This is a genomic window from Thermodesulfovibrionia bacterium (assembly GCA_030646035.1).
Lineage (GTDB): Bacteria > Nitrospirota > Thermodesulfovibrionia > UBA6902 > UBA6902 > JACQZG01.
Genome location: JAUSMY010000056.1, coordinates 287,436 through 335,986, shown reverse-complemented (window position 1 = coordinate 335,986; position 48,551 = coordinate 287,436). Strand labels below are relative to the sequence as shown.

The following is a 48,551-nucleotide window of genomic DNA, read 5'->3' as shown; positions in this document are numbered from 1 at the left end:
AACTGAGAACCCTGACCCTTTAAACCCCATCTATTATATTGATTTCACAGTTCAGGTAAATAGCGGTGAAGTGGATTGCGGCACAGCTACATACAGATACACAGACCCTGATGCTGTAATATCATCAGGCGGAGAAGGCGGCGGCGGTGGTGGATGCTTTATAGCTACAGCCGCGTACGGCAGTTACCTGCATCCTGATGTGAATGTTCTTAAGAGGTTCAGGGATAGATATCTACTAACAAATAAATTAGGTTCACTGTTTGTAAGGACATACTACAGGCTCTCTCCACCGGCTGCTGACTATATTGCAAAGCATGATGGGCTGAGGACAGCCACCAGGATAGTTTTAACGCCTGTGGTATACGCTCTTAAATATCCTTCGGCAGCCGTCATATTCTTCGGCTCAGTTATTGTTTTCGTTGGATACAGGACAAGAAAAAAGCTGTAAATCAATATAGATTGAAATGATTTCGGACAAGCTGGAATGACAAACAAAAAAGGCTCCCGATTTTGATCCAGGGAGCCTTTTTTGTTTCAGTTCATTTAAGGTTATTTCTCCGTCAACTTGACCGCTTCATCTTTTTCGCATTCGGTTACCGTTGAGTCGCAGCCATGCTCAAGAGAGTGTATCTCATATACAGCAACAGGCTTCTCCTTGCCTTTTACTATTACTTTCTCTTTTCCTTCAACTGAGACGTGAGCGATTGCGCCTGACTTTATAAGATTCCTGATACTCTCAAGAGTGAATTCAGTTATCAGGATATGGGCGTCATATTTTCTTGTCAGGGATTCCACCCTTGAGCCGAGGTTCACATGGTCTCCGATGACTGTATAGTCCATCTTCATACCTTCAGCGCCTATATTGCCGACGATCACTTTCCCGGTATTTATTCCAATCCCGATGTCCAGCCCTGCCTTTCCTTCAGCAGCCCATTTTATCTGGAGCTCGCCGAGCCTCTTCATCATCTCAAGTGCGCATCTTATGGCAAGCTCCGCGTGGTTATCCTGCCTGACGGGCGCGCCCCAGAAGCAGAGTATCGCGTCGCCTATGAACTTATCAAGCACTCCTTTCCATTTAAGGACTATCTTTGTCATCTCTCCGAGGTATTCATTAAGTATCGCGACAACCTCTTCAGGCGAATGTTTTTCCGAAAATGTCGTGAATCCCCTGATGTCTGAAAAGAGTATTGTCACCTCTCTGTTCTCGCCTCCAAGCTTTGCCAGTTCAGGATTGTGTATCAGTTCATTGACCAGGCTTTCCGTTACATAACTTGAGAACATCGCCCTTATCTTCTTTGCGAACCTCTCCTCAATATAGTAGTTGTATAATGTCGCGTTTACAAAGGTAAGAATAATGTTAAGCGCGGGGTAAGTCACATTGACCCAAAGGCCGTACTTTGCGAACATATAATATGCTGCCCAGGAGATAAAAAGGAGTGAAGCGGCTGTGAGGACCGAGGCGCCGGCTGCCTTAAGCCTTGTGAATATGAGGGAGAATAAAAATCCTGTCGATAAAAGTATCGCAAGATTCACATATGACGGGATAGTCTTAAGATGTTTCCCATCTATTAAAGATGCTATTACGCTTGCGTGTTTCTCAATCCCGGGCATTGCGGCAGAGATCGGTGTTACTCTCAGATCGTAAATGCCGACCGCTGTGGCGCCGATAAGTATTATCTTGCCCCGGAGCTCTTCGGGTTTAATATTCCCCTCAAGAATATCTGAAATGGAAATATGGGTGAAGGTCATGTTGGGCCCGTAATAATTTATCAGGGTCCGGCCGTATTCATCCGTAGGTATATACCTCTTATTCCCCAGCTGTATGCCGCTGGTCGCATTTACAGTTATCTTATCGTTGGGAATTCCGAGATATGATGCAGCGGCCTGCAGCGTTGCCGAAGGATATAGTTTGCCCCTGTAACCGATAAGCAGAGATTCCCATCTCAGAGTGCCGTCTATGTCAGGGAACATATTGATATGGCCGAGTGTCATCACGGAGCTTATTAATTCAGGCACAGGGATGAGAACGCCGTTTGCAATGATTGGGGGATAATCCCTAAAGAGCTTCTCATTAGTTACGGATGCCAATGCCGTATTGTTCAGGTATTCGTTATCCGGCCGGCCTACCTTACCTTCAAAATCAAAGACGATCGGGAGAATTACATTGCCTGCGTCCCATATCGCGTCGCCGAGCAGCTTGTCATTATTCTCCTCTTCACTGAGGATAATATCAAAGACAATGATGCCTGCATGAACCTCTTCAAGCTTTCTGACAAGCTGGGCCAGCCTGTCTCTGTCCCAGGGCCACCGTCCAAGGCGCTCAATGCTTTTTTCGTCAATGGCAGCTATGACGATACTGTCAGGGGGGTCTATCTTCCCTCTTATCTTGAAACGGTAGTCGAGAAGCTTTGCCTCAAGCGTTATAAAAGGAGAGAGTTCAAGGAACATCAGGAGGGTAGTGATTAGGGTAATGAAGACCCCGATAAGCAGGCTCAGTCTTTTCTTGTCTGATTGTTTCATGGTAGTTATTATGCTGCATATTATATCACTTGGTATTTAATATAAAAACCGGGAATAACAGTTCTCCTGAACTTATTTAATCTTGAAAAAAGGCATCTCTATTTTGCTTGACAGATCGCAATATTTTGCTTGACATAATTTTTAATTAGTTGTATTGTTTTGAAAATTGGTGAATATGGAAAAGAGACATTTTATTAAATTATTCATTTTATTGATGTTTCTCCTGACCGCGGCACCTTGCATACATGCAACAGTTCTGCATGAGGTTCAGATAGCGCAAGGCATCCAGAAGATGAGTTTGGGGGAGACAAAAGAGGCTCTTGAGTTGTTCAGGCAGGCGCTTGAGGCTTCTCCCGGCAACACTGAAGCTACATATTATTCAGGCGTGGCATATTCGAGGCTCGGAGAGTTTGAAAAAGCTGAGGTTGTATTCAAGGGGATTCTGGAGAAGGATAAGAATTTCATTGATGCATATCTTGAGCTCGGCCGAATCTATTATATAACCGCGAAATGTGACGAGGCTGAGAGCAATCTTAAAAAGTATGTCTCGATGTCTGATGATGCAGAGCTCAGTAAATACGCGTCAGACATGATGCAGGCATGCAGGGCGGAAGAGGGCGAAGGCAAGGCCAAAAAGGACTATTACCTAAACCTCTCTCTCGGCAGTCAATATGACGATAACGTCATTGTTGAGCCCTCAAATCCTGTCAACCCGTCAGACAGAAAGACAGACTACAGGGCGCTCCTGTATCTTACTGCCGGAAAGCACCTGTTTAAGAAAGGCATTGTCAGGATAAAAGGGGATTATTCTTTTTATCTGAGCCAGCATCAGCACATGAGCGGGTTCAATGTTAATTCGCAAAGGATAGGCCCCACAGTTGAGTTAGGTTTTTCAGAAACCATACGGCCTTCTGCCGGATATACATTTGTATATACGTATGTCGGAGGAAACCTTTACAGTATCAATCATGAGTTTTCCGGCAGGGTAAAGGTGATTGAGGATAAGAAGTCTTCAACTGAAGTGACCTATGAATACAGCACTCTTAAATATTTTGACTCCGACCTCTTTCAGGCAGCTTCAGTAAGGAATGGTAATAAGCACAGCGCCGGAATCAGGCAGAACTATTCAGACACGTTTAATGCTGATCTTTATTTTTATTATGACTCTGAAAATTCAGATACCGCATACTGGAGCTATCAGGAGTTCAGGCTCGGCGGAGACATATCGTCAGAGATATTGTCATCTTTATACGGGAAACTGTCAGCTGAATACGGAGAAAGGGAATATGACAGCATGTCGCCCGGCGCCTCCGAGATACGCCTTGACGAGGTGCAGAAGTATTCGGGCAGCTTGACTTATGTCATAAATAAGACCTTCAGCCTTCTGCTGAACGAGTCATACACAGTAAATGATTCAAACCTGGATAACTATAATTACAGGAGGAATATCGTGGGCTTATTCCTGACGGCAGGTATATTATGAGAAAGATCGTTTTTACTATTTCTCTTTTTCTGATCTGTTCGGCTGTTTTTCCAGTAAGCTCCTATGCTGACAATGAGGCAGGGAAGATCCTGGCCGTAAAGAAAGATGTTTATATCATGAGATATGATTCGCAGAGCGATGCCAAACCCCAGATGACGATTCTTGCGGATGATGTGGTTGTGACCGGCGAGCATTCAAGGGCAAAGATCTTCTTTAATGATGACAGCATACTTAGTCTCGGCGAGATGAGCAGGCTTGAGGTGAAGGAGTATATTTATAATTCCGAAAAGGACAGGTCAAAATCGGTATATAGTCTTGTTGAAGGATCGTTAAGGGTCATTGTCGGCAGGTCAGATCTTGAGATACATACCCCTACGGCAGTGGTTGCGGCAAGAGGAACGATGTTCATTGTCTGGATCGATAACGGGACACATGCCCTGGTATTTGACGGCACTGTCACAATGAATGACCTTATAACAGGCCTTAATGGGTTTAATATAAATCCAGGTGAAGTTGGCAGTTTATCCGGAGATGAACCAGGGGTTGTTCGGCTTGCGACGCCTGAAGAGATAGCTCAGTTTGAAGACGTTACAGATGTCATAGGCGAGATCATGGATAATCAGAATGATATTCCTGATGATGTTGTTACTTTTGAGGATATTATTTATGAAGGCGATGGTGATTATAAGCCTGAGGATGGTCCTCCTATAGATCCTCCTTTTGATGCTGTACCAACCACGCCTGTGACAATTGATGTAGTATTCGAGGAGATACCTCAGTGATTATCTCTAAATTGAAATATATTTTTATCAGGCCTGACTACCGGACAGGCAGGATTGCCGCACCCGCTTTCTTAATCGTATTATCTCTTCTTTTTTCCTTAATTGTCTCCTGCTCGGGAGGCGGGGGCGGGTCTGCAAGTTCAGACAGCACTTCCGTTACCATTAATCTCGGCCAGCGCGAAAGGATTGCAGGCGCCTTATCTCTTCAGGTGATACCCGATTCGGTTGTGTCTGTTGTGATAAGGGTCACAGGCCCGTCCATGAGCCCGATAGTGCGTACCATAAATATTTATGATTTTACCGGGTTGCAGGAGCTTATTCAGGTTCCAAGCGGCGCGGACAGGCTTTTTGAAGTGATAGCGCATGACGAGTCCGACGGCAACGGCATCCTCCTCTTTAAGGGCCAGGCCGAGGCCGATCTTGCCGGTACTCCTGTTTCACTTACGGTTATCATGCAGTCAACGGATTACAATAATATGTTAGTCAATGGTTTAAATGCTTTTGAAGCTGGAGATATTTTATCCGCAAGGGATTTTTTAAAGGAAGCTGTACTCTTATACGGGAACTCAACCACTAACGATGCTGATGAAGCCAGGTTCTTTTACGCTTTGACAAGGGTCTTTGCGCTTGGCTTCGAAATCTCATCTGATGGAAACGTTTCCAATGGCATTAATACTGCGGGTGAGATAGCCGACCTCTTTGACTGTATTGTCTCAGGCGTGTCCCCGATAGATCCCCTTTTCGACGTCGTATGCCCTCAATTGATGCCTGCGAATTCACCGACCGTAGGCCAGCTTCAAGATTATTTATATGATGTAGTTCGTCCTGAACTTATTGGCGCGATAGATGGTTTCAATCAGATATCCGAGACATTTAATGTGCTGTGGTTAGAACCTCAGAAACCTGACAGCACACCTATAGAGAGCGACTACGGCGATGTCCTTGCTCTCAGGGCTGCTGCCAAGAGCATGCTCTCGCTCATCCTGACACAGCAAGCTTATGATCTTGATATAGATATTGATGCCACTTTCCCCAAAATCGAAGTTGGCGGTGATGGTGACGGGATATGTGAAACCGGCGAAACTTGTTCTATTTCTATTTCTACCACGAAACAGCAGTTTCTGGCTGATAATCCGGGATTTTTGTCATTGACAGACTCTGCACATCTTGTGACTGCAAAGAGCTATCTGACCAGCAGCGCACTGGATGATTCTGTGGCTGCTATCGAATGGATACAACTTGAGGGTGATGACCAGAGCGATGACTTTATCAATATCGATGTAGGGCCCAACCCGTGGCAGATTAGCCAGCTTGAGATAGATGAGGCAAAGGCAGATATAGCGGCAGCAAAGACATGCCTCAACGGCTCTTGCACCCTTGATGACAATCAGACTCCCGGCGTTCCTACTGATGATACTATAATGGATTTCAGCAGATTTTATGCCGGAGCAGTTAATTTCAGAAGCCTGCTGCCGTCATTCTCAGGAGATGAAGCACAGGGCTTTCTGCCTGACCCGAGTTTTGGAGGGGTGCTTATCCAGTCAGAAGGGTATTTGCCTTCAGTTATCAATGAAGACCTGAACTCTAACAGCTTAGCAGATATCTTTGAGGATGATCTTTATTATGTCTATGGCGGTAATGTGCTGCCTGCAGATCCTTATTCATGGGATTTCCGTAAAGATCCTGAGGCATATGATTATACACGTCTTGGTGTTGCCAACTCATCTGACGGAGTCAGGAATTTTACAGGACTATATGGGTACTATCTTATTCAGAACTTCAGGTATCGCGGTTTTATGAATGATAATTATGACGTGAAGGTGGATGCGATTCAGTTTTTCAGAAGTGAATTAGACCAAGGCTATTGCTGTCCGCAGACATGGAGCAGCACTCCTTTCCCGTCTCTTTTTATGGGAAGCCCTGACGGTGCGGTATTCGATATGAATTCTCATGATTTCATATTGATGCAGGCGCCTGCTACGAGCGCTGATAATATCACAGTTTACACATCACCTTAAGTCAGGAGCATAGTTCGTACTGCCTGGCAATTTTACTCATAAGATAAATATGCCCCTTTCCCGCATTGCAAAGATTTCCATATTGACCTCAGTGGCTGTTGCGTTTTTTCTTATCATCTCATGGTATTTTTTAATAAATGACCGGAAACAGGCTATTTTAGAAAAAGATGCTGCCGCAGTTCAGGCCGGATCTAATAACCCGCACAGAATGAAAGGGCTTTCCTACAGTTCTTTTGATGATAAGAACAACCTCCTTGCCAATCTGGAGGCTGATGAATTCAGGATCGGCCAGAGGCGATTCTGGATGTTCAATATCAGGCCCTTGAAAGAGGCAACAATAGATAACGCAAGGTTCAAGTTGTATCTTGATAAAAACAGTTCATCGAGATCAGATATCTTTTCGTTTACTGAAAAGTTTTTATCATTGGACAATGGCGGTAAGGCAACAGGTGGAAGCGGGCTGATCTCCAGGGGAGTGATCAATGGCCTGAGTTTTGATGTCTTCAGGGGAGATACGGAGTTGATCAGGGTAAAGGCTGAAAAAGCATACATTGATTTCCGTAAAAAAAGGATGAAACTTATCAGCGCCAGCATTGATGATGTGGAGAATAAAAAGATCATAAAGAGCGGCCTTGTTTTCTGGAACGACAAGGATAAGTCATTTGATGTTCCTGGTGAATATTCCGCAACTGCAGGCAGTAAGGTTTCTGCCGGAAAGAGGCTGACAATAAGGCTTGATCAACTATAAAAACAGCTGTTTTGTGCTAAAATAACTTTCAAATGAGCAACGGGATCACACTCCATATACTCGGTGACTTCGGCCCTTTCTCAAGGATCGGCAAGAGCATAGGCTATCAGGTCGAAGTCGGCAGCTCCAACTATCTTGTCGACTGCGGCGCCCCGCTATTTCAGCAGATCGGCGGACACGGGCTCCAGAAGATAAAAGGCCTCTTTATAACTCATGCCCATGAGGATCACAAGAGGTGGTTCACTGACCTGGCGCTCTTCAATATGTATGCCCGCGATATAGAAGGGAAGGTCTCTTTCTTCACGAGTGAGGACATTCATGAGGATGTTATGAATTCATCCAGGTCTGCGCTTGACAGGAGCCTTTCGGTAGATTCAAAGAGGATAGTGGACATTCCATACGAGGATTATGTTGACTTCAGGATAATCGGCCCAAGGGCAAGATACAGAATAGTTTCTGTTGAGGACAGGCCGGGCAGCTCAAGGCTTGCGGTTTTAGACAGTAAAGGTTCGGAAGCCGGACACGGAATTGCCAAGATAGTTGTCAATCCCGCAACAAAGAGGCCCCGCATGCTCTTTAAAGACCCTGCTTCTGGTGAATGGATAGAGCCTGAGAGTTACTATCCTTTTTCATCTAATATCTTTTATGAAGAGGATAAGAACATATACAGAGACCCGGAAGGTTTCTTCATAGAGGCGATAAAGGCTCCTGTATGGCATGGCGTGCCTGCTATAGGCATTAAGATCTCCACAGGTGCTGATACGCTTATCTTCAGCTCTGACACGGTCAATAACCGGGGAATATGGGAGGAGCTTTATAAGGAGAAGATAGTGCAGAACCTCAGGATGTCCAGAGAGGAGTTTGAGGCTGCATCAATAATCGAGGGTGACATAAATGACTATATTGAGCGTATGTGGAGCGAGGAAAGGTTCCATGAAGCATTGAGCTCTTTTAATTGCGGGGTAGTTGTTCATGATATAACCATCGGCGCAGGAGCTGTTCATACGGAATACCATAAGCTTGATAAGGCTTTCATTGATAAGGAGAAGACCATCCTGACCCACAGCCCTGACAGGATAACATCTGAATGGGTGCTCAGCAATGCCGATAAGTACTTCATGATAAAAGGTGAATCATTTCATGAGATAGTCGGCAATGATCTGAAAGAAATGAATGCTGATATCTATCATAAAGAGGCAGGCAAATATTATGTCGGCTACAAAAATAATACAGGCAGGTTCACTGTTTATGACAATAAAGGCATTCTTCGTATCTCAGCAAATGAGGAGGCAGAGTTAGGCACGCCTATTTATAAAGTTGATATGTATGAAGACATATCCGGTAAATACTATCCCATGCTTGACAATGTTAATAATAGGTATTGGGAAGGAACAGACGGCAGGGTTGAGATGATCAGCCTTACTGAAGACGGAAGCACAGGAAAACTTGTCCAGGATCATAGAGACAGACTGTCTGAAAAGGGATAGGGTATCATTGTCTGCGATATCCCATGAATCCAGGTTCCCCTCGATAAATAATAAAGGTTTTGTAAAGCCTACTGTCGCAGTCCCTCTTCTTATCACACTCTTTTTTGTTCTGCTCACATACGGAAATCCCTCATTTATAGATGAGGGGTTTGAGACCCTATTCGTTGACTTCAGGTTTAAGCTCGGCAATATCATATCCCCGCCTGCCCCGCCTTCTAACGTTATCATCGTGACGATAGATGAGAAGAGCCTTATGAAGTACGGGAGATGGCCGTGGCCGAGGCAGTTGCAGGCACAACTCATAGAGAAGGTCTTTGAAGACAATCCGCTGGCGGTAGCAGTCGATATATTTTATCCGGAATCTGAATCGTTAGAGGCTGACAGCATACTGGCTGAAACCATTGAAAGACATCGGGACAAGCTGGTTATGGCGCTTGGCTTTGAGGGTGAGAAGGGCAAGTCTTTTACCGGAGAGATGCCTGACATACTTTATGACCATGCGTTATTGAATCTCAAGAACATTCAGTATTTCAAAGCCCTTGAGATATACAGGGTGCTCTTGCCTCCTGAACCTATCGCTTCAGCCTCGAGGTTCGGGCACGTATACGCTCTTCCCGACATGGATGGCAAGCTTAGATGGGAGAACCTCTATGTAAAATTTGGTGAGGAATATTTCCCTTCACTTTCCCTTAATACCGCTTTTACCGCTTTGAATATACAGCCGCAGGATGTGAAGATAATAGGGGGGATCAGGGTCGAGGCTGGGAATATCTTTATCCCCACCGACCTTTATGGAAGGCTGCATATCAAGTATTACGGCAGGGAGGGCACCATCAAACATAAATCAGCGGTTGATGTGCTTTCAGGAATGATACCTGCTAATACATTCAGGAACAAGATAGTATTTATAGGCACTACCGCTATTGCGACATATGACACAAAGGTCACGCCGTTTTCAGCCAATTTCCCCGGGGTAGAGAAGAACGCCACCGTTGTAGCAAATATATTAAGAGGCGAATTCATAACCAGGTCGCCGGTATATGCCGATATGCTGATCGTGATAGTTGTAGGCCTTATCACGTTTCTTATAGGACAGAGGAAGATGAACTCGCTGTCGCTTCTCGCCAACTACCTGGTCATTACTTTGCTCTTTGTTTTATTCAATCAAGCACTCTTCACCTATTACGGACTTAGGTTTAATTTCATATATCCGCTTTTGACGCTCTTCAGCGAAGGCACATTTATCGTCAATTACAAGTATTTTGTTGAGGAGAGACAGGCGAGGGATATTAAAAAAATGTTCTCAAGTTATGTTACAGAGAGGGTCATGAATGAATTGATCAAGAGGCCTGAGATGGCGAAACTCGGGGGTGACAGGAGGGATGTGACCATCTTTTTCTCTGACATACGGTCATTCACTACATTCTCGGAGAAGCATCAGCCCGAAGAGGTTGTTTCCATCCTTAACGAATACCTTGGCGCCATGACAGATATTGTATTTAAGTGGGAAGGGACGTTAGATAAGTTTATAGGAGATGCAATAGTCGCATTCTGGGGGGCGCCGCTTCCTCAGGAAAACCATACAGAACTTGCTCTCGGATGCGCACTCGATATGGTGAGGAAACTTAATGAGCTTCAGGAAAAATGGAGATCAGAGGGGAAGGACTCACTTGAGGTAGGGATAGGGATCAACGCCGGCGAGGCGATAGTCGGCAATATCGGGGCAGAGGGCAAGAAGATGGATTATACAGTCATAGGTGATAACGTGAACCTTGCCTCAAGGGTTGAGTCCCTGACAAGAAGATACAATGCCAGTCTGTTATTGACAGAGTATGCTGTCGACAGGATCCGTGACAGCATAGCAAGCGGGAAGATAAGGGGAGTTTCAATTGAAGGGGTGGAGAGGGTAATTGTCAAGGGCAAGGATGAACCTGTCGGGATTTATAAGGTAACATCACTCCAGCCTGATATGATGTCAGTTATTACTGACCCGGAAGAAGGCAATGTTGTTAAGCTGACAGAGAAGTAATTGATATGCAGGGAATGATCTTTATATCGTAATGATCGTCTTGTCGTTGATCACTTCAATATTGAGTTTTTTAAATCTTTTCAGTTCTTTCGTTACCTGATTTATATAAACCGGGTTTATGTGCGTAATGTAGATACTCTCGGGGATCTTTGACATTTTCTTTAGTTCTTCAGCGAGTAAAGATGGGGTGAGGTGCCCTGATATAGAGGCGAGCTTTTTCATCGAGTCAGGAAAGGCAACTTCAATAATGAGAGCCTTTACGTCATGGCCGCTCATCATCTCCCATAATTTATGGGTCGGCCCAGTGTCACCTGTATATACAAGGGACTTACCCTTGGCATCTTCAATAAGATAGCCGTAGGCGGGTACAGGATGATTCACCTTTGCGGTACAGACTTTATAGTCATTTATCTTCATACAGGTTCCTGCTGCTAATTCCTGGAATTTAAGGACCGGGTGCTTCTTGTTTGGAATAACAGTAAAGTCCGGCCATATCCTGTTATTGAAAACATATTTTTTCATATCATTCAGCACATCTTTTCCGCTGATAACAGTTAAGGGAGGTTTATGGCTTCCATTTACCATGTTTTCAACCAGAAAGGGGATGCTGTTTATATGGTCAAGGTGGGAGTGTGTTATAAGAGCATGGCTTATTTTTTGCTGGGCAACAGTATTTAGAACGCAGCTGGATGTGCCTGCGTCAAGAAGCAGAAAATCATCAAGTAAAAAAGCCGGCAGATTGTGCCCCGGCATTCTTGCGCCTGAAGAACCCAATACTTTTATTTTCATATAATAGAAAAAATATCTAAAATAACAGGGTTGAAAAATTAACGAAATTATTATACCACAACGATTTTCAGATATGCATAATTATTTAATAGAAAAGCGAATTTAACATTATTTAAAATCGGTTTCGAACATGCTATAATTCTTTTAGTTTTAAACATGAAAGATATGATCATTAACACTTTAATAAAGAATAAGGTATTCTCTTCCCTCACTGACAAGGAACTCAAGGAGATCAGCGCTTATTTCAATACGCGGGATTTTAATAAAGATGAGACCATCTTCATGGAGGGTGACCCGTCTGACTGGTTCTATATTGTAGCTGAGGGAAGGGTGAAGGTGGTTAAACATTCCCTCAATGGGAAGGACGTTATTCTTGAGATCATATTGCCCGGAGATGTTTTCGGCGGTGTCGCGGTCCTGGACAAGAGGCCTTTTCCCGCATCTGCTGAGGCTATGGAGAATATAAAGGTTATACGGATAAGCCGTAAAGACCTATTTGCCGTCATGGAAGCCTATCCGTCCTTAAACCTAACAATTGTAAATTACTTCAGCGGCAGGCTCAGGAACGCGTATGATACTCTCAGAGATATTGCAACTGAACGGGTGGAGATCAGGATCGCATCGCTCCTGCTGAAATTATCAGAAAAGACAGGAACAGAGGAGAATGGTTTTAAAAAGATAGGCTTCCCTCTCACCAGGCAGGAGATGGCAGAGATGGTCGGCACTACTGTTGAAACGGCTATCAGGACGATGAGCAAGTTTCAGAAAGAGGGCATGATCAAGTCTGCCGGCGGCAGGGTTTGGGTAGATCCCGCTGCTGTCAGGACATTTCTGGATACTTAAGTTGTGATCGTTTATTTTCGGCCAGCATGCTTGATTTTGAGAATATTTCAGGTTTTATTTATAATATTTACTTTACAGAAGTTAGGGGTTGATAGGTACCATGGAAGAAAACATAATGGATATTGAACGCCACAAGAAAACAGCTTCGGTTTATATATGGCTGAGTATATGCGCTTTTACTTGCATACTTGTTTTTCTTCTGCCCCTGACCCTGCCTCTTTTGGAAAATGTCCTGCCTTATAACCTTTTTTATTCATTGATAGGATTTGACAAGTCTTTATCAACAATATTAATTAACAACATGCCTTTCAATATGAGCATGAATATTTTTCTGTCAGCGATAATCGCATTCTTCACGATCCTTTTACTATTTTTTAATCATCAAAGGAAATATTATAATGATCTCGCTGTCAGTTCAGGTGTCAGGATGGATTACGAAGCATTAAAAGTTAAGACTCATCTTTCCGACAGCTCAAAGGTGCTCACTCCGCTGAAAGAGAAGCTTGAAGCAGGCACAGGCAAAGGAGACAGGGATGAACTGATAAAGATCTTTGCCGAGACAAAGAAGAAACTTGATAATATGGGACAGGATCTCGCCTTTCTCTCAATAGATATAATGAATTCAACAGGCATGAAGCAGGGCGAGGAGAAGGCGGCGATAGAACATGATTTCAAAGAGTATAAGCTGATGGCCGATAAAATAATATCCAGGCACAAGGCGCTTAAATCAGCATGGACACCCGATGGTGTCATGATATGTTTCTCTGATGTAGAGGATGCATTAAATGCCGGCAAGGAGATTATCAGGTCTTTAGATAATTTCAACAGGAATGTAAAGGCGATAAAACAGGATTTCAGGGTGCGCTGCGGAGTTAACTCCGGTTTTGTCTACTGTGATGAATCAATGCCTATGGAAGCGATGAGCGACCGTGTGATCGATATAGCAGGCCACATGCAGAAGTACGCTCAGGCAAACAGCATATTTGTTTCGAAATCGATCGTCGGCTCACTGCAGGACCGTTCCGGGTTTGAACCTGCCGGCAGAGAGGTGGATGGACTTGATGCCGCTGTCTGGAAAGATACAGCTTGATCTGCAATCAAAGTTTATTCAGCGCCAGTGATCTTCTCTTATCATTTTTCGATAGTTTTTTTGGATTGCCTTTAAGTCCGGCAGGGGATCGGTAATCTTCTTCATCGTCATTGTCCTCATATCTTTCTGACTCATAATCTTCTGACGCAAGCGCATGATCAAGCTTCCTCTCAAACTCATCTGATGATATGGCTGCCATATCATTTCTTAAAGCAGCATCAGATATCTCCCTGTCAGAGCTGATGACGATACAGTCTTTCTTTTCGCCTGCGAGCATTTTTATGATAACCTCATCGGCTTTTTCAGCAACCCTTGAATAAATGACTGTTACATTTCCGGTCTTTGTACTTGACCCTGCTGAATCTTCTCTCTTCCAGGCATCAAATACAATAGTGATATCATGCCCCTTAAGCGCAGAGTATCTTGAGAGCCTTGCAATGATCTCCTTGCGTGCCTCTTCAAGGTCATTATGCCCGAGTCCGATCAGATTGTAGCCGTCAATCAGCAGGTATGCCATTAAAGTATTATATCAGAGGATGACTGTAACTTCTTGAAAGCAAGGGAATTTGAGGGTAGAAGATGGTGTAATGGCAGTGCTTCTGATAAGTGCTGCTATTCTTTATTATTAAAAAAGAGATCCAGCACATGTCGTGCATTTCTTGAATTGAGCATCAGAGCGCCGTGCCCTTCATTCGGGTCTTCAATGCGCTCAATGACTGTTGCGCCCTGCTCCTGCAGCCATATGGCTGTTCTTTTCATTCCTGGAATGCCGTCACGGTCTGGATTTTTATCGCGCGCGCCGGCTACAGTTATCCATCGAGTGTTTCGTAACGGATGGTCACCGAATGCACCCTCAACGATTGAGCGCGTTGGAGGGTAATCGAGGTTGACACCGCCGGAGCTGGCGACAATAAGTGAAAAGTAGTGCTTGCCTTGGCCTGCGTCAAGAGCTGCGATGGCATATGAATTGGCTGAGCCGCGGCTGAAACCATGCAGCATTACAGTACCGGGCTTCACACCAATCTTCTGAAGCGCTATATCAATTTCACTGTATACCTGCATCGGTTTATAGTAGGATTTATTATTGTCGTCTGCGCCTATCCACCACTGCACGCTTATCAATCCTATATCTCGGTCTTTAATATTCTGATACCAGATCGCGAGGTCATCCGTGGCAAAACCATTACTGCCATGCAATGAAACTATCCAGTGCTCAGGAACTTTCTTGTTAGCCACTTTCCACACCACGATAAAACTCCTGCCGTCTGATGTAGGCATTATCTCAGGGTTTAATTTTACAGAGTCTGCAAACCTTCGCCCGCCTTGAGCCCTTTTGTACACCTCTGCGGCATTGCCTGTCAGCTGACCAATATCTGCAGAGAAAGATTGAGAGGATAGAATAAGAACAAAAATAATTGCGGAGATAATCTTCATTGGTATTCGGCAGATTAAAGTTATCAGGTCATACTTGAAGTAGTCCCTGCTGTCACCGAAGTATTTTAGCTGTACCATTTAAATGTTTATAGTCAAAGCTGAGCCAGTTCACTTTATGGAGTGACTTGTTAACTCGTGTCTATGCTGCTCATTTAAGGCTGATACGCATACCGGCCTTTGTCGCGAGAGTGATAAGCATTTCTAAGCTGAACTTTTCCCATTTTCCTCTTATGAAGACTTTAGGGATTTAATAAGATTCGTAATTTGCTCAATTCCGTCAAAGGTACTTGGTAACTTCTCATCATTTGTGACTAAGCCAGAAAATACTATATTTTCAAATTTAACCAATGATTCTTTGTCCTTCTTTTTGATTTCGGTTGAATAGTCGACGTAATTTTGAATAAATCGGCATAGCGTTTTACGAAGTTCTAGTTGTAACAGTTGTGATTTTACAGAGCTGAAATTCAGTAGTAGAATCTTGAAATAATATATAAGAATGCCAATTAGAGATATAGTTGGTATAAGTAAAACAATTAATGCCGATTGTGAGTTTTCGATTATTTCAATGTTGTACATAATGTAAAGTATCTCTGATATAATCGGTACAACTATTAAAAAGCCAAATAATCTCAAGTAACGGAGTATGTTTGTTTTTTCTTTATTCTTCACTGAGGCTAATTCATCAAATCCCTGGTATAATCCGACAAAGTTGAAGGCATCTTTATATTTATCAAGATTTTCTTTTAGTTGATTAATAATGGTTGCTTTGTCTTCTAGTTCCTTATTCCACTCTTTTCTCATTCTGTCTGCATTCTCTGCTGTTTTGTTAAAATCTTTGATACTCCCTATGTTGTCATGAGATATCAAAGATTTAAGTATGGCAATAGGCATAGCTCTAAGCGCAAACTCTATATGTGATTTAGCATGCTCTGTAAAGTTAGTAAGATTAGTAGAAGCAAATTTTCTTGCTTGTTCATATTCTGCAACCAAGTTGCCTTTTATGGAGAGCTCAAGCTCTAGCAAAAACCTAAAACACATTGAATATATACTGTCTAAGAAAGATTTATCTTTTACATTATTTGCGTTAGCAAGAAGTGAAATAAATTCGTTTCCAACCCAGTTGATGTTTATTGTGCAGTTTGCACTCCATTGATCTGGAGTGCTGAGCATGCTATTTAAAACTAATTTAATGTGCCGGTTACGTTCTTCCTCAAAGGCATCTGCTGTTTGCAACATGTCCATTTCCCCTATGAACTTTTTAATAGTGCGTTGGGTTTGGTCTCTTAAGAAGAAGTCATTTTCGGATTCCATTTCAATCTCCTATTTTCCACATAGATAACATATCTAATTTTGTGGATTGAGATAATTATAGTTGTATGAGTAATAAAATGTAAACAGAAATTTAGTGGCGTGGTTAAGGGATTTAAATGAATTGGATTACCGATCGGAGTCGGGAATGACAGAAAAAAAGGAGATTGCGGCTGACTATAATACACCCCTGCACCCCTCTTGTTAGAGGGGAAAAGAATAAGTTGAAGATGACATAAAAAAACGGCATCCTGTTTTTAGGCAGGATGCCGTTTTAAAGACGATTCCGGACAAGCCAACAGTAGGCTGACCGGAGCAGCCGGAATGACAATAATATTCTAAAACTTATTTTGAGGCCAGTGCCATTTCCGTCTCCTTGAGCCACAGAAGTCTTGAGCTGTTTATCACTGACTTATTGATCTTATCATTCAGGTCAACTGGGTTCACATCAAGGCCTTTTACTTTCTCAAAGGCATTAACCTTTACTTTGGCCTTTGTCTTGAGCGACTTCTTAACATCAACCTTTGCATCTTTGAGAGTTGCCTTCATAGCCTTGGCGATATCAGCGAATATATCTTTGTGCTGTTTCGCATCGCCAGCAGGGGAGGCTGCCTTTGCAACCTTCTTCACCTTGCCTAGGTAGTTGACGATCGTGCCTGATGACTCAAGGTATGATGCTGCCGGAAGTATAACATCAGCCTGCTTTGCAAGGTCTGAAAGATAAGGTGTCTGTACGATGAGAAACTTTGCGTCTGCCTTCTTTATCGGCGGCTCGCCAACTACATAGAGAACATCATTCTTGCCTGATGCGATATCGCTGTATGACTTTGCGCCTGCGGTAAGGCCTGAAAGAACCACGCCTCTTGCATTCGCTTCATAAGGCACAGCCACCACACTTACATTGCTCACAAGTGAGAGGTTGTTTGCCGCTCCGAATAGGGAAGGGGAGCAGAATATCACAGGTGATGCAGCGGCTGCTATCATGTCCGCAGTAGCGTCTGACTCATCTGATGTCTTTACTTTAGCAAGCGCAGCATCAAGTTCCTTTGTGGACTTTGCGCCCTTTGTAACGAGAGACTTTGCTATCGAAGCAAGAGCCTTTACATCGTCTATAACAACAAGCTTTGCGCCCCTTGCGACTCTCTTCTGTATCGCTGCGTCAAGCGCGGGCAGCACTCTCGTGTACTGTGATGTTGCAAGGCCTGCGACTACTATGACATCAGCAGAGTCGAGGTCAGCAGATGCTGAGAGGTTCATCGCCTCATCGCCTGAGTAGAGACTCACTGTTGTGTCTATGTTCTTTGTCTTTATGGCAGATGATGCGAGGCTTGCAAGGGCTGACGCGTCTTCGTTTAGTATATTTGCCGTGCTGATGATGGAAGCGTTCTTGCCCGACTTCTTAAGATGCTCAGCTACTATGGAAAGAGCATCTTCCCAAGTGGTCTCTTCAAGCTTCTTGCCGACCCTCTTCATCGGAGCGTTTATCCTCAGGTCAGAGGTGAGGGCGTCAAAGCCGAATCTGCCCTGCGCGCATATATACTTTTCAACAGTGCCGTAATCTCCGGCAGAGTTAATCTTAACTACACTGTCATCCTTGGAGCTTACAACTATGCTGCATCCATTCCCGCATGAAAGGCAGGTTGAAGCTGTCTTCACATACTCCCACTCTCTTCCTTTTCTCCACCTGTCAGCTTCAAGCAAAGAGTTAACAGGGCATGCGTCAATACAGCTTCCGCAGAATGTGCAGTCAGACTCCTGAAGCGGCTTATCCTGCGCGGTGACGACCTTTGAGCCGACGCCTCTGCCCATGAAATCAAGCACATTCGTTCCCTGCTCTTTGCATGCCCTTACGCATTTGCCGCAGAGGATGCAGTAGTCAGGGTCTCTCTTTATGAACGGGTTTGCGGAATCTATAGGGTAGCCGAAATCTTTTCTCGTAAAGCTCGACTCTTTGATCCCGTTATCATAAGCATACTTCTGCAGGTTGCAGACGCCTGCCTTTGTGCAGGTCATGCAGTCCAGAGGGTGCATTGAGAGTATAAGGTCAAGCACGAAGTTCCTCATCTCAAGGACCTTCTCAGAGTCGGTGGTGATATTCATGCCTTCTTTCACCTTTGAGGTACATGCAGTAATAGGGCCTCTTCCGCCCTCGACCTCAACAAGGCACATCCTGCATGCGCCGATACCCTTCATGCCCTTAAGGTAGCAGAGGTTCGGTATATGAACACCTGCCTTTTCAGCGGCATCAACGATAGTGACTCCCTCGTTAACCGTGACCTTCTTTCCGTCTATTGTTAAGTCAACCGTTTTTGACATATATGCATCCTCCTGATAATGATTAAACTTTCAACTTTATTATTTAACAGTTCCAGCCATCTCTTTTGACGTTATAAGTACTATCGCTGCGTCAGGGCATACCTTGATGCACTCTCCGCATTTTGTGCATCTCTTCTGGGCTATCTCCATTGGCTGATAACCTGAAAGGTAAGGCTTCCTCTTTTCGCCTGTTATTGCATGGTCTTTACATGCGTCAAGGCATAAGCCGCATATCGTGCATTTTTCAGGGATGATAAGATAGCTGCTGAATGATCCGCACTCTCTCTTTGAACATTCTCCTGAAATATGGCCTGCAAAATCCTCGGCAGCAATTTTATCAAGTATGAATGCTGCTGTGTCTTTGCCTTTTTTGCACATTGATGCCTCAAGCATGTTAGTTCCTATTCTTCTGAGGCGCTCTACATCTTCGTCAGAAGCATTTCCCGCAACGATCTTCTTTAACCTGATATTCGCCTCATAGCATCCGAAAGAGCAGGGGAAGCATCTTCCGCACATCGGTTCAGACAGGAACTCTTCTACAAATACGAGGGCCTGCTGCGCCGCGCACTTCTTCTCTTCAGCCTTTGCCTGAACATCTTTCATTGTCATTATCTTTTCTTTATTATCTTCTGTCATTATTTACTCCTCTTCAAAGAGGTTGACGGCTTGCCCTTCTGCTTGTCTATCTTGACCGCCTTGATTGGACACGCAGTGTAGCACGCCTTGCATTTTGTGCAGTAGTCCTGGTCAATGTAGAAAGAGTTCTTCAGCTCTTTGACCGCTCCGAATGCGCATGCCTGTTTGCACAGCCCGCAGAGAAAGCATTCAGTATGGTCAATGGTGTAAGTGCCTAATCCGCTGCATACCTTTGAGCGGCAGTATTTATCATGAATATGCTCTTCATACTCTTCTCTGAAATATTTGATCGTTGTCAGCACAGGGTTAGGCGCGCTGTTTCCGAGCCCGCATAGTGAGCCTGCGATAATCTGCTCTCCTATCTTCTCAAGCTTCTCAATGTCTCCATCTTCGCCCTTGCCTGAGGTTATCTTCTTGAGCAGCTCCAGCATATGATATGTACCTATTCTGCAGGGCGGGCACTTGCCGCATGATTCAGACTGCGTGAATGACAGAAAGAACTTTGCGACATCAACCATGCAGGTCTCCTCGTCAAGCACGACCATGCCGCCCGACCCCATCATGGAGCCGACTGAAGCGAGAGAGTCGAAATCAACAGGAAGGTCAAGGTGCTCGGCAGGAATGCATCCGCCTGACGGGCCGCCTGTCTGTATAGCCTTGAACTCCTTGTCATCAAGTATGCCGCCGCCTATCTCAAAGATAATCTCTCTCAAGGTTATCCCCATCGGAACCTCGACAAGGCCTGTGTTCTTAACCTTGCCTGTAAGTGCGAAGACCTTTGTGCCCGGAGAGTTCTTTGTGCCGATAGAGCGGAAATAATCCGAGCCTTTATCAATAATTACAGGAACACATGCGTATGTCTCGATGTTATTCAGGTTACCCGGTATCCCCCAAGGGCCGCCGCCTATTTCAGAAAGCCTTGGAGGCCTCGGCCTCGGATATCCTCTCTCACCTTCAATAGATGCGACAAGCGATGTTGACTCGCCGCATACGAATGCGCCTGCGCCTTCTCTTATATCAATTGTGAAGCTGAAGCCGGTTCCTAAAATATTCTTTCCGAGAATGCCGAGGTCTTCAGCCTGCTTTATCGCTATCTTCAGGTTCTCAACAGCGAGAGGGTATTCATGCCTGACATAGATGAATCCGTATTGCGCGCCGATCGCATAAGCGCACAGGAGCATCCCTTCAATAAGGCTGTGAGGGTCGCCTTCCATGATAGCCCTGTCCATGAATGCTCCGGGGTCGCCTTCGTCGCCGTTTGCAATGACAAGCTTTACATCGCTCTTTGCGCCCTTTGAGTGCGCCCATTTTCTTCCGGCAGGGAAACCCGCTCCGCCGCGTCCTCTCAGGTTTGCCTTATCTACTTCATTAAGCACGTCGTCAGTGGTCATTGAAGACAGGGCCTTTTCAATGCCTGCGTAACCGCCGACTGCGAGGTAATGCTCGATATTGCGCGGGTCAACTATGCCGTTGTTCCTCAGGGCTATCCTGAGCTGTTTTTTATAAAAAGGGATCTCAAGCATAAGAGGTATCGGCTCGCTAAGGAAGTTGTCCCTGTAAAGCCCCTGCCTGTATGCTGAATTGCCTTTGATAGAGTAGTCCATTATCGCAGGGACATCGGTCGTCTTTGTCCTCTGATAAAAGATATTGTTCGGCTCAACCTTGAGCACAGGCCCTTTCTGGCAGAGTCCCTGGCATCCTGTCTTCACTATATCAATTGCTACACCAGATGCAGCAGCCTCTTTCTCAAAAGCTGCAATGACCTTGTGCGCGCCTGTTGCCGTGCAAGCGGTTCCGCAGCACGCCCTGATCCTGTGCGCGTTCGGATCAAAGGTCTCTTTGCTTAATTTATCTCTGAGCGCTTTCAGTTCGTCAGTATTTTTCAGTTTTGCCATATAATTTCACCTATCCTGATGGAGTAGTCAGTTGTTATTCGCTTTTTATAAGGTCGATTATCGCTGCTATCTTCTTCCTGTCTATCTCGCCTATGATGTCTTCATTGACAGTCGCGACAGGGGCAAGGCCGCAGCATCCTATGCACCCTACCGTCTCAAGCGTCATGGAGAGGTCAGGGGTTGTCTCGCCCTCTTTGATCTTGAATTCTTCTTCCAGTTTATTCATGACCGCAGACGCGCCTCTGACGTGGCACGCTGTGCCTGTGCATACCTTGACTATCTTCTTTCCGCGCGGGGTGAAGTAAAACTGTTTATAAAATGACGCTGTGCTGTAGACCTCGGAAAGAGGAATATCAAGCTTCTCCGAGATCATCTTAAGCGCATCTTCCGGAAGGTAGTTCATCTCATGCTGCACCTTCTGAAATGTATGTATGAGAATGCCTCTCTTCTTGTCCTTCTCCGAGATGACCTCTCTGATATGGCCTATGGTCTCATCAACCTTGAGATTCATTTATCCCTCCGACTCCGGCGTGGGGCGCGATCTCTCTTCTCGCTGCCATATCCATGAGCACTCTCTCTGCTCCGAATTTACCGGGCTCGTATTTTCTCAGCTTTAACGCGTCTCTTGCATCGTCAATATACTTAAGCGCAAGCTCAAGCATCTTTTCAGGGACAGGCTCAAAATGAAGCGCGCCCTTGAACCTTTCCATCCATGTCTCGGTCATTATCTTGGTAACTTCAGAGCTTGCTCCGACAGGCGACTCGCCGCCGAATATACATGGAACGCCTGATGCTGCGAAATAACATCCGATCGCTATAGCCTTTTCAGACATCCACTCTGGGGCGATACCAACGGCAGGCATTCCGCCTATCTCATCTGACAGCCCGCCTTCAGCAGCCATTGCAGAAGCTATCGTCAGTATCCTTGAATTGTCTACACATGCACCGAGGTGAAGGATAGGGGGGATACCGATAGCCTCACAGACCTCTCTTAATCCGGGACCTGCATTCTCAAGCGCCATCTCAGGTGTGAGGTATCCGGCGGTTCCGCATGCTGCTGAGCCGCAGCCTGTTGATACTATAAGAACATCATTTTTGATAAGTTCGTTCACAAGGTATTTGTGTATACCGGTTGATGCTACTCTCGGGTTGTCGCATCCTGCCAAGCCGACAACGCCGCGTATCCTGCCTGCCATAATCGCATCGTTAAGCGGCCTGAATGAACCTCTCCACCTGCCGCCCTGCATGTATTCGATGTATTCATGGGAAAAGCCGCCGATAAGAGTTGCCTTATGAGATATATGGCTGCCCTTTGTCGTTCTGTTCGGGAAGTTGTCGCATGCCAGTTTGATGATCTCTCTTGCAACTTCTTTTGCCCTGTGCTCATCATACTCAATATGCACAGCTCCCTGTATCATCGCCTTTTCACTTGTTGTGATTATCTTGGTGTGAAACTGCTTTGAGACCTCTGTGATGGCAGGCATAATGCACTGCACGTCAACGGTCATGGCATCTATCATGCCGGTCATGATGCCGAGTTCCTGATTCGTAAATCCGCCCGCGGTTGGGATGCCATGCCTCATCAGTATCTCGTTTGCTGTACAGCACATGCCGCCGAGGTTGATGCCTTTGGCGCCCTTTGATTTTGCGTATTCGATCATCGCAGGTTCTGATACCGTATCTACTATCACCTCTGCAAGTGTCGGCTCATGGCCATGGACGATAAGGTTGACCTCATCTTCCTTGAATATGCCGAAGCTCGCCTCTGCCTTGACAGGTGTCGGAGTTCCAAAGAGTATATCGCTTATGTCGGTTGAGATCATGCATCCGCCCCAGCCGTCAGCAAGAGCGACCTTCAGGCCGTGCGTGAGAAGGTGGTCAGGGTCATGGTCAACGCCGATGTTAGTGCGGTGCATAGCCTCAACGATCTCCCTGTCAATGCCGCGGGGAACGATCTTCCATTTTCTCCATCTCGCAAGCGTCTTTTTCGGCGCCCTCTTTGCAAAATTTATCTCGCCTTTCTGTCTGCCGAAATCCTCTATCAGCATGGTTGCGACATCTCTTGCAACATCATTGACAGGCCTGCCTTCAAACTCGATGTCAAGATATCCGGCAACCTTATATAGTTTCTTAACATCTGTTATCTTGAAATCTTTTGCCTCTCCATTTGCAACTGAGAGGAGCGTCATCGCCATATCGCGGGCATGGTCGGAATGTGCTGAAGTGCCGGCTGCTATCATCCTCACCATATTCCTTGCCGCAACTGTTGCAAGGGTCGCGCCGCAGACGCCTCTTGCCTCTTCTTCCGCATTCTTGCCTATGAGCCTGCACGGCCCCATGTGACATACTTTGCAGCATGCCCCGGTCTCACCGATAGGGCAGGGCTTCATCTTCTCAGCACGGTCAAAGCATGTATCTATTTTGTGGTCTGTTGCCCAATGAATTATCTCTTCTGCTGAAGTGCTTGCGCTCTTTACGGGTTTATCCATATCTTCCTCCAAAATTACTGTCTGATGTCATTTCGACTGAAAGGAGAAATCCAAGATTCCTCACTCAGTTTTGGAATGACAGATAAAGTGATTTCAATATTTAGAACATCGGATCCATCTCAAGTGCCGGATGCCCGACGCTTGAGAGGTACTCTAATAATTTCTCTGAATCTTCCGCTATTGACTCATCTGCTATCTTGTCAAAGAGGTCCGGCGCACCAGCCTCTTTTGCCAGTTCTTTAAACTCTTCAGCCACACGCTCTTTAAGGTTCTTAGACATCCAGACAATCCTCTTGATGCCGCCGTCAGCGTAGAGGAACTTTTTGCTGGTTACAAAGTTGACGCCGATGCCCATGAATCCCGGGTTCTGCATTCCGCCGCCGACCGCGCCTGCGAGAGTAGAGAACTTCATTCCGGCAGGTGTCATTCCTGAATATCCGCGGTTGACGATCATGACGCCGTTTGCCTCCGGTATCAGGGCTATAATGCATTCAAAGCAGCCGCATGATGTCATGGGGTTGTCCATTATTGTGTAGAGGTTCAGGGTCTCGATGGCGCCGCCTGAATTCGCCTTCAGGTAATCGTCAACGCCTGTCCACCTTCCTTTCATTGCGTCGGTTGCCTCTCCCTTCAGAATAGGCTGGTTGCCTCCTGTAGGGGATATCTCAAAAGCAGCCTTGCAGTCGAGCCAGTTGTACGCTCCGCAGAGACCGAGTCTCTCAGGGCTTATCACGCAGACATGAGAAGGGGCGAATGACTGACAGAGCAGGCATGAATAAAATGTGTCAACTGATTCGTCTGTCAATCCAGCAAGCCTGTGATCTCTTTCTTTATATGTAGCTCTTGCCTGGTCCTGAAGTTCAAGCACATCTTTCTCATCAACATAAAGTGTGACCTGCACCTTGTCGACGATGGAATTAAATCTGTGCTTTGCCATAGTCGCCTGGATTATGCCTAAGTGCTCAAGAGTGATGCCGTCGTTGTACGCTTGTTTGCTTACGCGCATCCAGACGATGTCGCGCTGTCCCATGTGCCAGAGGCCCTGAGCTTCGTTTATATTGTGGTGAAACTTTCTTTCGATGATGGCTTCAAAGTCATTCTGCATCTTTCTTCCTGCCACATCAACGACAATAGCAAGAGGCATCATGCCGCCTGCATTATATCTCGCTTCGACATCAGTGCCGACGATAGTGACCTTGCCGTCCTCGATCTCATTAAGCTCTTTTGTCCTGACCCACTCAAATGCAGGAGTGCGCTGGCCGCCGAACTCGATGAACATATCTTCCTTCCTGATCCTCTCGCCCTCAAAAGCAGGGCCGTATGCAATTGGTATCGGGGGCTTGGCAACAGTGACCTTGAGTCCTCTGACCTCTATCGCCTTCTGGACTATCTTGGTATGGTCGAACTCTTTTTCAACCTCTTCATATGTACATACTCCGGTCGGATGAATGACAGGTATGTCAGTGTCGCAGATGGCAGGGTAGCCCATGTTTATCGCGCCTGCTCCGGTTGCCCACTTGAGGTCATTAAGTTCGCCGAGTACAAGTGCGAATGCGAATATCCTGTCTTTGGAGTATTTCAGCAGGGTCTTATAATCGCCTGCCTTGTTTCCGCCGAAGATCATCGGAGCTCTTAATGCCCAGCTGAGAGCATAAAGCGTATGTTCTGTATCAGGGCCCAATGCGACTATATATGTGTCCCATCCAAGCTCGACCTTCTGGTTCAGAAGCTGCCTGGTAACATTCGTAAGTTTGCCGTTCTTGTCCTTTGACTGGCCTGAGAGAAATACAAGTATGTTCTTCTCCTGAAGCTCTCTCACTATCTTGACGGCGGTCTCTTCATCAGGAGCAGCGCCGAGGATAGCGGCAAAGCCGGGCATCCTTCCGTCAACGAGCTGTATGCCGAGGTTCCTCTGGATGGTGTCAGTGATAAAACCGTTATAGGTAAAGTTCGTCTCAGGGTCTGTCACAGGCTCAAGCCCGTTGATATATCTGAGCGCAAGATATATCTCTTCAGCAAAGAGGGTTGCCATGCCGGAGTCAAGCGCCTCTCCGAGATATGGTTTCCATATGGTTTCATCCGGAAGTGAGTGAAGCTGCTCCTTTGCCATTCCGAGTGCGACCTTCATGTCCGCGAGTGTCTTAACCTTGAAGCCGGTCATGCCGTAGATCATTGGAAGGTGGTACGCGGTATCAGGGAATTCGAATACAAAGTCCTTTCCCTTTTCAGCGATAGCCTTCTCAAGCATATCCTCTGTTCTCTTTACAATCTCGTGGGAAGCCCGTATAACTGCAGAGGCTATAATCTTTGACATCTTATCCTCCTAAATATTTGAAATTACCTTGACTTAAGATATGTAGGAAGCGCGTTGGCCTCTCTCGGGCCGACCGTTATCTTCCATCCTTCAAGTTTATCCTCAAGCGCGCCGCTCAGTATCGCGACCTGCCCGGGAATGATAAGCTCTTTCTTGCTGACTTTATCACCGATACCGCTCTCCTGTATGAAGGTAGCGATCTTTGATGCTATGAACTTCCCGGCTGCCCATGCCGTAAGAACTGAGAGCCCTTCGCAGTCCATTACCGCAAGCCAGCTCGGGACCTTGCTGTTCTCAACCTCTCCTGAGACTATGAAGTAGGTAAGCGAGAAGTTGGTCGTTATCATCAGCGGTGAGTCAGCAGTAGGCCCGCCGACCTCATATATAGCCTGTTTGACCTGCATAGGAACCTGCGGGTCGGTATAAATATTCTGCCTTAATGTGTACAGTGCAAGGTTCTTCCACTGCTCTATGCTGCTCAGCACAACGATAGAGGCATATTTCAAAATAGCAACAGACGCTATGGTTGTCTCTAACATGGAATCGTCTCTAACAACATTATTAATGATAGGGAAACCAAGAGGCTTGAATCCCTTCTTTAAGGCTGCGCGCCTTATCTGGGTGTTGTTCCCAAGTATGGCTCCGGCTGTATTTGCACCTGAATCAAGAACGATATTCTCAACGCCGAGCGCCTGTACCTTTTCAGACAGGGCGCTTAAGGCATCAAGCCCGTCAGCTTTAATGGCGAGAGGTATGTTGTTCTCTTTTGCTATAGCTGCCATTGCTTCAGCATTATCAGCGGTTGCGCAGTAGAGCAGGGGCATTCTGGCTGCGACAGCCTTTGCCGCCGGCCCTGCTATTGAGGCGTTGCTGCAGTTGAGTATCAATGCTGCATTCGGCGCCTTTGATGCAACAAGTTTTACAGCTGCTTCATATTTAGCGCTATCATTTGAAACGCACTCAATAGATATAGCATCTATCCTGAGCTGCTGTCCTACACGGTCCAGCTCTGAGCCTGCCACTTCAGCTGCCTTTGCAGAGAGTTCGGCGTCGCTGAGGCTGTCTTTGATATTCAATGCAAGAGCGCAGGGGTTATAGAATTTTTTGTCATGCCTGAAGAGCACGCCCTCAGCGCCCATCTTGACTGCAAGTTCGCCTGTGCCGAGGCTGAAGCTCTTTATCGGCGGGGCTGAAGCGTCTCCGAGGCTCTTCTTCGCTTCTTCTGAAATGTCCGGGCATAAGGAGAGCTCGATACCGCCCTGTGCAAGCTTCATCGCAAATGCAAGGCATGTGGGGAAGCCGCATTTTTTGCAGTTTGTTTTCGGTAAGAGTTTGAATATCTGAATGCCTGACAGTGCCATTTAATAACCTCCAAAAATATTATTCAGTCAATTTTAATTAAGCAAGTTCCTCAATAACTTTATTCAGAGTCTCAACAGCCTTTGGATGCCTCATTATCAGCAGGTTCGCGCCGGCCATGAGCATGGAGGTTGCAGTAACGCTTTCCCATGCGATGCCTCTTTCATTAAGCGTGCCCCAGCCCTCAACGTCAGGCGCTGTAGTCTCTTTTGTCTTCCATACATAAATGCCGACGTCGCCGATAATGGGCGGCTGCATTGTGGCATCGTTCTGAACAAGGCCCGCGAGCCTTATCCTCTCCATGACGGAATATGTATACTCAAGCCCGTAGCCTAATGCAGAGCACATCGGGTCGGTTATCAGCCTTGATTTGTCAAAGCCCATCTGCGTGATAAGGATGTTCAGCTGTTTTGCAAGGTTGATGTCGAGTTCAGACATCGCGATAAGCTTATGGTTATGTGCAAGAGCGGCAGCTACGATGGTCTTGTAATTGCCTTCCTGCGCCTTACCGATGATGCAGTTGTATCCGCTTGCAGCCTCAGCAGCAGCTACAAGGACTAACGAGTCCTTCTCAATATTGTTGGAGCCGAGGATTATCAGAGGGACATTGATTGCTGAAAGCACATCTTTTACCGTCTTTGCAGCTTCTTCAGCTGAACGATTATCTCTGTCAGGATGTGTGCTTATGAGCCTTAATGCAATGGCTTTGGCGCCTAATTTGTCCTGGCAGTATTTGGCCCATGTCACAGGATCGCCGCTTACATCTTTGTACGCGTCTTTTACAGTGTCAGACCAGTCGTCCGGCGCAATGTCCTGGATCTCGTACGCTATAAGAGGCTTGTTCGGCACTTCACCTTCAAATGTGAGAAAGGGCAGGGAGGTATCTCCTCCGATCATCACCGCTTTATCATCTTTGCCAAAGTCCAGTGAGAGGACTTTTCCGTTGTAGCTTTCTTTCGGTGTCACAAAAGACATATCAAAACCTCCGTGCTTACGATTTATTTACATTTCAAGATATGAATCAGCGTATAGTGTGTCTCCGAGAAAGACCTCTGTTGTCTTGACCACGTCCATCAGGTCTTTATCAAGAGGGTTCATAATCGCTGATGAAAGGCCCTCATACATGAGCAGCGACAGATATACCCTGTCTATAAGGCTTCTCATAGTCTTCGGCACTCCGTTGGATATATTGCTTAACCCGACAACTGATTTCATATTGAGCTCTTTGAACATCCTGACCGCGTTAAGTGCGTGTTTGGCCTGATCCTGTGTTGTGCAGACCTGAAGTATGAGCGGGTCAAGGTAGATGTCCTCCATCGGAACGCCGAGGTCTTCAGCCCTTGCCATAATCTCTGAAGCAATGACCATCCTGTCGTCAGCGTCAGCAGGAAGCCCGCCCTTGCCGACTGTCAGGGCTATTATCTGCGAGTTGTATTTTGCTGCAAGCTCAAGCATTATGAACCTTTCAGGATCATTTGAAGTAGAGTTGATAAGGGGTTTTCCCCACTGGTTATTATGGGCTTTAAGTCCTGCTTCAAGCGCTGATGCGTTTGTTGTGTCAAGGCAGAGCGGGGCTGAAACCTTCTCCTGTATGCTCTGAACCATCCATGTCATGAGGTCTTCGCCATTCACTTCAGCAGGGCCGATATTGACATCGATAATATGCGCGCCTGCCTTCCACTGCGCCATTGCAAGTTCCTGTATCGGCTTAGGGTCGCGGCTGTTCATAGCCTCCCTGACTTTCTTTGCGATTATGCTGATTTTTTCACCAATTATGATCATCTATGTCTCCTTTAATTTTTTGTATAGATTCGTATCCGCAATAAAGCTTTAAAATATAACATATTAGAAGTGATTATTTCATCACCTAAACGGAAATTAAAATTTTAAATGGGCAGCGAGTGTAAACCCTGTCCCGATACCTCGGGACAGACGGGTCAAGCGAGCGAATATAATGATAATAATTCATTAACATTAAGATTCCCCATAGCTTGCTAAGGGGAGTCTTTAATAACGCGGGGCTTCTGGAACAGAGATATTAAGGGATATTCAGTGAATCCAGTATCTTAAACAGAGCAGCAATTGATTTAGAATCTGCGGGCAGATCAAAGACAGGTTTTCCGCCAAGATCAAATTTAAAGATATTCTCATCATCAGGAATATTGAAGATGTTTTCTACAGGCATGCCGATCTCGCTGATCAGGTTTTTAACGGTTTCAAAGTCTTGATCAGAAACTCTGTTTACTATTATAACCCGCTTTCCTGCTTCAAGCTTCAGGTCATCAGCAAGCGCGTTGATGCGCTTTATCGTCTGGATTCCCTTTTTTGTAGGGTCGCTGACCATCAAGAGCAGGTCAACCTTGTGGGTAGTCCTTCTGCTCAGATGTTCCATGCCTGCCTCATTGTCGAGTACAACATAGCTGTAGTCGTCAGAGAGTTTGTCTGTGTACTTCCTTATTATATTGTTGGCGGCACAGTAGCAGCCGGGGCCTTCAGGCCTGCCCATTACCAGCAGGTCAAAACTATCTGCTTCAATTATAGACTGCTGAACCTGGTAGTCGAATAACTGCTCAGAGCTCATGCCTCCGGGACGGGCGCCTTTGCCGCGTATCGCTTCAAGCGACTGCTCCCGCAGGTCACCGATGGTTGCGTGTACAGAAACTCCAAGCGATTCGTTGAGGCACGCGTTGCTGTCCGCGTCAACAGCAAGCACAGGCTTTGCCTTCTTCTCGATCAGATAACGAATTGTAAGCGCGGCCAGCGTAGTCTTGCCGGTCCCGCCTTTTCCTGCAAATGCGATAGTGTATGACATGATATTATTCCTTAGACTTAACCTTATATTTAGCCCTGACTTCCTTTATCTTCCCGCAGGTATAAGAACCTTCGGGGCAGGGGGCGTAGAGGCATGGGGGGCCGGATCTCTGGAAGATAACAGGGGAAACCTTTTTAACAAGGTTGAGCATCTTCTCTGCCATCGCCCTTATCTCCCACTGGGCGCGGTTGCAGCATCTCTGTTTGAAGAAGTGCTGGAGCTCTCTTGCGTTCATCGTCACGATTATCTTTGTCTCAGCAGCGTTCGGAAGCACAAACCTCGCGTCCTGATTTGCGGCCTCGCCTTTAGTGCCATTCTCATTCAGCTTCTTCACTATCGTGTTGTAAGCCTTCTGGGCATTGTTCATGAAGTCAATAAAGATGCGCTTCAGTTCTTTATCATTTTTTATAGTCTCAGGAATTATGTAATCAAATCCAGCCTCTTCATTTACATACCTCTGCGACTGCTGTGAGTATGAAGCGAGGCGGTGCCTTACAAGCTGGTGCGAGCATGCCCTTGATATCCCCTCTATGGCAAATGTGAATGATGCGTGCTCGATAGGGCTCATGTGCCCCATGTTCATCAGTTTCTCAACAAACTCTTTCTGATCTTTCTTCTCTATCTTTCCCTTTAAAGACTCAATACCAGAAGGGCTGTAGCAGAGCTTTGCCGCCATTGCGACAGTCTCTTCAGGGTTCGGGGTATGGCGAAGAAGAATGACTTTTAATTTAGCCTGAGACATTAAATGCTCCTTGGATTAATAAATAAGGATTGCTGGGATATAATAATCTCGTTATCTCATTGAAGTCAATCAGTTCACCCTTACCCTGAACTTTATCCTGAAGTAAGGGTTGCCGCCGCCTGTGCCGTTAAATATCCCCTTGGGATTAATGCGTATGCTTGTGACAAGCGGATCATAACCACCTGTGGAAACCGGGGTGTAATTGTAAACATAAGGTCCTGGAGAGGCGGTATTTGAGAAATCAAGATCGTCCGTGACGCTGCCGAGTGAAGTAAAGCTGCATGTCAATCCGCTTGTAGGCGAGCCGTTTATAAATTCAAATGGCCCGCATCCGTTACTGCCGCCGTAATTGTCAACATAAAGCTTTGTATTTGCCGGGACAGGGTCAGTGATAATAACTGTATTGTTATCAACAGCGCCTTCGCCTGTATTTGTAGCTTGTATGGTATAAATGACATCTGCTCCGGGAATAGACTTTGGCTCAGTCCCGTCTCCGCCATATTCGTTTACCGGATCCCACTCTGTCGTGCTTGTCTTCATCATTATAATGTCAGGCAGTACGACTTTTATAAGGCCGAAGTTAGTATCTATTATTGTGCCCTCGGTTCCTTCGGTGGAAGTTACATTAGCTGTCCAGAAGCCGATTGGGCCTGCTGAAGGGAGGGTGTATTGATACTGATATGTCTTTGACGCGGCGCCGGAGTCTGCAACCTGAGTCATTGAGGCGCCTGAGACTACGGTTGACAAATTGGGATTGATAATATCGATCTTGGCGCCTGTGATGTCAAAGCTTCCGAATGGGTCGCTCACTACAGAGCGGATATATACCGTAGTATTGGGAACGGCATTTGTGAGGAGCGAGCCTCCGGGATAAGCGGCATTATAAAAATTAACGCTATTTACGTCGATCACTGTGGTGACATCCATCTCAAGCCTTGTTGTATTTCCGGTTGCGCTGTCATAAGGATAGACATAAATAGACCTGCCGGTTCCCGCGCCTGGTTCGTTATCTACTGTCACCCTCAATTGAGCCCCTGTGGGGAGAGTTAATGGAGTTGCGGGTATGATGGTGATTGGAAAAGTAAATGATTTTGTAACGGTGTCGCTCAAGGTAGCGCCTGAAAGAGTAAGGTCTGTTACGCCGACAGTTACAGGCCCGGGAAGATAATCCACTGTAACACGGACAGGGCGGTCATTAATGTTAGTGTCCCTTCTAAGCTGAAGAGTTACCGACATGTTGCCTGTTATAGTTAAGGGAGACTGTAAAACAGGTGTCTGCGCCCATACTCTTGGGGTATCCTCCCTCTGTATTCTCACTCTTGAAGGAGTGGGGGTGGAGGTAAGGGGCGTACGATTCATATTCTGCGGCTGGGTGGGACTGTTCTCGCTGTCAGGCGCCTGAAAATAAAGTTGCTTATTCCCTGGAATTGTTTCAGAAACAACAACGGTAGGAGCAGCAGGAGTCGCACCGGGGCCGTTCGGGTTGTTTACGGTTGCTGTGTTATTTATCAATGTTCCGCCCGGAGTGCCGCCTGCAATCGCTACATCAAAGATCACGGTTACAGTATTGTTGGCGGCTACGGTGAATCCTGTTACATTCAGGTATCCGGTACTATTTGATCCGGCAGGCGCAGGTGACGAGCTGTTCGTAGCGCCGGCCGGGATGCCGATGACTGTAAAGCCTGTAACATTTGCAGGCATATTATCTGTAACGCTTACATTTGTCGCATCCACCCCGCCGTTTTCCTTGATGTTGATCGTATAACGTATGGTATCACCGGGATCTGCAAATCCTCCATTAAGGTCAACAACCGTCTTTGTGGATGTTATAAGGCTTGATCTCTTTACTGTGACACTGTCTGTTGACGAGTCATTGCTTGAGACATTATCAAATGTCGGGCTTGATACTGACGCGGTGTTGTTGACGCCGGGATATGCGGATGAGCCGACCAGTACGTTTAATGTTAAGGTTGGCGCGCTTGCTCCGGAAGAAACGGTGTTGTTATATGTCCATGTTGTAGCTGTCGGGTGAGACCAATTCGTCCCTGACCATGAGTCAAGTGTAAGGCCTGCAGGCAGGATGTCGGTGACGGTTATCGTGTTGGTCTCATTGCTCGGCCCATTATTTGAAACATCAATATTGAATGATTCAACCTGGCCGACAATGAAATCACCGGTGTGTGACTTTACAATTTCGAGATCAGCTACAGGAGTATTGCGAACTGAGATTATCTCAGCGCTGAGGAGCACCAGATCCTGTCCGGAAGAATACCTTGTGGTGACGGATGTCTCTCCGCCTGTAAGATAAGGAGTTGCGTCATAGATATCAAAATCAACGCCGTAGCTTGTACTGGAGCCGAGGAAGTTCATTGTGGAGTTGAACTGATTGCCCGAGGGGTTATAGGCATCAGTAAGATTGTTCCCCTGGAATGTCAGGCCTTCACTGAATCCGCCGCTCGTACCGGAATTCGTCTCATCACCCTCCCAGCTTACATGGGCATGCTTTCCGTCATAATCCGTATAAGCGGTACCTGTCGGCACCTGGAAGTTGGTCGGTGTAAGGATGATCTGGCTTGACTGGAAGTACTCAAAGCCGTCATATATATTTATAACTCTTAAAGGAGCCGGGGTAATGAGGTCCTGATAAATGACCACCAGCGACCATCCGGCGACAACAGCCTGTGGAGTACAATGCGGGGCGCCGTTATAGACCGTCAGGTTTGAGAAGGTATATGTACCGTTCTTCTTTGGGGCAACTATTGATGTGACATCCTCTTCCGCGCCGAAGTAGAATAAGTTATCGCCTCCATATACAAAGAGTTCCTGGTGCTGATTGTCAGCGGTAAGATTATTTCCGTCAAAGGTAATATTGTAGTCTTCATTGCCCGGGGTCTGCATTGAACCTACCCAGTAAAGGTGCGCGGAAACAACAGTTGCCCCTGCGGGTATGCCGGAAAGCGCCGCTGAATCACTTGTGGTCACGGCACAGGCATTGCCGGTATTCGACTCAGTGCGCAGTGTGCCTCCGGTGCCGACAAAATCATAGTTTCCGGCGTAGGTATGATTAAGCAGAATTGGCGTGCCTGTGGGCAGAGGGTCATTATCCGCGATAGTCAGCACGGCGGTGTTCTGTGTCCCGATCGTTGCGCCGCCTGTGGCATTGGTCAAGGTAAGATTTACAGTCTCATTCCCCTCATAAAGAATGTCGTTAGTGATTGGGATAGCGCAGGTCTTGTTAGCTGTATCACCTGCAGCCCATGTAAGAGTCTGAGGGGTTATATTTGTATAGTCACTGCCTGCTGTAGCAGTTCCGCCGGCAACGGTGTTGCAGTCAATACTCACAATGCCTGTACTGCCGCCTGTGCGGGAGACTGTAGTGGTTACTGTAGTTCCGACAGCTTCACTTTCACTAAAGGTTGCTGAGGTGAATGCAAGAACTCCATTAGGTGATGCAGGTACTTCTTCATTCAATGCGAATGCCACCAATACAGTACGAGAGGTGCCTGTGCCGGAGGTGACGCTCACAGTGCCGGAGCCTGCCGCTGTATCGCTGTGGCCGGAAGATGAGCGGTTGCTCGTGACATATACGTCCCACATCTCAGTGAATGTCCATGCTGCTGATGTGCCTGTAGTGGTTTGGTTATCTGCACTCCCCCCGTTCGCATTATGAGCGTATATAACCCGTCCGTTAAGAGCGTTATTCACAGCGCCGCCGGCAGCATTAAAAACATTATTGGCGGTTGTAACTGGATAGCTGCCACTACTTCCAGTTGCAATACTGTTGATAGTGTTGCCGGAACCTTGTCCTGCGGTCTGTCTGACATCCCCGTATGTTGCCGCCTGGATCGCAGAGTCAGTGCTCGGAGGGGTTCCCCAAGTTACAGCTATGTTGGCTGATGTTGTGGATGCGGAGGTTCCTATCAATCTGTATCCGATCCAGATATATGCGACGTTTTGAGAAATTGTGGCTATCTGTGTTGCTGCAACTCCTCCGACCGTGACACTTGTAATAGAGGGCGGGCCTCCTTCTGCCGTAACCACAACTATCACCGCCCTGTCAGTTCCGGCAGGGGCGGTATATGTATGAGCAGTTATCGCGCCGGTGCCTTCAGTGTGCGCGCTCCAGTTTGCTCCGCCGTTATCAAGAAGCGTAACAGCCGCTCCGGCTTCACCGGTCATGCAGAAACCGGCGAGCATTAAAAGCGCAAAGAAAAGTATAAATGCTTTTATTGAATACATTTTTTTAATAATCATCAGGCACCTTATCCTTTGAAAAACTTCCGGCAATATCCTTCATGCTGTACTGGTCAAACTTCAAGCGGAACTGCATGAACGGCCCTTTTGCAGTATATTTGCCGGCTGAGAAATCTCTGTCTATGAATCCAGCGAAATTATAGCCTAAACTTATCCATGCGTTCTTAACAACATTGCAGCCGACCGATGCTCCTGCGCTGTAATCATACTGGTTTGAGTTCCACGAATGAAGCATGCTGCCGCGCGCGCCTATGTCCCAGCGCTTTGTGATGTCATGGCGTGTTTCTATGCCGATAAGGTCGGTAAATCCGCTGTAAGAAATGCCGTCAAAAGTATCTTTCACATACTTTGCCCCGTACTGGAATGATATCTGGTTCTCCCTGTTCGGTTTGTAGTTTGCGTTCATGTTATTGACTATCTTCCAGCTGCTGAATTCTGTGACCGGGCCGTTATCCTCCTGGAAATAGAAGTCAAGGCGGTCAAGGACTATCCATTTAGTATTTCGCGGGCGGTATGCTGCGCCGAGGCGGATATCACCAAGAAGGGTATCTGTCCCTGAATCGTTCCTGGTTGTGAATAGCTGAAGGCCGGCAGACATGCCGAGTCCCTTTCTCACTTCTCCGTAAATGCCTGTAAGAAGTCCGTATTTATCTTCAGTGTCAGAGTGACGGGCCTCTCCGCGCCAGTTCCATGTCCACTTCTCCTCGCGGTATGTAGTGCCTAATGAGAGCGCTGAGAAGTCTTCAGCGGCTGCGGATGAGGGTAAAATAACAGCAGTATCATTTATGACAGTTTTGCTGTGGTCGAAACCTCCGTCAAAGCTCCACTTGTCATTATATTTCCATGTCTGCAAAAGGCCCATGGTTGCAAATACACGGGTTCCATCCTTGCTGTACTCGCGTGTCATTCCGGTATTGATACTGCCTCCGTTCCATGGCATCGTCCTCATACCGATACGCGTGTCCTGAGTCTCTATCGCTTCGCCGTCTGCAAGTTCATGCTCGGCAAATAATGTAACTGTATTAGAGAGCATATAGTCGGCGCCGAGGGTTGTGCGCGTAGGGAAGTCAAGGCTCTCATTGCCGCCGCCGATAGACTGCTCGCGGTCTGCCCTCAGCATGAGCCTGTTATCAAAGAACGCCTTGCTGCCTCCGAGGGTCGCCTGAAGCGAACGGTTCACGGTTCCGTCTTCAAGAGTATCCTCAGCCTGACGCAGGCCTGTGCGAATGCCGTATGATCCGGCAGAATAATCAGCGCCTGCCTCAATGAGATCCTGCTGTGTGTTGGAAATATTGTTCTTCTGCCGGTATGCCTGCGCATTAATGCTCAGGCTTTCAGTTATACGATATCTCATATCAGCCCCGATCTTTCGGGTGCCGCTCTCGCCTGTGTTCTGCTGGTTCAAGCCGAAGCCGTCGTTTGTTTCACGGAAGTAAATTAAACCGTCAAGCTTCTCTGAGTTGTGCCTGATCTCAGCTAAATACGCATCGCCCGTAATTGTGTCAGCAAGGCTTTCAGTATGGGTGGACGCGTATTCAGCTTTAATAGTGGTCTTATCAGTGATCTTCAGGGTGGCATCTGCGCCGTAGAGGTCTCCCTCATTTCCTGTCTGTCCCTCATGTATGTAAGTCGCTCCGGTCTCGATCTTTCCATCTATAAATTTAAGAGCGCCGCGTCCGCCGTAGTTATACTCACTCCCGGCAGCAGGGTCATTCACTTCATAGTCAACAACTATGAATATCGGGTTCATATTTTCATCTTTGCTGAATATAGGCTCTCTGAAGAATATAGTTCCGGCATCATAGTCGATGTTGTAATCCATGTGCCTTGAAAAAGATCGTGTTTCAAGTATGACCTCGCTTCGGAAACGATCCCTTGTCTCTATCACGATCTTTTCAGAGTTGAATACAATCTTTGAAGTATTGAGATGATACAGGCCTGATGTGCCGTCGCCGCGAATCTCTTCTTTGACAAATCCCTGATTCGTCTCAGCTGCAAACAGGTTCAGGCTTACATTGTCTGTCTGAAGCTCTGTCTTTAAGCCGTTAAAGCTGCGGTTGTAGCGTGAGAGTTCAGTCATTGTCATTCCGGTATTGTAATCGCCGAACATCGCGTAGAACTTGTCGCGCTCTATCTTGATATAGAGCTTCTCCGCGCTCGCAGCGTCATACTGCTGGCCTGAGGCATCGCCGTAAAGCGTGTAGTAAGTGTCAGGGTCTATCGTATGGAAGAGGCTGTCATGCTCCGTGTCTCTCTCTCTCTCAGAGTCGTATGCCATGGTGAGGAGCCACTTGCATTGTATCTTTCCTTTTGCAAAGAATGCGACACGGCCGTCCTTGTACAGGTCTTCTTTGATATCTGACTCCTCAATGTTTTCCATATGCCCTGAAAGCGTGTTATATCCGATAGTCCCCTCTGCAAGTCCGACAACTATCCATTCGCGTTCTTCAGGTTTAAGCCATACAGATATCTCCTGCTCATCTTCATTGAAGAGGAACTTAAGCAGCGCTTCACCAGAGCTTGATGTGGGCATCAGCATTATCTTTGCAATGCCGTCCTTGCCTGCTGTATATTGCGGTTCCTCTTTATCAAGCCCTGAGAGAGGGTCATTCTTAAACGCTTCTATCTTTTTATACAGCTCATATGGAGAGTTAACAGAAAGACGGCCTGCTGTTCCCTCACGCACAGGGTATCCGTCTTTATCAAAGAGGCGCACTGCTATAACAGGCGCGGTTCTTCCGTCTGCTGACAGGGCGGATTCTTCAGCCACAAGTTCAGCCTTAACAGCTGGGCCGGAGTAATGCAATGAATAAGAGACCCGGCCGGTCTCATTCTCTTTCTTGTCAAATGTTACGAACTCATAGAGGTTGTCGCCTTCGACAGGGTTGATGCCTGACCAGTTGCTGACGGCAATGGTGCCGGCATTGTTCTTTGTCATGCCGTTATAATTACGCTCATTCTCTTCTTTGCCGTTATGAAGGAATTTAAACCCGGCACCCGGGTCATGTTTAATAAATATTCTGATGCTCGGAACGCCCATGTTGTATCCTGGTTCAGGCGACAGCCACTGCAGCCCGGGTTCCGCAGATTCAAGCCAGCTGCTTTCAAGGAATGGTATCTCATCCGGTTTTTCAGAGGCATCATCCTGCTCATCCCATTGCTCGCCCGGCATAAGCCCGGTAGTCTCAGCAGAAGCGCTTCCGTTTCCTTTCAGAACGAGGCGCTGGTTCTTTTCAGAAGGTGTATCAAAAGTAAAAATAATATTTACTTCATTTTCAGTCATCCCGTTTGAAAGAGAACTGAACTTAACTCTGAATAAACTATCCTGCTTAACATCACCGAGACGGTATGTCAAAGAGCCGAAGATCAGGGCAGGGTCTGGCAATGGTTTGCCATGCATCATGCTTGAGCCTGCCAGGTATGTGCTCCCTTCAGGAAGCATGACGGTCATTCGGAGATTCTGCAGCGGAACCTTCCGGCTGTCTATCAGCACGCTGTGATCAATGCTGCTGCCGTTGACTTCATTTGTCAGCTCAGCAGATGTAATTCCTCTGACCTTTGGCTTTAGAGCAAAATGAAAATCAGCGCGCCACATAGTCCCGCCCTGCAAGTCAACAAACTGTGAGAAAGAACGTCCGGCAAAACGGCTGTTCTCTTCACATGGCACCACCCGGAACTTTTCAGGCATGCTCTCAATATCAAGCTGAACTACATGTGTTCCCGGCTCCACGCCTTCAAAATGGTACTTGCCTTCTTCATCGGTGAGGGCATAGGTGCCGTCCTCCATGTATATCCTTATGCCTTCCACTCCGTCATTTGCTTCCACTTCTTTATCCTCGCAGTTGTCAGCTATGACGCGGCCGACAATAGTGCTCTTTCTCCTGAAGAGGTCTTCCTTTACCTCAACCGTTGCAGTGGCTATATTTGAAGTGAAGCCTGATACAGAAGCGGCAACGGCTGTGTTGGAGGCTTTATCGTATTTTGCACCGGCAGAGACCTCGACTACATAGCTGATACTTACGGTAGCGGAACCGGCGATATTTCCGGCTGTTATAGTGAGCGTTCTGCCGTCTGAAGAGATCACAGGGTCAGGGAAAGCATTATCGTCTATCCTCAGCGAGCCTGCCTGATATCGGAAACCGATTGGAAGCCTGTCGTTAATAGTCACACCGCTTATCAAAGAGGCGGTCTTGTTCTCGATATTAAGGCTGTACTGTAAGAAGTCGCCTAAAGAAACAATTGACTTTGATGCCGACTTGTCGAGCCACAGCCCGCTTGATGACGGGTCAAGGGGTATGTCTATCTCAAGCGCAGGCCCGGGGGCAAGAGTGAATACCTCTCCACGCGAGCCTGTCACAATAGTGAATGGATCCGTTGTAAGTGACTGCAGTATTAGAGCAGGGACGGATGACGGGAAGGCATACCCGGCAGGCGGGGTTATTAGAATGCAATATTTGCCAGGATCAATAAGAGGAAAGCGGTATTTACCATCAGGTCCGGTAACTACCGGGTTCGGATAGTCAGGACTGCCGTCATCATATTTTACTTCAGCAAATGTATCTGTGCAATTGGATCCAACAGCAATTTTCATGCTTACTATTGCGCCCTCAACCGGCAGGCCTGTGTTGCTGTCAAATACTATGCCGAAGGGGTCAACATTAACAAATACCGATGATATGTCAGCGGCACAGAGCCCGGCGGCAGGATTAGTGTAGTCAGCGCTGATCTTTGAGCCTATATCAACAGTGAGGACACCATCATTCTGAGAAGCCGAGGCGCCGAACTCGGATGGGAGATAGCCTGTAAAAATACCTGTGGCAGGCCCTGTTTCAGTAAGGCGCAGATATTCACTGTCACCGGTGATATCGGCAGAAACGGTAACATATACAGAATCAGCAGAAAGGTTGTTGAGGTTCTGGTCAATGTCGATCAGCCTGATGAACAATGGCTCACCGGCATGGAACTTGAACGATAATCCATCATCTGGCACAAAGAGCGGGACAGGATTGCCGAGGGCTAAAGGATCTGTACTTCCAAATGGAACGGGCGGTTCTATTTCTACAAAGCTCCCTGTGCAGTCATCCTCACCTGATGCTGGCAGGCTTACTCCGCTGTTGCAGTATGATGTGGATGAAATAGTCATGATTTCACTGTTAGGATTATCAGGTGAGTACTTCATGAGCTTCAACTCTGATTTAGTGCAAGCTTCTACCGTAGTTGTGCTCACTGTATTTGATGGTGAGGGAATGTTAATTACAGACCCCACGCCGTATGTTGCAACTGCTGTATTAGTTATCTCTGTCCCGGCAGGCACTGCATGGGCGGCAAACGGTCTCGTAAATATCAAAACAAACATGAGCATGGACGCAAGTATAATGCTCGCCTTTGTATGGCTGCCGCATGAATTATCTTCAGGCGCAGCAGCCATGCAGAGACGGGCTGACCGGTATGAACCGGCCAGCCTGTCCTGATCTGAATGTTCTGTCAGATGACGTATTTTCATATTTAAATCTTTGGATCAAGCCTGCGTAAATGCAGGATCATTACTGAACGACCACCTGGAATTTAACTGTCTGACTTCCGCCGCCTGAAGCAACCGTGCCTATGGTCCCGGTTACAACGTCGGTGCCTACATTGAAACTTGCGCTGTCGGCATCTGCCGCGTTTGTCTCGCATGTCACAGGCGCCGGGGCGCTCGCGGCAGTGCTTACAACTATGCCGTAAGCTGCGGCGCATGTGGTCACATTGTCGTCATACTGTGTCCTGAATGCGACGCCAAGCCCTATCGTTGTAGTGAGATCGTCAGTGACAACAACATTGCTTGCTGCAACATCTCCGTTATTTGTTACTGTGATGGTGTATGTGATGATCGCTCCGGGTATGGCATGCGGTTCAGTTCCGCCGCCTGCCCATAAGTTGATCGGGTCCCATACAACAGAGGATGTTTTTGTAACAGTGAGATCTGCGGAGTTGACCTCCCATGAGTCTGTGTCTGAATCATAGCCGTCGTTATTGCCGTCAGTGTCGCCTTGCCCATCCGCAAAAACATCATCAACCGTTGCGGTGTTGTCAGCGGTTCCTGAGTCATCAGTGGCGATGGCGGCGCCCGGAGTGCCTGCGCTTTCGGCTACCTGTGCGGTAAGGATTACTCCTGCGATATCGCCGTCAACAGTGGAGCTTGGGATAGCACCTTTGACCCAGACCCTCTTTGTATCACCTGAGGCAAGGTCGTTAATGTAGGTTGCGGTGTCTGCAGCGTCACAAGTAGTGCTGCCGTCGTCAACAACTACCGTCAGGCCGGTGGCGTCGAAGGTGTCGGTACCTCCGAACGGGTCAGTCCCGCTGGTCATCTGGACAGATGTCAATAAGAAATCGAGAGTAGCGTTACCTTCGTTAGTAACGTCAAAGCCGAGACATTTGTAAGCTGTCGCAAGATCGCCGGGCACTACAACGGTGCGGCCTGAGCTTGCTTCCGCGACATTCAGATCCAGCTTTCTGTCAACTTCAAAGGTCGTGTCTGCGCCGCATGCAGGGTTGTCGCATCCTGTAGGCGAACTCGGTATATCAGGCTGATTAACACCGCCTACCTCATAATCTATGCTGGCCTGGTTGTTTATGTTGGTGCCTGACGGCGTGCCGATAGGCGCTGCTGTTGCTGTCATTGCCAGCCCGAATACGAACATACAGGCAAACAGCAATGTGAATAATGTGCTTCTTCTTGCGTGTTTCATTTCATTTCCTCCTTTTAGTGTTTTGCTTCCTGTTGTGGTTTTTTGTTTGTGGTATCTCATCTAATCCTCCTGTTATTTTGATTCTCCATTAACACCTCCATATTTTGTTTTTCTTTATTTTTTCCATCAGCACCTCCATGATTAAATTTTCAATATTTTCCTGCTCCATCGCACCTCCATATTTTTAATTTATGATCTTGTCTACTCAAGTTCTGCCTGAAACTCTACTTTTCCCTTTTCACCGGGCTGAAGAGAGTTCTTCATTACCCATCGTATATCTGTATATTCAGAAGCCTCAGCCTTTCTCTCTTTTCCATCTTCGCCTATGACTTTCAGTTTTTCGGGGACATTGTAGGTTTTACCTTTGTCAACAGAGAATGTGATATCTGTGCCTTTGCCTGATGCGCTTCCGTCTTTGTAGAACATGTGCTCAGGCACAGGGTCTACAATGGCGACATTTTCTGCGGCTTTGTCGCTTACGTTTTCGTATTTGATCGTGTAGATGACTTTATCTCCGGGTAAAACTTTTTCAGCCGGTACGCGCACTATCTCTTTCTCTCCTTTCTCATTGACAACCGTCTTCTCGATCTCTGCCATATTAGTGAGCATGATATGTCCCTTGTCCTGTGAATAGGCTGGAATGTGGAGTAAGGCGGTGATAAAGAGAGTTGCGAGTGATACCAAAAATAATCTTTTCATTTTCTCCTCCTTTTAGTTTATTGTTGCTTTAAAAGTTATCGTATGTGCCGGTGATGCGGATGTAAGGTTCCCAAGACTTATTGTGACAGTGCCCGGTGTCGAGGCCCCGACATCGCCGGCATCAGCGTCAGATGAATCAGTGAGAATGGATGCATCAAGTGTAAGTGTGCCGGGCTTGTAGGTAGTATTAGCCGGAACGGTGTCTGTTATTACAACATTCAGTGCGGTTGCCGAGCCTGATACCGTGATGCTGATAGTGTAGGTCAGCACTGCGCCGGTTATCGGGTCTGTGCCACCGAGGGGATCAAGTATGCTGACAGACTTGACTGCGGAAACAACTGCGTTGGCAACCTTGAAAGAGTCTGTGTCTGAATCTTTGCCGTCGTTGTTGTTGTCAGTATCGCCTGTGCCGTCTGCAAGTACGTCATCAACATCTGCCGGGTTATTCGCGCTTCCGCTGTCGTCGGTTGTTATGGCTGCGCCCGGTGTGCCTGTGCTCTCGGCAATCTGTGCGGTAAGTATAACAGCCGCTATATCGCCTTCGATCTGAGCCAATGGTATATCGCCTCTTACCCATACCCTCACGGTACCGCCTAAAGCGAGATTGTCGATGTAAGTTGCGGTGTCAGCAGCATTACATATGCTGTCCCCATTATCTACGACTGCTGCGAAGCCTGTTGTCACATTGAAGTTGTCAGTCCCTCCGAACGGGTCAAGGCCTCCTGCCTGGTTGGCAATTGTCAGCAGAAAGTCAAAGGTCGCGTTGCCCTCGTTTGTAACGTCAAAGCCGAGACACTTGTAAGCGGTGCCCTGATCGCCGGGTGCCACAATGGTACTGCCTTCGCTTGCCTCGGCAACATTCAGGTCAAGCTTTCTGTCGGTCATAAAAGTTGTTGGAGGAGTCTCGATCCTGACCTGAGGTGTACCGGTTATCTCGTAATTGACAAAGGCGATATTGCTGATGATGGTTCCTGCCGGTGTTGCAGCAGCATGCGCAAATCCTGAAGTAATAATCAGAGAGAACAGGATGAAGAGATAGAGGGTATTTTTTTTGATTAGTCTATTAAATTTAGACATAAATATATTTATATATATCTGAAGCAATACACATACCAAATTCATCTTATATTATATATAAGTGTTTAATATATTTATATATGATTTAAATCATATAATGCAGATAGTTGTAATTATTAAATAAGCAAAAGTGTATTGGATATAATATGATTTTTGTTCTGAGGAGATAAAATTAATAAATATTCGAGAGAATGTGTGTGAATTTACACACATTGTAAAATATGCGTCTGAGCGCAGATATCCAGTTATGGCTTACTTCATGTTGTTAAATAATAAGGCCAGTTTGTCGATGTCTGTTAAAAATATTTCAGCATCAGCAGCGCTCAAAGGTTTTGAAAGAAGGAATCCCTGTATATACTCACAGTTCAGTTTTTTTATCTTGACAAACTGTTCACTTGTCTCTACACCTTCAGCCACAACATGGAGGTCAAGGTTCTGAGCCAGTGTTATGATAGCCTTCAGGATCTCAAGCTTTTCATCTTTCGTGCCGATCTTGGCGATGAAAGACCTGTCTATCTTTAAGCCGTCAAACGGGAAATTGTGCAAATAGCTCAGTGATGAGTAACCCGTGCCGAAATCATCAATCTGCAGCATTACCCCCATATCTTTCAGCTGCTGCAGCAGAGGCGCGGTCATTTCCGCATTTTCCATCAGCAGTGTTTCTGTTATCTCCAGCGTCAGGTTCTTTGGATCTATTTTGGTCGTTGTTATGACAAGCTTTACCTGGTTGATAAGGTCGGGAAGAAACTGCTTGCTTGAGATATTGACATTCATCTTCAGCGGGATATCAAAAGAGAACTTGGCATTCCATTCACATATCTGCCGGCATGCTTCACTAAGCACCCATTTTCCGATAGGCACTATCATGCCGGTCTCTTCTGATAAGGGGATGAATTCTGACGGCTGTATCATTCCCATCTCCGGATGCTCCCAGCGGATAAGCGCTTCAAAACCGCATATCCTGTTGTCCTTTAGGGAGATGAACGGCTGGTAGAAGACTTGAAATTCTTTATTGACTATCGCCTTCCTCATGTCGCTTTCCATCTTCATGGAGGTTATAATATCTTTGTACATCGTTTCATTAAATATCTCATAGCGGTTTCTGCCGTTTGCCTTTGCGTGATACATGGCTATGTCGGCATTGCGCAGGAGATTATCAGGATTAGTAGAGTTTGGATAACTGAAGGCGATCCCGATACTCAGGGTTATGAAGACCTCATGTTCGCGGAGCGTGAAAGGTTGAAGCAATATCCCCTGCACCCGTTTTATAAGGGCAGTTACATCATTTGTGTCTGTGATCTCCTCAAGGAGTATTGCGAATTCATCTCCTCCAAAACGCGCAACTGTATCACTGGGCCTGAGGCATTCAACAAAACACTGGCTGGCCTTGATAAGCAGCTGGTCTCCTGCCATATGCCCAAGGCTGTCGTTTATTACCTTGAACCGGTCCAGATCTATAAAAAGCACCGCAAATAGATTTTCATTTTTTCGGGTCTTGCGCCTTATCGCATGTGAAAGGCGGTCCATGAAGAGAGCGCGGTTTGGAAGGTTTGTCAGGGAATCATGAAAAGCGTCATGAGTCAGCTGTTCTTCAATGACCTTGCGCTCTGTGATATCTGTCTGAGAACCGGCCATACGATATGCCTTGCCTGATTCATTCCTAACGGCAAGCCCCCTGGTAAGCATCCACCTGTAAGTCCCGTCTTTATGGCGCATGCGCTGCTCATTCTGGAACTGAGGTGTCAGGCCGTCAATATGCGCCTTTAGTTCGGTCTCTACCTGAATAATGTCATTAGTGTGTGTGTGGTTGGCCCATTCTTCAAAAACATCCTTAATCTCATCGTCATTATAGCCGAGCATTGATTTCCAGCGGGGAGAATAATAAATTCTATTGGAAATCAGGTCCCAGTCCCACAGCCCGTCATTGGCACCTTGTGCCGCTAGCATATACCTCTCTTCGCTTTCCCGCAGCCTGTCCTCTGTCTTTATGCGCTCAGTGATCTCTTTATTTAGTTCGTCATAGCTTTCTTTGAGCCCTTTGCTCATGATGTTGAAATTCTCCGCCAGTTCTCCGAATTCAGTCTTGTCATGATGCTTAATTGTAGTGCCGATATTTCCTGATGCAATGTTCCTTGTTGCAGAGAGGAGCTTGCTGACCGGCATCGTAATAAATCTCGTCAATCTGAAGGCGACGATAATGCTGAAGAATAGGGTTGCAAGTATTGTTATTATGAGTACATTTTGAATTTGATTGATCTTATTAGTGCTGTTGGTTGTCAATGACTCAAGCCTGATGCCTGCCCTCCTGGACATATCCATCAGAGCTGCGAGTATGTCATCTCCTATGGAGATTGATTCTTGTTTGTATCTGTCAATTCTATCTGTGGTGGAGCTTCCTGTTATGAAGTAGCTGATATGGTTTTCATAATCTTTCACAAGAGACTGCACGCGCATTATCTGGCTGTTTATATTAGGCTCGTGATGGCATGAGAAGCATTCACTGACTTTTTCGTTAAGCGACATTACGTCAGTCGCCATACTGTTCAGATCTTTGGGGTTAGAAGTGTTGAATCTGTATATGGTTGACTGGACAGACTGGAGGTTGATCAGGAGCTCTCTTCTCAGGTCTCCGACCTGGTGCAGCTTGATTATATTGCTGACATCAGACGCGCTGTCAGAGATATAGAACATGGAGACTGCGGCTCCTGCAAAGAAGATTATGAAAAGGGTGATAAGGGAGAGGATGATCTTCTTTGTCATTTGTTCCTGTAGTTATAGGTGTCGAGATCGATGCCTGCTTTATTTATCATATCAAATACAGGCTGATAATCTTCCTTTGTTGTGCTGATAAACTCTCTGGCCCCGAACTTTTCAAGCACCGCTATTCCTTCAGGATCTTTGCTCATGCCCAGAAGCGCGGCCTGCAGTCTGTTTCTTACGGATATGGCAATATTGCTTTTTATGCCGAGTCCGTTTGACGGTACAAATGGTGATTTTGCAAGTATCACGAGATCATTTTTTACCGAAGGATCTTCTTTGGCAAGCATATCAAAGATCGTGTTTTTAGCGCACCCTACTGTCGCTTCTTTATTGAGTACGGCGTATATGGCTGCATCGTGGCTGCCTGCAAAAAAGTGTTCTTTAAAGTAGCTGTCAATGTTGGTTACGCCGTTCTCCCTGAAATAGGCCATGGGAAATATGTACCCGGCAGTGGTTGCCTTGTCTACAAATGCTATAACAGAGTTTTTCATTCTGGCGACACTGTCGATCCTGCTGTCCTTATGCACAAAAATATATCCCTGATAAGAGGAGTTGCCATCAGGGTTTACCGGCCTTGCTATAGGCTGTATGTTCAGTTTTTTGATTGCCATTGCGCCTGTAAAGCTGCCCCAGAATGCGCCGTCGAGGTTCATGCTGTTAAAGTTATCAATGATGTTCCCGTATCTTGAAAGGATTATGAAATTAAGTTTTACCCCTGTCTTATTCTCTATGTATTTCCCCAGAGGTTCATACTTCTTCATCTGTTTGAATACGTTCTGCTCGGGGATAAGTCCTATATTTAATTCCTCAGCAGCATGAGATTGGGTGGAAAAAATAAATATGGCAATTATGGCGAGGATAATGCGCATGGGTAGACACCTCTTTAACTTTAGATTTATTCTCACTTAATATATCAAATACAAATTATTTTAACATTATGGGGGCGGGCAACAAAATTGAGGAGATAAACAATTAATAGTGTAAGGAGATCCGGGGAGATTATAAAGCGTATAACTTTTTTGTTACATATGGATCATCGGCAGATCATGGGAGTATTATCTTCAGCTTTCAGGTGCTCCATCCCGATCCTCAATATAGAACCCTGCACCGAATCGTTGAATTCTTTTTTCCACCTTACCTCACATGGAAAACATACTAAGTTTTCATAAAATATCTTAAATTCAACCTTAATAATATCGCCTATTTCAACAGGGTTCAGGCCTTCGTTTGAAACACATCTTACGCCCAATCCGTCGTCAGAGAAGTTCTCTATGACCCCTAAAACTATAACGTCGTTATAGATAATATTGGCGTCAACATTGATGTCATATCTTTCTGAATTTCTTCTTTCCATAGCGCACCTGTTAATCAGACGGATATATTATATACGATTGAGAATAATTTGTGCACCACATATTTTACTAAAACATTTTATTTTTGGTGATTATAAAAAAGAATTTCACATTAGTGACGCAGACAATAGTTGCAAACGTATAATCATGGGTTAACTGATGTCAGGATGGTATAAGATGAAGGTATTGCAGAGCTACTTGAAGCTCTCCTTGTCAGATGGGAATGAACCTTTTTCAACATCTGTTTTGAAACTTTTTACTGCGATCAATACATCATTTTTAATATTTGCATATCTCTTTACAAACTTCGGCGTAAATCTCTCAAAAAGTCCGATCACATCATGGAGCACGAGCACCTGTCCATCGCAGTAAGGCCCCGCGCCTATCCCAATGGTAGGTATTGAAAGTCTTTCAGTGATCTTTTTTGCAAGCTCCATCGGTATGGCTTCAAGCAGTAAAGAAAATGCGCCTGCATCTTCTGCAATTACAGCCTCATCAATAAGCTTTGCCGCTGCCGCTTCGGTCTTGCCCTGCACCTTATAACCGCCCATCCTGTGTATCGACTGGGGCGTAAGCCCTATGTG

At 46.3% G+C, this 48,551-nt stretch carries 34 protein-coding genes (1 of these 34 only partly in view); 9 read left to right on the top strand and 25 right to left on the bottom strand.

Annotation, left to right across the window (positions count from 1 at the left end; genetic code table 11):
* Positions 1-448, top strand: a 448-nt coding sequence (locus Q7U10_10320; protein ID MDO8282996.1) for a CFI-box-CTERM domain-containing protein, incomplete at its 5' end; no start/stop codon positions are given.
* Between the two features lie 101 nt (positions 449-549).
* Here Q7U10_10320 and Q7U10_10315 read toward each other — a convergent pair.
* The gene (locus tag Q7U10_10315; protein MDO8282995.1) at positions 550-2,520 is read right to left on the bottom strand and encodes an adenylate/guanylate cyclase domain-containing protein; all 1,971 of its coding nucleotides are present in this window, start codon (positions 2,518-2,520) and stop codon (positions 550-552) included.
* 175 nt (positions 2,521-2,695) lie between these two features.
* On the opposite strand from Q7U10_10315, the gene Q7U10_10310 reads away from it, so the two are divergent.
* Genes Q7U10_10310 through Q7U10_10285 form a run of 6 tightly spaced genes read left to right on the top strand, consistent with a single transcriptional unit; the run spans position 2,696 to position 11,067 of the window.
* Positions 2,696-4,003 carry a porin family protein gene (locus tag Q7U10_10310; GenBank protein MDO8282994.1) on the top strand — a complete coding sequence of 436 codons (1,308 nt, stop codon included), beginning with the start codon at positions 2,696-2,698 and terminating at the stop codon, positions 4,001-4,003.
* A complete protein-coding gene (locus Q7U10_10305; GenBank protein ID MDO8282993.1) occupies positions 4,000-4,785 on the top strand; it encodes a FecR family protein in 786 nt (261 codons plus the stop codon). Before Q7U10_10310 ends, Q7U10_10305 begins: the two co-directional genes overlap by 4 nt.
* Entirely contained in the window at positions 4,782-6,803 is a 2,022-nt protein-coding gene (locus tag Q7U10_10300; GenBank protein ID MDO8282992.1) for a hypothetical protein, read from the top strand. The genes Q7U10_10305 and Q7U10_10300 overlap by 4 nt, the downstream gene beginning before the upstream one ends.
* Positions 6,804-6,852: 49 nt before the next feature.
* Positions 6,853-7,551, top strand: a complete 699-nt coding sequence (locus tag Q7U10_10295; protein MDO8282991.1) for a hypothetical protein — start codon at positions 6,853-6,855, stop codon at positions 7,549-7,551.
* Between the two features lie 32 nt (positions 7,552-7,583).
* Positions 7,584-9,038 (top strand): hypothetical protein, encoded by a 1,455-nt coding sequence (locus Q7U10_10290; GenBank protein ID MDO8282990.1) that lies wholly within the window; start codon positions 7,584-7,586, stop codon positions 9,036-9,038.
* Between the two features lie 7 nt (positions 9,039-9,045).
* Positions 9,046-11,067 carry an adenylate/guanylate cyclase domain-containing protein gene (locus tag Q7U10_10285; GenBank protein MDO8282989.1) on the top strand — a complete coding sequence of 674 codons (2,022 nt, stop codon included), beginning with the start codon at positions 9,046-9,048 and terminating at the stop codon, positions 11,065-11,067.
* Between the two features lie 21 nt (positions 11,068-11,088).
* Here Q7U10_10285 and Q7U10_10280 read toward each other — a convergent pair whose 3' ends face one another.
* On the bottom strand, positions 11,089-11,856 hold the full coding sequence (locus Q7U10_10280; protein ID MDO8282988.1) for a 3',5'-cyclic-nucleotide phosphodiesterase: 768 nt from the start codon (positions 11,854-11,856) through the stop codon (positions 11,089-11,091).
* A gap of 165 nt (positions 11,857-12,021) precedes the next feature.
* On the opposite strand from Q7U10_10280, the gene Q7U10_10275 reads away from it, so the two are divergent.
* Together Q7U10_10275 and Q7U10_10270 are read left to right on the top strand one after the other, a co-directional pair.
* Complete coding sequence (locus Q7U10_10275) at positions 12,022-12,699, top strand: Crp/Fnr family transcriptional regulator (protein ID MDO8282987.1); 678 nt, start codon at positions 12,022-12,024, stop codon at positions 12,697-12,699.
* Positions 12,700-12,799: 100 nt separating this feature from the next.
* Entirely contained in the window at positions 12,800-13,789 is a 990-nt protein-coding gene (locus Q7U10_10270; GenBank protein ID MDO8282986.1) for a guanylate cyclase, read from the top strand.
* Between the two features lie 7 nt (positions 13,790-13,796).
* Here the strand turns inward: Q7U10_10270 and Q7U10_10265 are convergent, their stop codons facing one another.
* The 23 genes from Q7U10_10265 to panB all read right to left on the bottom strand — a co-directional run.
* Positions 13,797-14,306, bottom strand: a complete 510-nt coding sequence (locus Q7U10_10265; protein ID MDO8282985.1) for an NYN domain-containing protein — start codon at positions 14,304-14,306, stop codon at positions 13,797-13,799.
* 95 nt (positions 14,307-14,401) lie between these two features.
* Positions 14,402-15,223, bottom strand: a complete 822-nt coding sequence (locus Q7U10_10260) for a hypothetical protein (protein MDO8282984.1) — start codon at positions 15,221-15,223, stop codon at positions 14,402-14,404.
* A 228-nt stretch (positions 15,224-15,451) separates the two neighbouring features.
* Entirely contained in the window at positions 15,452-16,534 is a 1,083-nt protein-coding gene (locus Q7U10_10255) for a hypothetical protein (GenBank protein MDO8282983.1), read from the bottom strand.
* A gap of 342 nt (positions 16,535-16,876) precedes the next feature.
* Complete coding sequence (locus Q7U10_10250; protein ID MDO8282982.1) at positions 16,877-18,847, bottom strand: molybdopterin-dependent oxidoreductase; 1,971 nt, start codon at positions 18,845-18,847, stop codon at positions 16,877-16,879.
* Between the two features lie 39 nt (positions 18,848-18,886).
* On the bottom strand, positions 18,887-19,483 hold the full coding sequence (locus Q7U10_10245; protein ID MDO8282981.1) for an NADH-ubiquinone oxidoreductase-F iron-sulfur binding region domain-containing protein: 597 nt from the start codon (positions 19,481-19,483) through the stop codon (positions 18,887-18,889).
* On the bottom strand, positions 19,483-21,378 hold the full coding sequence (locus Q7U10_10240; GenBank protein ID MDO8282980.1) for an NADH-ubiquinone oxidoreductase-F iron-sulfur binding region domain-containing protein: 1,896 nt from the start codon (positions 21,376-21,378) through the stop codon (positions 19,483-19,485). The genes Q7U10_10245 and Q7U10_10240 overlap by 1 nt, the downstream gene beginning before the upstream one ends.
* 34 nt (positions 21,379-21,412) lie before the next feature.
* Positions 21,413-21,889, bottom strand: coding sequence for an NADH-quinone oxidoreductase subunit NuoE (nuoE, locus tag Q7U10_10235; GenBank protein MDO8282979.1), 477 nt, complete (start codon positions 21,887-21,889; stop codon positions 21,413-21,415).
* Positions 21,873-23,867 carry an anaerobic carbon-monoxide dehydrogenase catalytic subunit gene (gene cooS, locus Q7U10_10230; GenBank protein MDO8282978.1) on the bottom strand — a complete coding sequence of 665 codons (1,995 nt, stop codon included), beginning with the start codon at positions 23,865-23,867 and terminating at the stop codon, positions 21,873-21,875. The genes nuoE and cooS overlap by 17 nt, the downstream gene beginning before the upstream one ends.
* Before the next feature lie 100 nt (positions 23,868-23,967).
* The gene (acsB, locus tag Q7U10_10225) at positions 23,968-26,181 is read right to left on the bottom strand and encodes an acetyl-CoA decarbonylase/synthase complex subunit alpha/beta (protein ID MDO8282977.1); all 2,214 of its coding nucleotides are present in this window, start codon (positions 26,179-26,181) and stop codon (positions 23,968-23,970) included.
* Positions 26,182-26,204: 23 nt separating this feature from the next.
* Positions 26,205-27,542, bottom strand: coding sequence for an acetyl-CoA decarbonylase/synthase complex subunit gamma (gene acsC / locus Q7U10_10220; GenBank protein ID MDO8282976.1), 1,338 nt, complete (start codon positions 27,540-27,542; stop codon positions 26,205-26,207).
* 37 nt (positions 27,543-27,579) lie between these two features.
* Entirely contained in the window at positions 27,580-28,515 is a 936-nt protein-coding gene (locus tag Q7U10_10215) for an acetyl-CoA decarbonylase/synthase complex subunit delta (GenBank protein MDO8282975.1), read from the bottom strand.
* Positions 28,516-28,542: 27 nt separating this feature from the next.
* Positions 28,543-29,322: a dihydropteroate synthase gene (locus Q7U10_10210; GenBank protein MDO8282974.1), complete on the bottom strand. Its 780-nt coding sequence runs from the start codon at positions 29,320-29,322 to the stop codon at positions 28,543-28,545.
* Positions 29,323-29,578: 256 nt separating this feature from the next.
* Positions 29,579-30,352 carry an AAA family ATPase gene (locus Q7U10_10205; protein ID MDO8282973.1) on the bottom strand — a complete coding sequence of 258 codons (774 nt, stop codon included), beginning with the start codon at positions 30,350-30,352 and terminating at the stop codon, positions 29,579-29,581.
* 4 nt (positions 30,353-30,356) lie between these two features.
* The gene (gene thyX, locus Q7U10_10200) at positions 30,357-31,094 is read right to left on the bottom strand and encodes an FAD-dependent thymidylate synthase (GenBank protein ID MDO8282972.1); all 738 of its coding nucleotides are present in this window, start codon (positions 31,092-31,094) and stop codon (positions 30,357-30,359) included.
* A 69-nt stretch (positions 31,095-31,163) separates the two neighbouring features.
* Complete coding sequence (locus tag Q7U10_10195; protein MDO8282971.1) at positions 31,164-35,348, bottom strand: Calx-beta domain-containing protein; 4,185 nt, start codon at positions 35,346-35,348, stop codon at positions 31,164-31,166.
* Entirely contained in the window at positions 35,338-40,851 is a 5,514-nt protein-coding gene (locus Q7U10_10190) for a hypothetical protein (GenBank protein MDO8282970.1), read from the bottom strand. The genes Q7U10_10195 and Q7U10_10190 overlap by 11 nt, the downstream gene beginning before the upstream one ends.
* Before the next feature lie 40 nt (positions 40,852-40,891).
* On the bottom strand, positions 40,892-42,139 hold the full coding sequence (locus tag Q7U10_10185) for a hypothetical protein (GenBank protein ID MDO8282969.1): 1,248 nt from the start codon (positions 42,137-42,139) through the stop codon (positions 40,892-40,894).
* 141 nt (positions 42,140-42,280) lie between these two features.
* Complete coding sequence (locus Q7U10_10180) at positions 42,281-42,778, bottom strand: hypothetical protein (GenBank protein ID MDO8282968.1); 498 nt, start codon at positions 42,776-42,778, stop codon at positions 42,281-42,283.
* 12 nt (positions 42,779-42,790) lie between these two features.
* Entirely contained in the window at positions 42,791-43,855 is a 1,065-nt protein-coding gene (locus tag Q7U10_10175; protein MDO8282967.1) for a DUF11 domain-containing protein, read from the bottom strand.
* 252 nt (positions 43,856-44,107) lie between these two features.
* On the bottom strand, positions 44,108-46,615 hold the full coding sequence (locus Q7U10_10170; GenBank protein MDO8282966.1) for an EAL domain-containing protein: 2,508 nt from the start codon (positions 46,613-46,615) through the stop codon (positions 44,108-44,110).
* Entirely contained in the window at positions 46,612-47,484 is an 873-nt protein-coding gene (locus tag Q7U10_10165; protein MDO8282965.1) for a phosphate/phosphite/phosphonate ABC transporter substrate-binding protein, read from the bottom strand. The genes Q7U10_10170 and Q7U10_10165 overlap by 4 nt, the downstream gene beginning before the upstream one ends.
* Before the next feature lie 164 nt (positions 47,485-47,648).
* Positions 47,649-47,969, bottom strand: coding sequence for a PilZ domain-containing protein (locus tag Q7U10_10160; protein ID MDO8282964.1), 321 nt, complete (start codon positions 47,967-47,969; stop codon positions 47,649-47,651).
* 192 nt (positions 47,970-48,161) lie between these two features.
* Positions 48,162-48,551, bottom strand: partial view of a 3-methyl-2-oxobutanoate hydroxymethyltransferase gene (gene panB, locus Q7U10_10155; protein ID MDO8282963.1) — the final stretch only. The gene runs 411 nt beyond the window's last position; 390 of the gene's 801 nt are visible here — the last part of the coding sequence; the start codon falls outside the window, past its right edge; it ends in the stop codon at positions 48,162-48,164.

What these genes read in the sequence shown, in the direction of transcription:
- Q7U10_10210 (MDO8282974.1), bottom strand. Translation starts at nt 29,322, where the DNA reads ATGATCATAATTGGTGAAAAAATCAGCATAATCGCAAAGAAAGTCAGG.
- Q7U10_10160 (MDO8282964.1), bottom strand. Translation starts at nt 47,969, where the DNA reads ATGGAAAGAAGAAATTCAGAAAGATATGACATCAATGTTGACGCCAAT.
- Q7U10_10190 (MDO8282970.1), bottom strand. Translation starts at nt 40,851, where the DNA reads ATGAAAATACGTCATCTGACAGAACATTCAGATCAGGACAGGCTGGCC.
- Q7U10_10270 (MDO8282986.1), top strand. Translation starts at nt 12,800, where the DNA reads ATGGAAGAAAACATAATGGATATTGAACGCCACAAGAAAACAGCTTCG.
- Q7U10_10315 (MDO8282995.1), bottom strand. Translation starts at nt 2,520, where the DNA reads ATGAAACAATCAGACAAGAAAAGACTGAGCCTGCTTATCGGGGTCTTC.
- Q7U10_10250 (MDO8282982.1), bottom strand. Translation starts at nt 18,847, where the DNA reads ATGTCAAAAACGGTTGACTTAACAATAGACGGAAAGAAGGTCACGGTT.
- Q7U10_10165 (MDO8282965.1), bottom strand. Translation starts at nt 47,484, where the DNA reads ATGCGCATTATCCTCGCCATAATTGCCATATTTATTTTTTCCACCCAA.
- Q7U10_10170 (MDO8282966.1), bottom strand. Translation starts at nt 46,615, where the DNA reads ATGACAAAGAAGATCATCCTCTCCCTTATCACCCTTTTCATAATCTTC.
- Q7U10_10260 (MDO8282984.1), bottom strand. Translation starts at nt 15,223, where the DNA reads ATGAAGATTATCTCCGCAATTATTTTTGTTCTTATTCTATCCTCTCAA.
- cooS (MDO8282978.1), bottom strand. Translation starts at nt 23,867, where the DNA reads ATGGATAAACCCGTAAAGAGCGCAAGCACTTCAGCAGAAGAGATAATT.
- Q7U10_10195 (MDO8282971.1), bottom strand. Translation starts at nt 35,348, where the DNA reads ATGATTATTAAAAAAATGTATTCAATAAAAGCATTTATACTTTTCTTT.
- Q7U10_10265 (MDO8282985.1), bottom strand. Translation starts at nt 14,306, where the DNA reads ATGGCATACCTGCTGATTGACGGCTACAATCTGATCGGACTCGGGCAT.
- Q7U10_10240 (MDO8282980.1), bottom strand. Translation starts at nt 21,378, where the DNA reads ATGGCAAAACTGAAAAATACTGACGAACTGAAAGCGCTCAGAGATAAA.
- Q7U10_10185 (MDO8282969.1), bottom strand. Translation starts at nt 42,139, where the DNA reads ATGAGATACCACAAACAAAAAACCACAACAGGAAGCAAAACACTAAAA.
- Q7U10_10305 (MDO8282993.1), top strand. Translation starts at nt 4,000, where the DNA reads ATGAGAAAGATCGTTTTTACTATTTCTCTTTTTCTGATCTGTTCGGCT.
- acsB (MDO8282977.1), bottom strand. Translation starts at nt 26,181, where the DNA reads ATGTCAAAGATTATAGCCTCTGCAGTTATACGGGCTTCCCACGAGATT.
- Q7U10_10245 (MDO8282981.1), bottom strand. Translation starts at nt 19,483, where the DNA reads ATGACAGAAGATAATAAAGAAAAGATAATGACAATGAAAGATGTTCAG.
- Q7U10_10205 (MDO8282973.1), bottom strand. Translation starts at nt 30,352, where the DNA reads ATGTCATACACTATCGCATTTGCAGGAAAAGGCGGGACCGGCAAGACT.
- thyX (MDO8282972.1), bottom strand. Translation starts at nt 31,094, where the DNA reads ATGTCTCAGGCTAAATTAAAAGTCATTCTTCTTCGCCATACCCCGAAC.
- Q7U10_10255 (MDO8282983.1), bottom strand. Translation starts at nt 16,534, where the DNA reads ATGGAATCCGAAAATGACTTCTTCTTAAGAGACCAAACCCAACGCACT.
- acsC (MDO8282976.1), bottom strand. Translation starts at nt 27,542, where the DNA reads ATGGCACTGTCAGGCATTCAGATATTCAAACTCTTACCGAAAACAAAC.
- nuoE (MDO8282979.1), bottom strand. Translation starts at nt 21,889, where the DNA reads ATGAATCTCAAGGTTGATGAGACCATAGGCCATATCAGAGAGGTCATC.
- Q7U10_10175 (MDO8282967.1), bottom strand. Translation starts at nt 43,855, where the DNA reads ATGTCTAAATTTAATAGACTAATCAAAAAAAATACCCTCTATCTCTTC.
- Q7U10_10290 (MDO8282990.1), top strand. Translation starts at nt 7,584, where the DNA reads ATGAGCAACGGGATCACACTCCATATACTCGGTGACTTCGGCCCTTTC.
- Q7U10_10180 (MDO8282968.1), bottom strand. Translation starts at nt 42,778, where the DNA reads ATGAAAAGATTATTTTTGGTATCACTCGCAACTCTCTTTATCACCGCC.
- Q7U10_10280 (MDO8282988.1), bottom strand. Translation starts at nt 11,856, where the DNA reads ATGAAAATAAAAGTATTGGGTTCTTCAGGCGCAAGAATGCCGGGGCAC.
- Q7U10_10295 (MDO8282991.1), top strand. Translation starts at nt 6,853, where the DNA reads ATGCCCCTTTCCCGCATTGCAAAGATTTCCATATTGACCTCAGTGGCT.
- Q7U10_10310 (MDO8282994.1), top strand. Translation starts at nt 2,696, where the DNA reads ATGGAAAAGAGACATTTTATTAAATTATTCATTTTATTGATGTTTCTC.
- Q7U10_10275 (MDO8282987.1), top strand. Translation starts at nt 12,022, where the DNA reads ATGATCATTAACACTTTAATAAAGAATAAGGTATTCTCTTCCCTCACT.
- Q7U10_10215 (MDO8282975.1), bottom strand. Translation starts at nt 28,515, where the DNA reads ATGTCTTTTGTGACACCGAAAGAAAGCTACAACGGAAAAGTCCTCTCA.